This is a genomic window from Sporolactobacillus shoreicorticis, assembly GCF_024125445.1.
Classification (GTDB): domain Bacteria; phylum Bacillota; class Bacilli; order Bacillales; family Sporolactobacillaceae; genus Sporolactobacillus; species Sporolactobacillus shoreicorticis.
Genome location: NZ_JAMXWM010000004.1, coordinates 57672 through 115342, shown reverse-complemented (window position 1 = coordinate 115342; position 57671 = coordinate 57672). Strand labels below are relative to the sequence as shown.

54 protein-coding genes, 1 tRNA gene and 1 other RNA gene (2 of these 56 cut by a window edge) are annotated in these 57671 nt (G+C 45.5%); 12 read left to right on the top strand and 44 right to left on the bottom strand.

Annotated elements, in window-relative coordinates:
* Both NIE88_RS04735 and NIE88_RS04730 read right to left on the bottom strand, forming a co-directional pair.
* Positions 1-353, bottom strand: partial view of an antA/AntB antirepressor family protein gene (locus NIE88_RS04735; protein ID WP_253059551.1) — the beginning only. The gene continues 388 nt to the left of window position 1, outside the view; only the first 353 of its 741 coding nucleotides appear in the window; the start codon lies at positions 351-353; the stop codon falls past the left edge of the window.
* A gap of 84 nt (positions 354-437) precedes the next feature.
* Complete coding sequence (locus NIE88_RS04730; protein ID WP_253059549.1) at positions 438-677, bottom strand: helix-turn-helix transcriptional regulator; 240 nt, start codon at positions 675-677, stop codon at positions 438-440.
* A gap of 106 nt (positions 678-783) precedes the next feature.
* On the opposite strand from NIE88_RS04730, the gene NIE88_RS04725 reads away from it, so the two are divergent.
* Genes NIE88_RS04725 through NIE88_RS04715 form a run of 3 tightly spaced genes read left to right on the top strand, consistent with a single transcriptional unit; the run spans position 784 to position 3376 of the window.
* Complete coding sequence (locus tag NIE88_RS04725; protein ID WP_253059547.1) at positions 784-1698, top strand: helix-turn-helix domain-containing protein; 915 nt, start codon at positions 784-786, stop codon at positions 1696-1698.
* 5 nt (positions 1699-1703) lie between these two features.
* On the top strand, positions 1704-2123 hold the full coding sequence (locus tag NIE88_RS04720; protein WP_253059539.1) for an ImmA/IrrE family metallo-endopeptidase: 420 nt from the start codon (positions 1704-1706) through the stop codon (positions 2121-2123).
* A 44-nt stretch (positions 2124-2167) separates the two neighbouring features.
* The gene (locus tag NIE88_RS04715) at positions 2168-3376 is read left to right on the top strand and encodes a tyrosine-type recombinase/integrase (protein ID WP_253059537.1); all 1209 of its coding nucleotides are present in this window, start codon (positions 2168-2170) and stop codon (positions 3374-3376) included.
* Positions 3377-3497: 121 nt separating this feature from the next.
* Here NIE88_RS04715 and ssrA read toward each other — a convergent pair.
* The 13 genes from ssrA to NIE88_RS04650 form a co-directional block, all read right to left on the bottom strand.
* Positions 3498-3855: a transfer-messenger RNA gene (ssrA, locus tag NIE88_RS04710) on the bottom strand.
* A gap of 103 nt (positions 3856-3958) precedes the next feature.
* The gene (gene smpB / locus NIE88_RS04705) at positions 3959-4426 is read right to left on the bottom strand and encodes an SsrA-binding protein SmpB (RefSeq protein ID WP_253059535.1); all 468 of its coding nucleotides are present in this window, start codon (positions 4424-4426) and stop codon (positions 3959-3961) included.
* 85 nt (positions 4427-4511) lie between these two features.
* On the bottom strand, positions 4512-4691 hold the full coding sequence (locus NIE88_RS04700; protein ID WP_253059533.1) for a hypothetical protein: 180 nt from the start codon (positions 4689-4691) through the stop codon (positions 4512-4514).
* Positions 4692-4696: 5 nt separating this feature from the next.
* The gene (locus NIE88_RS04695) at positions 4697-5557 is read right to left on the bottom strand and encodes a Cof-type HAD-IIB family hydrolase (RefSeq protein ID WP_253059531.1); all 861 of its coding nucleotides are present in this window, start codon (positions 5555-5557) and stop codon (positions 4697-4699) included.
* 16 nt (positions 5558-5573) lie between these two features.
* Positions 5574-6293 carry a trehalose operon repressor gene (gene treR / locus NIE88_RS04690; protein ID WP_253059520.1) on the bottom strand — a complete coding sequence of 240 codons (720 nt, stop codon included), beginning with the start codon at positions 6291-6293 and terminating at the stop codon, positions 5574-5576.
* 153 nt (positions 6294-6446) lie between these two features.
* Complete coding sequence (gene treC / locus NIE88_RS04685) at positions 6447-8162, bottom strand: alpha,alpha-phosphotrehalase (protein WP_253059517.1); 1716 nt, start codon at positions 8160-8162, stop codon at positions 6447-6449.
* A gap of 46 nt (positions 8163-8208) precedes the next feature.
* A complete protein-coding gene (gene treP / locus NIE88_RS04680; RefSeq protein ID WP_253059515.1) occupies positions 8209-9633 on the bottom strand; it encodes a PTS system trehalose-specific EIIBC component in 1425 nt (474 codons plus the stop codon).
* Positions 9634-9953: 320 nt separating this feature from the next.
* Entirely contained in the window at positions 9954-12296 is a 2343-nt protein-coding gene (gene rnr / locus NIE88_RS04675) for a ribonuclease R (protein ID WP_253059513.1), read from the bottom strand.
* A 19-nt stretch (positions 12297-12315) separates the two neighbouring features.
* Positions 12316-13065 (bottom strand): alpha/beta hydrolase, encoded by a 750-nt coding sequence (locus tag NIE88_RS04670; protein ID WP_253059511.1) that lies wholly within the window; start codon positions 13063-13065, stop codon positions 12316-12318.
* Between the two features lie 261 nt (positions 13066-13326).
* Positions 13327-13560, bottom strand: a complete 234-nt coding sequence (gene secG / locus NIE88_RS04665) for a preprotein translocase subunit SecG (RefSeq protein WP_253059509.1) — start codon at positions 13558-13560, stop codon at positions 13327-13329.
* 126 nt (positions 13561-13686) lie between these two features.
* Positions 13687-14409: a twin-arginine translocase subunit TatC gene (gene tatC / locus NIE88_RS04660; RefSeq protein WP_253059507.1), complete on the bottom strand. Its 723-nt coding sequence runs from the start codon at positions 14407-14409 to the stop codon at positions 13687-13689.
* A 14-nt stretch (positions 14410-14423) separates the two neighbouring features.
* Entirely contained in the window at positions 14424-14642 is a 219-nt protein-coding gene (locus NIE88_RS04655) for a twin-arginine translocase TatA/TatE family subunit (RefSeq protein ID WP_253059505.1), read from the bottom strand.
* Positions 14643-14801: 159 nt separating this feature from the next.
* Positions 14802-15707, bottom strand: a complete 906-nt coding sequence (locus NIE88_RS04650) for a LysR substrate-binding domain-containing protein (RefSeq protein ID WP_253059503.1) — start codon at positions 15705-15707, stop codon at positions 14802-14804.
* 154 nt (positions 15708-15861) lie between these two features.
* Here NIE88_RS04650 and phnD point away from each other — a divergent pair, with 154 nt between their 5' ends.
* The 4 genes from phnD to NIE88_RS04630 are packed head-to-tail and all read left to right on the top strand — an operon-like array spanning position 15862 to position 18954.
* Entirely contained in the window at positions 15862-16764 is a 903-nt protein-coding gene (gene phnD, locus NIE88_RS04645) for a phosphate/phosphite/phosphonate ABC transporter substrate-binding protein (protein ID WP_253059498.1), read from the top strand.
* A complete protein-coding gene (phnC, locus tag NIE88_RS04640) occupies positions 16761-17549 on the top strand; it encodes a phosphonate ABC transporter ATP-binding protein (protein ID WP_253059494.1) in 789 nt (262 codons plus the stop codon). The genes phnD and phnC overlap by 4 nt, the downstream gene beginning before the upstream one ends.
* The gene (gene phnE, locus NIE88_RS04635; protein ID WP_253059492.1) at positions 17546-18346 is read left to right on the top strand and encodes a phosphonate ABC transporter, permease protein PhnE; all 801 of its coding nucleotides are present in this window, start codon (positions 17546-17548) and stop codon (positions 18344-18346) included. The genes phnC and phnE overlap by 4 nt, the downstream gene beginning before the upstream one ends.
* Positions 18343-18954 carry a histidine phosphatase family protein gene (locus NIE88_RS04630; protein WP_253059490.1) on the top strand — a complete coding sequence of 204 codons (612 nt, stop codon included), beginning with the start codon at positions 18343-18345 and terminating at the stop codon, positions 18952-18954. Before phnE ends, NIE88_RS04630 begins: the two co-directional genes overlap by 4 nt.
* 493 nt (positions 18955-19447) lie before the next feature.
* Here NIE88_RS04630 and eno read toward each other — a convergent pair whose 3' ends face one another.
* The 8 genes from eno to NIE88_RS04590 form a co-directional block, all read right to left on the bottom strand.
* Positions 19448-20731: a phosphopyruvate hydratase gene (gene eno, locus NIE88_RS04625; protein WP_253059488.1), complete on the bottom strand. Its 1284-nt coding sequence runs from the start codon at positions 20729-20731 to the stop codon at positions 19448-19450.
* Between the two features lie 123 nt (positions 20732-20854).
* Positions 20855-21616: a triose-phosphate isomerase gene (gene tpiA / locus NIE88_RS04620; RefSeq protein ID WP_253059486.1), complete on the bottom strand. Its 762-nt coding sequence runs from the start codon at positions 21614-21616 to the stop codon at positions 20855-20857.
* Between the two features lie 52 nt (positions 21617-21668).
* A complete protein-coding gene (locus tag NIE88_RS04615) occupies positions 21669-22856 on the bottom strand; it encodes a phosphoglycerate kinase (RefSeq protein WP_253059484.1) in 1188 nt (395 codons plus the stop codon).
* A 145-nt stretch (positions 22857-23001) separates the two neighbouring features.
* Positions 23002-24009, bottom strand: a complete 1008-nt coding sequence (gene gap / locus NIE88_RS04610; RefSeq protein ID WP_253059477.1) for a type I glyceraldehyde-3-phosphate dehydrogenase — start codon at positions 24007-24009, stop codon at positions 23002-23004.
* Between the two features lie 15 nt (positions 24010-24024).
* Positions 24025-25059 carry a sugar-binding transcriptional regulator gene (locus NIE88_RS04605; protein WP_253059475.1) on the bottom strand — a complete coding sequence of 345 codons (1035 nt, stop codon included), beginning with the start codon at positions 25057-25059 and terminating at the stop codon, positions 24025-24027.
* 383 nt (positions 25060-25442) lie between these two features.
* Positions 25443-26744 (bottom strand): RNA polymerase factor sigma-54, encoded by a 1302-nt coding sequence (gene rpoN, locus NIE88_RS04600; RefSeq protein WP_253059473.1) that lies wholly within the window; start codon positions 26742-26744, stop codon positions 25443-25445.
* Between the two features lie 246 nt (positions 26745-26990).
* Positions 26991-27932 (bottom strand): magnesium transporter CorA family protein, encoded by a 942-nt coding sequence (locus NIE88_RS04595; RefSeq protein WP_253059467.1) that lies wholly within the window; start codon positions 27930-27932, stop codon positions 26991-26993.
* A 348-nt stretch (positions 27933-28280) separates the two neighbouring features.
* Positions 28281-28862, bottom strand: coding sequence for a CotD family spore coat protein (locus tag NIE88_RS04590; protein WP_253059465.1), 582 nt, complete (start codon positions 28860-28862; stop codon positions 28281-28283).
* Positions 28863-29092: 230 nt separating this feature from the next.
* On the opposite strand from NIE88_RS04590, the gene NIE88_RS04585 reads away from it, so the two are divergent.
* From NIE88_RS04585 to clpP, 5 genes are all read left to right on the top strand, one after another.
* Positions 29093-29165, top strand: a tRNA-Arg gene (locus NIE88_RS04585).
* Between the two features lie 125 nt (positions 29166-29290).
* The gene (locus tag NIE88_RS04580) at positions 29291-29755 is read left to right on the top strand and encodes a nucleotidyltransferase domain-containing protein (protein ID WP_253059463.1); all 465 of its coding nucleotides are present in this window, start codon (positions 29291-29293) and stop codon (positions 29753-29755) included.
* Between the two features lie 24 nt (positions 29756-29779).
* On the top strand, positions 29780-29941 hold the full coding sequence (locus NIE88_RS04575) for a hypothetical protein (RefSeq protein WP_253059461.1): 162 nt from the start codon (positions 29780-29782) through the stop codon (positions 29939-29941).
* 513 nt (positions 29942-30454) lie between these two features.
* Entirely contained in the window at positions 30455-31519 is a 1065-nt protein-coding gene (locus tag NIE88_RS04570; RefSeq protein ID WP_253059459.1) for a D-alanine--D-alanine ligase family protein, read from the top strand.
* A 198-nt stretch (positions 31520-31717) separates the two neighbouring features.
* Complete coding sequence (clpP, locus tag NIE88_RS04565) at positions 31718-32302, top strand: ATP-dependent Clp endopeptidase proteolytic subunit ClpP (protein ID WP_253059457.1); 585 nt, start codon at positions 31718-31720, stop codon at positions 32300-32302.
* 64 nt (positions 32303-32366) lie between these two features.
* Here clpP and NIE88_RS04560 read toward each other — a convergent pair whose 3' ends face one another.
* From NIE88_RS04560 to secA, 21 genes are all read right to left on the bottom strand, one after another.
* Positions 32367-32621 (bottom strand): HPr family phosphocarrier protein, encoded by a 255-nt coding sequence (locus NIE88_RS04560; protein ID WP_253059455.1) that lies wholly within the window; start codon positions 32619-32621, stop codon positions 32367-32369.
* Positions 32622-32664: 43 nt separating this feature from the next.
* Positions 32665-33597, bottom strand: coding sequence for a DNA-binding protein WhiA (whiA, locus tag NIE88_RS04555; protein ID WP_253059445.1), 933 nt, complete (start codon positions 33595-33597; stop codon positions 32665-32667).
* 17 nt (positions 33598-33614) lie between these two features.
* Positions 33615-34577 (bottom strand): gluconeogenesis morphogenetic factor MgfK, encoded by a 963-nt coding sequence (gene mgfK, locus NIE88_RS04550; protein WP_253059431.1) that lies wholly within the window; start codon positions 34575-34577, stop codon positions 33615-33617.
* Between the two features lie 4 nt (positions 34578-34581).
* A complete protein-coding gene (gene rapZ / locus NIE88_RS04545) occupies positions 34582-35448 on the bottom strand; it encodes an RNase adapter RapZ (protein WP_253059430.1) in 867 nt (288 codons plus the stop codon).
* A 380-nt stretch (positions 35449-35828) separates the two neighbouring features.
* Positions 35829-36785, bottom strand: a complete 957-nt coding sequence (gene trxB, locus NIE88_RS04540) for a thioredoxin-disulfide reductase (RefSeq protein ID WP_373689403.1) — start codon at positions 36783-36785, stop codon at positions 35829-35831.
* Between the two features lie 132 nt (positions 36786-36917).
* Positions 36918-38690, bottom strand: coding sequence for a tetratricopeptide repeat protein (locus tag NIE88_RS04535; RefSeq protein ID WP_253059427.1), 1773 nt, complete (start codon positions 38688-38690; stop codon positions 36918-36920).
* Between the two features lie 56 nt (positions 38691-38746).
* Positions 38747-39406: a pyrophosphatase PpaX gene (gene ppaX, locus NIE88_RS04530; protein ID WP_253059418.1), complete on the bottom strand. Its 660-nt coding sequence runs from the start codon at positions 39404-39406 to the stop codon at positions 38747-38749.
* A 369-nt stretch (positions 39407-39775) separates the two neighbouring features.
* Positions 39776-40585, bottom strand: coding sequence for a prolipoprotein diacylglyceryl transferase (gene lgt / locus NIE88_RS04525; protein ID WP_253059416.1), 810 nt, complete (start codon positions 40583-40585; stop codon positions 39776-39778).
* 32 nt (positions 40586-40617) lie between these two features.
* Positions 40618-41538, bottom strand: a complete 921-nt coding sequence (gene hprK, locus NIE88_RS04520) for an HPr(Ser) kinase/phosphatase (RefSeq protein ID WP_253059407.1) — start codon at positions 41536-41538, stop codon at positions 40618-40620.
* 321 nt (positions 41539-41859) lie between these two features.
* Positions 41860-42246, bottom strand: coding sequence for a phage holin family protein (locus NIE88_RS04515; protein WP_373689402.1), 387 nt, complete (start codon positions 42244-42246; stop codon positions 41860-41862).
* Positions 42243-42437 (bottom strand): PspC domain-containing protein, encoded by a 195-nt coding sequence (locus NIE88_RS04510; protein ID WP_253059405.1) that lies wholly within the window; start codon positions 42435-42437, stop codon positions 42243-42245. Before NIE88_RS04510 ends, NIE88_RS04515 begins: the two co-directional genes overlap by 4 nt.
* Before the next feature lie 96 nt (positions 42438-42533).
* Entirely contained in the window at positions 42534-45428 is a 2895-nt protein-coding gene (gene uvrA / locus NIE88_RS04505; RefSeq protein ID WP_253059403.1) for an excinuclease ABC subunit UvrA, read from the bottom strand.
* A gap of 7 nt (positions 45429-45435) precedes the next feature.
* Complete coding sequence (gene uvrB, locus NIE88_RS04500) at positions 45436-47406, bottom strand: excinuclease ABC subunit UvrB (protein WP_253059401.1); 1971 nt, start codon at positions 47404-47406, stop codon at positions 45436-45438.
* Between the two features lie 268 nt (positions 47407-47674).
* Positions 47675-47965, bottom strand: coding sequence for an AbrB/MazE/SpoVT family DNA-binding domain-containing protein (locus NIE88_RS04495; protein ID WP_253059399.1), 291 nt, complete (start codon positions 47963-47965; stop codon positions 47675-47677).
* Positions 47966-48303: 338 nt separating this feature from the next.
* A complete protein-coding gene (locus NIE88_RS04490; RefSeq protein ID WP_253059397.1) occupies positions 48304-49503 on the bottom strand; it encodes a cell division protein in 1200 nt (399 codons plus the stop codon).
* A gap of 379 nt (positions 49504-49882) precedes the next feature.
* Positions 49883-51343: a S41 family peptidase gene (locus NIE88_RS04485; RefSeq protein WP_253059395.1), complete on the bottom strand. Its 1461-nt coding sequence runs from the start codon at positions 51341-51343 to the stop codon at positions 49883-49885.
* A gap of 173 nt (positions 51344-51516) precedes the next feature.
* Positions 51517-52410, bottom strand: a complete 894-nt coding sequence (gene ftsX, locus NIE88_RS04480) for a permease-like cell division protein FtsX (protein WP_253059393.1) — start codon at positions 52408-52410, stop codon at positions 51517-51519.
* Positions 52400-53095, bottom strand: coding sequence for a cell division ATP-binding protein FtsE (gene ftsE, locus NIE88_RS04475; RefSeq protein ID WP_253059391.1), 696 nt, complete (start codon positions 53093-53095; stop codon positions 52400-52402). Before ftsE ends, ftsX begins: the two co-directional genes overlap by 11 nt.
* Positions 53096-53444: 349 nt before the next feature.
* Positions 53445-54341 (bottom strand): YitT family protein, encoded by an 897-nt coding sequence (locus tag NIE88_RS04470; protein ID WP_253059387.1) that lies wholly within the window; start codon positions 54339-54341, stop codon positions 53445-53447.
* A 236-nt stretch (positions 54342-54577) separates the two neighbouring features.
* Positions 54578-55676, bottom strand: a protein-coding gene (gene prfB / locus NIE88_RS04465; protein ID WP_253059385.1) for a peptide chain release factor 2 whose coding sequence is annotated in 2 segments (ribosomal slippage) — positions 54578-55612 and positions 55614-55676 — 1098 coding nt in all. Because the reading frame shifts where the segments join, the coding sequence is not laid out codon by codon here.
* A gap of 28 nt (positions 55677-55704) precedes the next feature.
* On the bottom strand, positions 55705-57671 hold the 3' portion of the coding sequence (gene secA / locus NIE88_RS04460; protein ID WP_253059383.1) for a preprotein translocase subunit SecA. Its footprint extends 553 nt past the window's final position; only the last 1967 of its 2520 coding nucleotides appear in the window; the start codon falls outside the window, past its right edge — the gene reads right to left on this strand; it ends in the stop codon at positions 55705-55707.

The following is a 57671-nucleotide window of genomic DNA, read 5'->3' as shown; positions in this document are numbered from 1 at the left end:
AATTTAAGCGCACGTTTCATCACCATTTCCGGGCTGTTCCACAGGCGTTCAAGTTTTAAGAAATACTGGCGCGCCATTTTCCCTTTTTCCGTTCGCTGGATCATGGCAATCTCTTTGGCCATGTCGAGTTTGAGATGGTGATCTTTAAAAGTTGTTGCATTTCCCTGAGCTGTCGTTCTTTTTTGATCGACAGCTACAAAATCTTGATTTTCAACAAATCCGTAGTCCGCCATACGTTCAAACCAAATGTCATATCTCGTACCGACTTCCAAAAATTCATGGAGTTCACGACCACTGATCAAGATGTCACCTGATTCGTTTTCATGCATTGGGATTAATTCGTTTTTTGACATACTTATCCCCCTCCCCAAAAAGTTATCTAGAAAATCGTTATCTATACTTGCGCTAATTTAACTAACGCTTTATAATAGAAAACGTTAGGAAGTCTTTTCCGAATCTTCTTCCATAAGATCCGGAAAAAGGTCTTCAACTGTCGTTTCGAAATACTTTGCCATCCGAAACATGAGCTTTGCGCTTGGATCGCAACGCCCTGTTTCAACATTCCTGAATTGACTTTCAGAAATGCCGAGATCAACGGCGGCCTTTAGCTGAGCAACATTCTTTTTCTTACGATGTAGCTGAAAAGATTTACGGCGCGAATTTTCGACAGCGTTCAATACTTTTCCCTCCTTTTCGTATGTTTTAGATTACATTATAAGTATAATCGTCATCTAAACAGACGTCAAGGGATATTTTAGATTTATTTTTAGGTGGTGATTATCTGTGAATATACGAGAAAAGAAAATAATGGGGGAACGGCTTAAGAGGCTGCGGGAAAAATACGGGCTAACTCAGGATGAGCTTGCCGAAAAGCTTCATTTAAAAACGAGGGCCTCAATTTCAAGTTATGAAGCGGGCCGCGCGGTTCCATCAAGTGATACTCTTAATGACTTGGCTGATTTCTTTAAAGTTTCGACGGATTATATCTTGGGACGGGATCATGAAGAGCAGCCGGAGAATGAGATGTCTTCTGCCTTGACTGATGCTCTTATTGATTACGAGCGACTAGGTAGCGCCATTAAAACAGAACGAAAAGCACAGGGTATTACTCAAACAGAGCTTGCGGAACTTGTCGGGGTAAGTCAAAAAACTATCTCACAGTATGAATTGGGCTATCAAGAGATACCGGAGGAAATGGCGGAAAAAATCGCTAACGCTTTTGGCTATAGCTATCCAGCTTTTTTGGTGGAACACGATCTTTGGGGCGGAGAGATACCTGAACAATTTGATGGCAGTATTGACGCCTATAATGCCTTTAAAAAAGCTGAGGAAGAGGATCAACGTAGAGAGGCACAAAAGCAGGGGAAAGAGTTGATAAGTGAATACCTGAAAAAACGGTCGAGGAAAGAGTTGATAGGCGAATACCTAAAAAAGCATCCTAAACAACAAGAACAACGCACGAATCTTAATGATAGTGGCCTCCCAAAGCTTAATAAAAAAGACGAGCTGGATATTGCGAAGCAATTAGAAAAGATGTTGAACAGCATGGATGACGGTACGGCCTTGGCCTTTGACGGCGAGCCCATGGATGAAGAGACAAAGGCCCTGGTCAGAACGGCTATTGAAAGTAACTTAAAGCTGACAAAGCAGCTAGCCAAGAAGAAGTTTACGCCCAAGAAGTATCGCGATTGGGAGTGATCTCGTTGAATTGGATTTTGCGGGTACTTGATAGAGAAATTAAACGTTTTAAGACCGCTGACCCTTTTGAAATTGCTTCTGGAAGGCACATAGTAATCCGGTATTTTCCCCTAGGGGACACCTTCGGTTTTTACATGAAAAATGCCCGGCATCAGGTCATAACAATAAACTCTGATATCGAAGATTTCAAAAAACTATATACCTGCTGCCATGAATTAGGACATGCCGTACTCCACCCGAATGAAAACACTCCGTTCCTAAATCAAAATACGATCCGTTCACGCGGTAAGATCGAAACTCAAGCTCACTATTGGGCTACTATGGAAGTTTTAAAGTACAGACAATCAAGGCCTGAATACTATGAAACTCGGAACCTGTTACTAAGAGAAAATGGTATACCATATGAAATGGCTAAATTTTTTTAACCCAATAAAGAACGTATATTCCCATTAGATGGAGGGGCAATTTCATGGCATCATTTCGGAAATTAAAAAGCGGATGGAAATACCGTATCACTTACTATGACTCCGAAGGAAAGCAACGCGAATTCGGTGATAAGGGCTTTAGAACAAAGGCAGAAGCGCGTATCGCCGCGCAGGAAGCGGAAGTCCAATTTAAACACGGCGATAAAATCGACAAAGGCAGCATCGCCTTTCCTGTTTACATGCGAGCCTGGTTCGAAACCTTTCGCAAGGGCAAGAAGTCGCTTCGGAATGACGAAGACATTGAGCGGGCCGTTTGTTTTGCTGAAGAACATTTTGCCGGTGTTGAATTAAGAAACTTAGATCGTAAAATGTATCAGAAAGCCTTGAACAGCTATGGAAATGGGCATTCTACGAATTCTGTAAGTAAACGACATATTTATATGAAAGCCTGCTTACAGGAAGCGCTACATGAAGGTATCATTCATCATGATCCAACATTTCACGTGAACGTTAAGGGAACAGTGGAAGAGAAGGACGAGGATCTCAAGTATATCAGTTTTGAAGGGGCTCAGAAAATCAGTAATTATTTTATGGAACGCTTAGACAATTTCGACTATATTTCCCGCTACATGATTTTATTCTGTCTCGCGACTGGTTGCCGCTTTGGTGAAGTACTTGCACTTACCTGGGATAACGTCACCATTGATCGAAATGAGGACAATGAACCTATTGGTGGAACGGTAAACATTAAGCGTTCCTGGGATTATCACAAGAACCCACGATTTATACCGACCAAAAACGAAGCGTCTCGGCGCGTTCTGCCGATTGATAACACGACCTGTGTATGGCTGGACAAACTACATGCCCAGCAGAGCGAATTTTTTTTAAAGCATAAGACGCTTTTAAATGCGTGGCGAAAAACACCCTTCGTGTTCGTTAATCATCAGATGAATCTTATATCGAATAATGCGGTAAACAAAACACTTAGGCGCGCCTGCACAAAGTTTGGCTGCACAGAGATCACATTTCATGGCCTGCGTCACACCTTTGCTTCGATCCTATTGTATAAAAAGGTTAGTATCCACTATGTGAGCCGACGACTTGGCCATGCAGATATTGGAACAACCTTAAGAACTTATGCGCACATCCTGGATGAGATGGAACAAAGGGATTCTCAGGCAACCATGGCTGTCATGGACGAACTATTTACCAAACCGAAGAATTCAGTTGTCCCGATCAAACAGAAGGCATAAAAACAGCCAGTTTTTAGCCAGCAAAGTTGCAAAAAGCTATAACAAGCTATAAAATGAAAATCCTCAAAAACCGCGTCAGATCAACGATTTTGAGGATTTAGAAAAAGCTATAAAACTCTCCGAATGGAGACGGTGGGAGTCGAACCCACGTCCAGAAGCATCGTGATTTAAGTTTCTACGAGCGTAGTCGGCATATTAGCAGTTCGCCTCGGCGTCGGCCTGCCGACAGGTTTTCGCGAGGCTATCCCGATTGTTCTCTTCCATGGCCCTCAGGATGCGGGCGTCCGGCGTATCCCACTAGAGTGAGTCCCTGATCCTACCACATGGGCGATGGAGGGAGGGACCGCTAAAGCTGATTAGGCAGCTAGAGCGAGGTTGTTATTCGTTTTGCCAGTTATGGCTTTGGCGTTTTTACGAGGCCGACCCCCTCGGCTCGCCGCTTAAACCCGACCTACCCCTGTCGAATCCGTAACGTCCCCGTTTCAAAAGCAACGGGACTTGCGGTGAAAGTAAATCATCCATAACTGTAACTGCTGCTAACACAGTAATATCATTATAGCAATAGAAAGCAGATTTTTCAACTTACATTTTCTGGTGATCGCGAAACGCGCGGGCGATTTCACGTTGAGCAGTTTGTTTTTTCATCGACTCCCGCTTATCGAACATCTTTTTGCCTCGGCCGAGGCCGACCAGAACCTTCGCAAATCCGTTCTTAATATAAATCTTGAGCGGAATTAGCGCATAGCCAGTTTTATCGGCCTGCGGACCAAGTTTATTGATCTCTTTTCGGTGCATCAGCAACTTGCGAGTGCGAAGCGGGTCGTGATTGTAACGGTTGCCCTGCTCGTATTGACTGATGTGCATATTATAAACAAATGCTTCGCCGTTCTCCACGCGAGCGAACGCATCCTGAATATTGACTTTACCGCGGCGGATCGATTTGATCTCCGTGCCCTGCAGCACAATGCCCGCCTCCACCGTCTCTTCAATAAAGTAATCATGATGTGCCTTGCGATTTTGCGCAAGCACTCGGCTCTCGCCTTTTCCCATATCAAACACCTGCCAGACTTTCGTTCATTGTTTCATTATAGGTCATGTGGACCTTGCCGGGCAAGCGCTTCACCATTTGTTCCGATTAGCGCCGCCTTTTTCCCGAAACATAATCAAGAAGAACGACAATGACGATGAATACGATTGAGGCAAGCAGCATATCGAGCATCGTTTTATTTGCTTTTGTCATGATTTGCGTATACCAATACCATTGAATCGCAAAACACGCAACAAATAATCCGGCGTAATACAGCAGTTTTTTCATAGATTCTATGCCTTCTCTCCGTCCGGATAACCGATTTCTTCATAGATGGCATGTGCGACACCGTCTTCATCATAATTCTTGGTCACACGATCGCAAACGGCTTTAATATCATCATTGGCATTGCCCATAGCGACAGAAACTCCTGCAACCTCGAACATCGACAGATCGTTGTAATTGTCACCAATCGCCATCACTTGACCGAGCGGAATATTTAAATAATGGGCCAGATGATCGAGCGCGTTTCCTTTAGATACGTTGGGGGGCATAATTTCAAAGTTGCCTGTCCCGCTTGAAACAATGCTGTATTTATGTTTTGCTTCATAAACATCGCGAGCTTTTTTCAGCTTATCGTCGTCAAAGGAAAAGATAATGATCTTGGAAAATTCTGTAGTTCGATTCTTAAAAACGTTCCAATCGTCAACAAAGCGATAGAAATCATCCCGTGTCGCTCCCTGAAAGCCGACCGAACGATCTTCATGGATTCCCAATCTTTTCAGTTCCGCGCGCAGCCACGTTGTTCCGTCTTCAGGAACATAGATATGATGTTCGGAATAGACACCAATATAATAATGCTGCGCTGCAAGCTCTTTGACAATTTCCAGTGCATCTTCCCGGTTTAGAAAATCTGCGCCAAGCAGTTTGCCGTCGGAGGAATGAATCGTCGCGCCATTCGTGCCGATCAGATGCGTCTCCATGTCGAGTTCCGTCATTTTGCTTTCAATATCAAAGAAGGCACGCCCCGAAGCGATTGCCAGTGTCACACCCTTTGAACGTGCGTAACGCAATGCCTTCAAATTTCCCCAGCTGATCTCGCGATGCTTGTTCAACAGTGTTCCATCCATATCCATTGCAATTAACTTTATCATTAGATCCTCCTGCTTATCATTGATGTTCTCGGCGCGCGAAATCGACAAAGCGAAATTTATCCGCGCGATGCCGTGATTCGGTGAATTGAAACAGTTCGGCGCTCTCTAAGTAAACCAGGCTACGCACCACAACAACATGGGTATCCCGACTCATTGTCAAATAACGTTTATCCTCAACGCCTGCATGTTCGACTGTAATTTCCTTTTTCGCAAAACCAATTTTCAATCCAAGATCGTTTTCAATATAATCATACAGGGAATGTTCGCAAATGTCTGCCGTCAGTATCGGCACAAGTCCCTGAATTAGATAATCTTTATCTAAAATGACTGCTTCCCCATTTACTGAACGCGATCGTATCACTTTCCAGACCATTTGATCGTCATGAAGATTCATCACCATTTTCAGGTGATCGTCCGGTTTCATTAAGACGAGCTGGTGTACATTGGTTCTCCACGTATCCTTCGAATGATTGGCAAGCTCACGAAAACTTGTTAATCCGGAAATCGGGAAGTTCTGCCTGCTCACATCCAGAACGATTGAACCCTTCCCTTGAATCTTTTGAATATACCCGTTGCGCGACAGCATCGCAAGCGCCTTACGAATGGTTTCACGTGATGCTTTAAACTGCTCACCGAGTTCATTCTCAGTGGGTAACAACGAGCCGGCAGCGATTTCTTGTTTGTGTATTTTTTCACTGAGCGCGTTATAGATTAAGATGAATTTGCTTTTTCCCATAATTACCGTTCTCCTTCAATGTCTGAACGGCCTTTTCGGTTCTTTCCGATCAATGCGCTTTGTTTCAGACAGTAAAAATAAAAGGGCAAAGCTGAGCTGCCCTCTTATCCATAATCCCATTATTAGTATATCAAAATTTTGATTTGAAAGCCTTCACATATCGGGCAAATTAATGAATTTCTTCATTGTATCTTCAAGATGATAAACAACGGATTCATAAGGCCGAAGATTCAGGCTGTACAGGTGTGCCGGACTGTCTGAGTAATTACTGATCAGTAATTCGCTGCGGGCAGCTGCTAATTTTTGCGGCACTGAGAACGCTGCCGCAGACCCGGTAAAATTGCTGACAACAAGCAGCCGGTCACGTGCTCCGCTGCGCAGATAGGTAAAGATTTGCGTATTCTCAGGAAGCAGTAATTGAAAATCACCGTTGACGATCACATCAAACCGTTTCCGAAGAGCGATTAGCTTCTGATAGTGATAGAAAACAGAATTCGGATCAGCCAACGCCGCCTCAGCATTAACGGCTTGATAATTTCTTGCGACTTCGATCCACGGCTTGCCTGTGGTAAAACCGCCATTCTCGCTCGTATTCCATTGCATCGGCGTTCGGCCATTGTCTCTTGATTTTTGCCGGAGAATCGCTAAAATCTCCTTTTCAGACTTGCCCTCGTTCTGAAGAAACCTATAGGCGTTGAGTGATTCCACGTCACGATAATCATCAATTCGTTGAAAATTGGGATTGGTCATGCCAATTTCTTCACCCTGATAGACATATGGCGTTCCTTGCAGCATGTGCAGGGTTGTTGCCAGCATTTTCGCAGATTCAATTCGGTATTCGCCCTCGTCTCCGAATCGAGAGACAATTCGCGGCTGATCATGATTACACCAGAACAGTGCGTTCCAGCCGCCGCCCTTGTGCATACCTTTTTGCCATTCGGTCAGAGCTTTTTTCAGATCAGCAAGTTTTAATTTGCCAAGCGCCCACTTCTGTCCATTGGGATAGTCAACCTTCAAATGATGAAAGTTGAACACCATGCTTAATTCTTTATCGTTCGGATTCGTGTAGCGGATGCAGTTGTCAACCGTCGTTGAGGACATTTCCCCCACCGTAACCGTTCCGCTGCGTCTGCTGAATACCCGTTCATTCATCTCATGCAGAAATTCATGAATGCGCGGTCCGTCCGTATAAAAAGGCCGGCCGTCTCCCGGAGATTTCGGATCATGATCATCGGGAAACCGCTGATCCTTCGAAATAACATTGATGACGTCAAGGCGGAAACCGTCCGCACCTTGATCAAGCCAGAAATTCATCATTTTGTAAATGTCATCTCGGACGGCTTTATTTTCCCAGTTCAAATCCGCTTGGCTGACATCATACAGATGCAGATAATACTGTCCGCTTTTTTTATCCAGTTCCCATGCCGATCCTCCGAATTTTGATTGCCAGTTGTTCGGCGCGCCGCCGTCTTCAGACGGATTACGCCAAATATAATAATCACGATAAGGATTGTCAACACTGCTCAGCGCCGCTTTGAACCAAGGATGCTCCGTCGATGTGTGATTGACGACAATGTCCATAACGATTTTCAGTTCTCTCCGATGTGCCTCAGAGAATAAGTGTTTCAGATCCTCCATCGTTCCGTATTCCGGCTGCAGGCTGTAGTAGTCGCTGATATCATAGCCATTGTCGTTTTGCGGTGATTGATACATCGGTGTCAGCCAAAGGACATCGACACCGAGCTTCTTCAAATAGTCCAGCTTCTCTATGACCCCATTAATGTCTCCGATCCCGTCGCCATTAGTATCCATGAAACTTTTCGGATAGATCTGATAAATGGTTGCCTTTTTCCACCACTCGTTATTCATTCGTATCACACCCCATCTTTTTACTTTGCACCCAATCTCTTTTAAGTTACTCTTCGTCAATCGACTTCTTGCTGAACTTAGAAAAAATGTACGTCAGAATAAACGGCAGGATCAATACAATCAGCATACCGATGAAAAATGGTCCCCAATATTTCGGAATGATGGACAGAAAACCCGGCACTCCGCCGATGCCGATTGATGTCGCCTTAACGTTGCATAGCGTGATAAAGGCACCGGCAATACCTGAACTGATGATCGCCGCAAGGAATGGATAGCGGAACCTAAGATTTACTCCGAACATCGCCGGTTCGGTAATACCCAGCCACGCAGAAACTGAAGAAGTCATCGCAAGCCCCTTCAGCTTAGCGTCACGAGCCATTAGGAAAATGGCAAAAGCCGCCGCGCCTTGGGCAATGTTCGATAATGCGAGCATTGGCCATAGAAAGGTGGAGCCGGTGCTTCCGATCAACTGGAGATCAACCGCAAGGAAAATCTGATGCATGCCTGTGATGACCAGAATGCCGTAGAAAAAACCGTATACCAAACCGCCGATAATCGGCACATAATGGAACAAACCAACGATTCCGGCCGTGATCCAATTCGCCAGCTGCAAGGTCACAGGTCCGATAATCGTAAAGGAAAGCAGCCCAGTGACAAGCAAGGCAACCGGTGCGACGACAAGCAGCTGAATGGAATCTGTGACATGTTTTTTCAAATAAATTTCAATTTTTGCAAGCACATAAGAGGCCACGAGTACCGGAAGCACTTGTCCCTGATAGCCGACTTTATCAATGTGCAGGCCGAACAGATTCCAAATCGGAACCGTTCCTTTCGTCTGCGCTTCTGCCAAACTGTACGCATTAAGCAGTGACGGGTGCACCAGTACAAGACCGAGTACAATGCCGAGCAGCGGATTGCCGCCGAATTTTTTCACAGCGGACCAGCCGATTAGCGCCGGCAGAAAAACGAAGGAAGTATTTGCGATGACAAGGATAATGTCGGCAAAATCTTTCCACTGTGGATAGGCCTGCACTACGGATTCTTTAAAGAAGATCCCCGGATTTGCCAGCACGTTGTTAATTCCCATCAGCAAACCGGCTGTAACGATTGCAGGAAGAATAGGAATAAAGATATCGGCCAGCGTTTTAATTCCCTTCTGCAGCGGATTCATTTTTTCCGCCGCCGCGTCCTTTACTTCTTGTTTCGATGATTCCCCGATGCCTGTCAAACGAACGAATAAATCATAGACTTTATCAACAGTGCCATTGCCGATGACAATTTGAAATTGTCCGTTGGCGGAGAAAAAGCCCTTCACGAGATCAAATTGATCAAGCTTTTCTTTGTCTACTTTATTTTCATCTTTTAAAATTAAACGAAGCCGGGTAACGCAATGCGTCGCGGCGCTGATATTTTCAGAACCACCGACCGTATTAATAATCTGCTTAACTGATTCTTCATTAATGACTGCCATTCGAATCACTCCTGTTTTATGATTCTGCGAATTAGTCCACGATACATCTTTTGAAGCGTTTTCATTTATTGCTTTTAAATTGAGCTGCATTTCAGCACTGCACGGCCGCTGCATTGCCTAAATATCCACTCAGCTATTTATTACATTTAGTAGTATAACGCTTTCATTTTAATTTGTATAGTCAAATTAATCATCTGATACAATTTGTATAGATAAATACTTGTCCATTCACAAAAGATCGGTAAAAATATTTTTTAAAAGCAAAAAACCCCAACCGCCGCATGCAACAGCTCGGCGTTTGGGGAGTCCGTCTTCATCATTTATTTACTTTTGCTGTTATTTCGGTAAGAGCTGCCTTGACCTGATCCTCGGCTGTTTCCACCGCGACCATGACCGCCGCGGCTTCCGCCTCTTGAGTCTGAGCGTCGGCCGCCGTTTTTGTCTCCAAAGCGTTTCTTGCCCGGACCGTTGCCTGTTCCTGTTTTTCCCTGAATAATCGTTGGACGCGACTTGCGTTGGCGTGGCTTCTGCGGTTTCATGCCGACTACTTCAAAGTCGACCGCATGTTCCTCAAGATTCACTGCGAGAACACGAACTTCAATCTCATCGCCGATACGGAACAGATGTCCGGTCCGTTCACCGACAAGTGCCATATTTTCTTCACTGTAATGATAATAATCATCGGTCAGATAGCTAATATGGACGAGCCCTTCGATCGTGTTCGGCAATTCAACAAACAAACCGAAATTGGTGACACCGCTGACCACGCCGGAGAAAGTTTCACCAACCTTGTCCTGCATATATTCGGCCTTTTTCAAATCATCCGTATCACGTTCTGCTTCCACCGAACGCTGTTCGCATTCGGAGGTGTGCTTGGCAATTTCCGGCATTTCCGCTTTCCAATAGGCTAATGTCTTCGGGTCTGTTTTCTTCTCAAACAAATATTTACGCAACAGACGGTGAACCGTCAGATCCGGATAGCGACGGATCGGCGATGTGAAATGCGTGTAATATTCTGTTGACAAACCGAAGTGTCCCAAGCATTTGTCATCATATTTTGCCTTCGCCATCGAACGCAGCATCACTGTGCTAATCACTGCTTCTTCCGGCTGCCCCTTCGCCTTTTCAAGCAAGGACTGCAAAGTACGCGGATGAACATTGTCCGGTGAACCATGGAGGACGTAGCCAAAGTTTACAACAAAGTCAAAAAACTTTTCCAGTTTCTCCGGATTCGGTTCTTCATGAACACGATAAATGAACGGAAGATGAAGTTTGTCTACATGCTCGGCAACGGTTTCGTTAGCCGCCAGCATGAAGGATTCAATTAATCGTTCAGCGACTGTCCGCTCACGTACAACAACGTCGACCGGCTTGCCCTGATCGTCGACAATAATCTTTGCTTCTGTGAAATCAAAGTCAATCGCGCCGCGATCCTGGCGATGCTTTTCAAGAATATCTGCCAATTCGGCCATGAGGTCAAAGAATGGGACCATCTCTTTATAACGTTCAAGTACCTCGTCGTCTTCACGTTTCAAAATCTTGCGTACATTGTTATAGGTCATGCGTTCTGTGGAACGAATGACACTCGGAAAAATGTCGTGGCTGACAACAACACCTTGCGGATTGATCTCCATCTCGCAGCTGATCGTCAAGCGATCAACATGCGGATTCAAACTGCAGATTCCGTTCGACAGGCGATGCGGAATCATCGGAATCACGCGGTCAACAAGATACACACTCGTACCGCGCTCGTACGCTTCAGCATCCAGCGCTGATCCCTCGGTCACATAGTAGCTGACGTCCGCAATATGTACGCCTAATTTATAATTGCCGTTATCCAAACGGGAAACGGTTACCGCATCATCTAAATCCTTGGAATCTTCGCCGTCAATCGTCACAATCGTCTCTTGACGCAAATCTCGGCGACCGGCATAGTCATTCTCCGACAGTTCGCTCGGAATAGCTTCTGCTTCCGACAGAACTTCCGGTGGATATTCAAGCGGCAGATCATGCTTGTATATAATTGATAAAATATCGACACCGGGATCATTCTTGTGGCCGAGAATCTGAGTCACCATCCCCTCAGCGTTCTTACGGCCTTCCGGATACTTCGTTATTTCAGCAACAACTTTATGGCCTTCCATCGCACCGTGTTCCGCGTTTTCCGGAATAAAAATGTCACCAGTAATTTTATTGTCGTCAGGAATGACGAAACCGAAATGTTTGCCTGCATTGAAGGTTCCGACGACCTTGGTGATCGCCCGCTCAAAGATTCTGATTACAGTGCCTTCAGGGCGTTCGCCTGATGATTTGTGAGACACGCGAATGACAACGGTATCACCGTTCATCGCACCGGCAAGGTCATTCGGACTAACAAAGACATCATCCAATTTTTCATCTTCCGGAATAATAAAGGCAAAACCCTTTGCATGCGCTTGAACGCGACCGGTCATCAAACTCATTTTTTCAGGCAGACCATAGCGATCCGAGCGTGTCCGGATCACAAGCCCCTGCTCTTCCAATTCATTCATTTCTTTCACAAGATCAGTAAATTCCTCTGTCTGGTCTGCTTCAAAAGCAGTTTCCAGTTCTTTTAATGTCATCGGCCGGTAAGTTTCTTCTCGCATGTAATTCAGGATTTTCTGAATGCGTTCTTCCGCCATGTCGTTAACCTCCCTATACTTAGGAAACAGACCAATCTAGGCTTTCAAGAAACGCATAGATATCCTGGTGCAGCTGCACTTTCTCTGTTCCTAACGTAATCACGTGTGTTGAATTTTCGTACCACTTTAATTGCTTGTTTGCAGAATGAATGGAATCATAATAGTAGTGTGCGCTTTCCGGGTTGATCATTTCATCCTTTTGCGCCTGAACAATCAGTGCGGGAGCAATAATTTTGCGGCTGTTTTCTCTAACATGGTCAATAAGCGCAGACAATTGATCCAGCACCGCCGGAATGTGACGTCTGAACGTCTGCAATTCGGCAGTTATTTCCTTATCGCTCTTCCCCTGATATTGCTTGTACCTGCGCGCATACGCGGTCGTACCGGCCATCAAGCGATCACGCATCGCGGAATAAGCAGGAGCGCACATTGGAACAATACCCTTCACTGAGAAAGTGTATCCACATTTGAGTGAAAATACCCCGCCTAATGAAAGTCCGCAGACCGCGAACTCGGAATAGCCGCTTCTTTGCAAACGATCAACAGCGGAGCACACCTCCTGCCACCACGCTTTTGGCCCTGTTTCGAGCAATTCTTCCGGAGGACCGCCGTGTCCTGGATAAATCGGCCCGCAACAGGTGTACCCGCGCTGATTCAAGTAGCGTCCGAGCTGCCGGACATCAATCGAATTACCCGTAAATCCATGCAGCAGCAGCACAGCACGCAGTCCGGATTCAAGGAAAAATGGTTTTGGACGTTGTAATTCCATCCTTCCTCATCCCCCAAACAAAAAATCCGCTTTGGCCTCATTTCATGCAAATCCTGCTCTTGATTCTCGCAAATTCATTTGAACCGTGCAAGTCATCCATAAACAGGCTTCTATTCTGAAATAGGCATCTTCTTCCAAGGTACATTATACGCTATATCTTTGGTCAGGTCTAAAGGAAACCGGAAGTTTTTAACCAAACAAGTTTGCCCCCGCGCTTAAAACAAAAACCGGAGTATCCGCTCCGGTTTGACACGACTAACATTATTTAAAATAGTAGCCAATCAAAAACGCGCAGGCAAAAAAGACGATTGAGAAGAAAATCGTCAGCCGTTTAATGCCGACTTCAATCCCTCTCGCCTTTTGCTTGCTGAATAATTGTTCAGCTCCACCGGTAATTGCTTCGGATAGACCGTCGCCCTGACTTCTTTGAATCAAAACAAGTGCAATAACGATAACAGCTGAAATAATCATAATCGTTAACAAAAATGTATGCATTGACGTATACCCCTTATCTTCGAATCAACGTTCATTCAGTCATTACGTCTAATGTACCATACGGGCGTGCCAAGAGCAACCGGCCGCAAACGATTTTTAACCCCTGCTCATTCGCGATCTGCTGTCTTACCTATTCTTCTTTGCTTTCCGCTTATAGGTCACTTTAGCAACCGTCACGCAGATCTCATAGAGAAGCAGGAGCGGAATTGACATGACCGTATCAGAGACAAAATCCGGTGGCGACAGAACGACACCAATGACAATCAGCACAAAATAGGCAATCCTGCGCATTTTTTTCATAAGCACTGGCGTCAGTATACCCAAATTAGTCAGAAACACTACGATCACCGGCAGCTCAAACAAAACACCGAAAGGAAGAACGACGTTAATCATAAAACGAAAATAGCGATCCGTTGTAAAAAGCATGTGAAACATACCATTGTTCATACCAAGAAGAAAATGAAGAATGTTCGGAAATACAATTTCATAGCCGAAAATGATCCCGGCTATGAACAGTAAAAAAATTGCCGGTATGTAAGAAAGCGTCAATTTACGCTCTTTCTCAGTCAACGCCGGAGCTACGAACAGCCAAAGCTGCCACGCTGCAAACGGAATCGTCACAGCAATTGCGGTAACGCCGGCGATCAAAAAATAAACACCGACAATATCTGTTGGCCCGAGCACAGCCAGTTTATTAGAAAGACCCAAATCACTAACAAGCCAAATATAAAAGTTTTTTGTAAAAAAAAGCATAACAGCAGCACTTAAGACAAAAACAACGAAAATAGATATGATTCGTTTTCGCAACTCATTGAAATGGTCCATAAGCGGCATGTTTTTTTCAGTCATTGGGTTACCATTCCTTAGTTCTTTTTCCCACTGCTAGCCTTCTCCGCGTCAGAAATGATGTTTTTATTGTGCTGATCCGTTTCATCATCACTAAGTCCTTGTGTTGCTTTTTTAAACTCCTTCAACGTCTTTCCAAACGACTTTCCGATCTCAGGGAGCTTAGACGGACCGAAAATGACAAGCGCAATTACCAAAATTAAAATAAGACCGGGTATACCAATATTTTGAAACATGACACACACCTCTTTATTGTCAAATCTTTTATTTGTTACATTGTGACTTAACGCACAATGTTCATTTTGATCATCGCATGATTACTGACGATTGGTCAATTTTTTTGTTTGCTGCACTGCAGCAAATTACGGACCTGCTCCTTTACTAGCCCTATCAACTCACTGTTCCACTTTGCGTGCCGCGTTTTCAACAAAATGATGAATAAATTGTTCCAGCAGCGGCGTCATATGGCGATGTTTATGATAAATCAAATAAACGCCTCGTTTTGGCGAATAATTAATAATTTCTTTAAAAATCAATGTCCCCTCCTCAATTTCATCTTTAACAGCTAACTTTGACAGAAAGGAAATGCCGGTATTCATCCGTACCGCTTGTTTAATTGCCTCTGTACTTCCAATTTCAACGGATACTTTTGTGTGACTTTTATATTTTTTGATCCACTCTTCAAAGAAAATACGTGAGCTCGCATGCGATTCTCTTAGAATAATCGTTTCGTTTTGAAGCAAAGACGGATCACTGATTCCATGACCGGCCAAACGGTTTTTCGGACTCATAACCATGCCAACGGTTTCCTGCGCCAGCATGATTGACATGATATCCGGGTCATTAATTTGATTTTTAATCACGATTCCAAGATCCACTTGATAATTTTTCAGCTTGTCGACGATCATACGCGCATTCTGAACTTCAATTGCTAGATCAACGAGCGGGAAATGTGCCTTCAAATTTTTGACATGAGCAGGCAGATAGTAGTTGGCTGCGGTGTTGCTTGCACCAATCAGAACCTTTCCTTTTTTAAATTTTCTATAATCAATGAATGACTGCTCTGCCTCATGAATTAATGCGAGAATTTCGGCTGCATATTGGTAAAGTACTTTTCCTTCATTCGTCAAAAAAACTCTTCGCTTTCTGCTTTCAAATAAAGGAATTCCTGCAAATTTTTCGATTTTCTGCATATGAAAACTCACTGTCGGTTGTTTGATCCCTAATTCATCAGCAACGCCGCTAACCGTGCCTATTTTTTGCAAATAAAAAACGATTTCCAATTGTTTTATCGATAGCATCAGCAACAATCACCTTTCAAACTATTGATTATATCTATACCATATAAAAAATCTATTTATTAAATCATAACTTTTCCTTTAGATTATGTTAATTATCCATTTACACCCTCTTGATAGACTGAAAAAGAAATGAACAATGGAGGGAAGAAAAAACATGAACAAACTGACTAAGAAAATTACCGCTGTTTTCGCCCTATTCATTCTCGTCCTTTCCGGATGCAGCGCACAATCGAATTCACCGTCAAAATCCGCCGCCCAATCCCAAAACACGAATGAACCAAGTAAGATCCGTTTTGTTGATACCGGCGCGGAAGGGATGGAAGAATTGAAAAGAGAATTCGGTCCTTTCAAGGAAGCCTTGTCAAAAGCAACCAATAAAAAAGTCGACTTCTTTTCAATCAGCAGCCGTACCGCAGCCTCAACAGCAATGGAATTTAATCAAGTCGACCTCGTGCTTGCCGGAGGTGGTGACTATGTTACCATGCAAGCAAAAAGTGACGTGAAGCCAGTCGTTGCGATCACACGTCCCGGCTATCGTTCCGTAATCATTGTTAAAGCTGACAGCAAAATAAAATCAGTTGAGGATTTAAAAGGTAAGAACGTTGCAATGAAAGACATCGGTTCTCTAAGCGGTCATATTGGACCAATAAATATGCTTCAGGAACACGGACTCGATATTAATAAAGATGTTAAGCTGCTCATGTTGGGAGAAACGTTCGTTGAAGCGTTCAAGGCAGGAGAAACCGACGCACTCGCTTCCGCTAAGACACGTTATGATGAACTGGTAGAAAAAGAAGGAAAAGGGAAATACCGCATTCTCGAAGAAAGCGAAGATCTGCCGAATGACTTGTTTGTCGCCAGCGCAAAGCTTTCGGACAGCTATATTACCAAATTGAAAAAACAGATGCTGGATAATCAAGAAAAATTACTTAAAAGTATGCTGATTACAGGTGAGCATGACATTTACAAACAATCCAAATTAATTGATGTGGTTGACTCCGATTATGACTCCGTCCGCAGCACATTTAAGGCGCTCGGCATGGACGTGAAATCATGACAGATCGCGCAATCATTGAATTTCAGAATGTCAGTAAAACCTACTCATCCGGAACGCAGGCCTTGAAAAATATATCCTTTCGCGCGCAAGAAGGTGAAGCGATTATTTTGCTTGGACATAATGGCTCAGGCAAATCAACCCTACTACGTACACTGACCCAATTTGAACCTGTGACGAATGGTACCGTAATTTTTCAAGAGACCAACATGCAAATGCTGAATAAAAAACAATTACGTGCGCTCCGCAGAAAAATAGGATTTGTCTTTCAGAATTTTCATCTGGTTGAAAATTTAAGTGTCTTTCAAAATGTACTGTTTGGGGCGCTCGGGAGATTGCCTTTAATCTTTCCATCCTTCGCTCCTCTTGCCGCTCAAAGCGAGCGTATGAAAGCAATGGCCTGCTTAGATCGCGTTGGCCTAAGTCATCTGGCGGCACGACGCGCCGGTCAGCTATCCGGAGGTCAGCAGCAAAAGGTGGCAATCGCACGCATGCTCATGCAAGATCCTGAGATTGTCCTTGCAGACGAGCCAGTAGCCAGTCTCGACCCTAAAGCAGGTATCGAAATCATGCAGCTATTACTTGAAATTGTTCGTGAAAAAAAATTGACCATGATCTGTACACTACACCAGCTTGATCTGGCGATCAATTACGCAGAGCGGCTTATTGCGCTGAGAGACGGAGAAATCATCATGGATCGAAGAAATAAGGATTTGAATTCAGCTCAATTAAATTGGATTTATGAGAATGCCAAAATACAAACGGCCAAGAGGGGAGCTCAAGCATGACTAAGTCATTGTTACAACAAATGCCGCCTCGATTTAAAAAACCATCCTTATGGACTTGGCTGCTGTCAATTTTCTTTCTCGCTTTTTTCCTGCAAGGGCTGCTTGTCTCAGAAATAAGCCTTGAACGAATGATTGCGGGAATAGGCAATATGGGCCGCTTCTTATCCAGCTCGTTTCCTCCAAATTTATCACGACTGCCGATTATTCTGCGAGCCATGATTGAAACCTTTCAGATGGCCATTGTTGGTACCGTCATTGGTGTTCTGCTCAGTCTGCCAGTCGCTTTATTGATTTCAAAAAATACGACACCGCATCCGCTAATCAGCAGTGTGCTGCGAAGCATTGTGACATTAATGCGAACCATTCCGGATCTTGTCTGGGCATTGATTTTTATCATATCCGTTGGTTTAGGTCCCTTAGCCGGTATTTTTACAATTGTTATTGATACGATTGCCTTTTGCGCCCGCTTTTTTTCCGAGCGGATTGAAGAGGTTGATCGAGGCTCTCTGGATGCCATGAGTTCTACCGGTGCAGGCAAATTCGGTGTATATGCAAGTATGGTCATTCCTGTTTGTTTTCCGTCATTTGTTGCCACAAGCCTGTTTTCGGTTGAAAAAGCCGTTCGCTCAGCGGTCATTCTCGGTCTCGTCGGCGCGGGCGGTATCGGCATTGAACTGTCGACCGCCATGAGTTTAATGAAATATGATGAAGCATTCACAATTATTTTGATCATATTTATGGTCGTTGTTGTTGTTGAATACACTTCGGGGAGGATTAGGAAACGATTCTTGCTATGATTAGACAGAATTTATATTTAATACGCCACGGTGAAACCATATGGAATCAGAAAAAAATTCTTCAGGGGCAGCAAGACATCCCATTGAGTGAAAACGGACTGTATCAAGCGCTCACGCTCGCCGAACATTTGCAGGAGACAAAGCCGGACGCGATTTACTCCAGTGATCTCAGCAGAGCGTATGAAACCGCAAAGATAATTGCCAGGACAGCTAATATTGAAAGAGTCAACGTGACAAATCGACTCAGGGAACGTTTTTATGGAACGCTTGAAGCAAAACCCTTGGACGAAGTTTCAGCGCTTGTTCCGGATTATGCCGTTAATTGGCGGCAAGTCATGCGCTACGAAATGGAAAGTCTCGAGGATCTGCAATCACGAACAGTTCAACAGATTACGCAAATTATGAAACGAGAAAGCAACAGAAATATTGTCATCGTCTGTCATGGAGGGGTCATCAACTGCTTCATTCACTACCTGACAAAAGGAAGGAACGGTACTGGGAGGCTCAGACTCAACAATACCTCGGTGAGTACATTTCGCTATCATGACCCGAACTGGCGCATTATTTCTCTAAACATGACCGATCATCTTCATAAGTCACCGAACTAACTAACAAAGCACCTATTAAGATAGACCAAGCTCTTTACGGACTTGGTCTGTTGTTCTGCTTCAAAAAATCGGGCAAAAAACGTCTGGTCCTTACTTCTGCAGAATGCGATGACTTTCGCGTTGCGTGCAGGACGTACTTTCACAGGATGTGATGGCTTTCGCGTTGCTTACAGGATGTATGCGCATTTAGCGAAAGACCCATTAGTTAGAAAGCTCCTTTGCTCCAAATGCGGTTTTAAATCATCAACCTTGTGCTTGAACAAACTTTTCTGTTTCATTAAGTAACGAGAAAAATAAGCGGAGTTTCTCCGTTTATTTACGCGGTTTTTTCATTCATTTTCTAATTAAACGGAATTTTTCCGTCTATTTCTCAGAATTGGTGCTTGCCTGAACGTACCAACAAGCCAAACTTTCTTTACCTGTAACAAAAAGAACAGGTCCATAAATTATGGATCCTGTTCTTTGACTTAAAATTCTTCAATTAGAATCGATTTTACTTAATGTTGTAGAATGAAGCGTCGCCAAGGTATTCAGCGGAAGAAGCGAGATCGTCTTCGATTCTGATCAACTGGTTGTACTTAGCGATACGGTCGGTTCTTGCAAGAGAACCGGTCTTGATTTCGCCTGCATTCGTCGCAACAACGATGTCTGCAATTGATGTATCTTCGGTTTCACCGGAACGGTGAGAAACAACTGCGGTATATCCAGCCTTCTGAGCCAACTGGATTGCATTCAGTGTTTCAGTCAGTGTACCAATTTGGTTAACTTTGATAAGGATCGAGTTGGCAACGCCGAGGTCAATCCCTTTCTTCAGGTAGTCGGTGTTCGTTACAAAAAGGTCGTCTCCGACGAGTTGAACTTTGTCACCGATTGCCTTAGTGAGCTTTTGCCAGCCTTCCCAATCGTTTTCGTCAAGGCCGTCTTCGATCGAGACGATCGGATACTTGTCAACCAGTTTGGTATAGTAGTCAATCATTTCGTCGGTCGTTCTTACAACGCCTTCACCTACGAAATTGTACTTGCCGTCTTCGAACAATTCGGAAGAAGCAGGGTCGATTGCGAGCTTAACGTCAACGCCCGGTTTGTAGCCTGCTTTTTCGATTGCCTCAAGAATCGTGTCAAGAACTTCTTCGTTATTCTTAAGGTTAGGTGCAAAACCGCCTTCGTCGCCGACAGCAGTCAAATGACCTTTAGCAGAAAGAACGGATTTCAGAGCGTGATAGACTTCGGCACCGATGCGAACGGCTTCCTTGATGGAATCTGCGCCAACAGGCATGATCATGAATTCCTGAAAGTCTACGCTGTTGTCGGCGTGCTTGCCTCCGTTAAGAATGTTCATCATTGGTGTAGGAAGAACTTTCGCGTTTACACCGCCGAGGTAACGATACAGCGGCACACCAAGTTCATCTGCAGCAGCGTTGGCAGCAGCAAGAGAAACACCAAGAATTGCGTTAGCGCCTAATTTGCCTTTGTTTTCTGTTCCGTCGAGATCGATCATTGCTTGGTCAAGAGCCACTTGGTCTTGGACTTCCAGGCCGATAACTTCTGGAGCAATAATTTCGTTAACATTCTTTACTGCTTTCAGAACACCTTTGCCGCCGTAACGTGCTTTGTCGCCGTCACGCAATTCAACAGCTTCGTGTTCACCGGTAGACGCACCACTTGGTACAAGTGCGCGGCCTTTGCCGCCATCTTCTGTGTAAACTTCAACTTCAACAGTTGGGTTACCGCGGGAATCAAGAACTTCGCGACCGTAAACTTCAACGATTTGAGACATTCATTATCTCTCCTTATCCTCATATAAATTTATATAGTTGGTGCGTCTAAAATCAATCGTTATGTCCGGACGATAACGAACGACTTCACGCATCATTGTATTTTATAAAACTGTTCCTGAAAATCAGCCTTTTACTGCGTCAAGCAGAGCGAGGAATGATTCAGGCTGCAGGCTGGCACCGCCGACAAGTGCACCATCGATATCCGACTGAGCGAGCAGTCCGGCGATTGTTGCCGGTTTTACACTGCCGCCGTATTGAATACGAACTTTTGCAGCCGTTGCTTCATCATATAGATCTGCAATGGTTGCACGAATATAAGCGCAAACTTCGTTCGCATCTTCATCAGAAGCAGATTTACCTGTGCCGATCGCCCAGATTGGTTCATAAGCGACAACAACGTCGGAGGCCTGATCGCTTGGAACACCTGCAAATGCTTTGGTTACTTGGTTCTTGACAACGGATTGCCATTTGCCGCCTTCACGTTCGTCCAACGTTTCACCAACGCAGACAATCGGAACAAGGTTATGTGCAAAGGATGCAAGCACCTTTTTGTTAACTGTTTCGTCCGTTTCGGCAAACATCGCTCTCCGTTCAGAGTGGCCGATGATCGTATACTGAACGCCTAGATCTTCAAGCATAACCGGACTGACTTCACCGGTAAATGCACCAGATTCTTCAAAATGAACATTCTCAGCACTAATCTTCAGATCTGAGCCTTTTGCGTCCGCAACAATGCGGTCCAAGGCAAGAAAAGGAGCGGCAACAACAGAATCAACGAGTTCGGCAGAAGGAACCTTGTCCTTAACTGCTTCAACAAATTCGTGTGCTTCCTTAACTGTTTTGTTCATTTTCCAGTTTCCGGCAATAATCGGTTTACGTGACATGTTGGAACACCTACCCTTTCTTGCGGTTCGTTCTTAATGATCTTGTCCAGATTTATTCAACGTCATCAAGTGCGGCAACACCCGGAAGTACCTTGCCTTCCATGAGTTCAAGAGAGGCGCCGCCACCGGTTGAGATGTGCGTCATTTTGTCTGCAAGATGGAATTTCTCAACAGCTGCAGCAGAATCGCCGCCGCCGATGATCGTTGTTGCGTCCGTTGCTTCGGCCAGTGCCTTAGCGACTGCTTCAGTACCCTTCGCATAAGGTTCCATTTCGAAGATACCCATTGGTCCGTTCCAAACAACAAGTTTGGATTTTTTGATTGCATCTGCATACAGAGCAACTGTCTTCGGTCCGATGTCTACGCCAAGCCAGCCTTTAGGCATTTTGTCGATATCAACAACATCTTTGTTGGCTGTTTCAGAAAATTCATCTGCGATGACCGTATCAACAGGAGTTAAGAAGTTTACGCCTTTTTCCTTTGCAAGTGCAAGGAATTTCTTAGCGAGATCAAGCTTATCTTTGTCAAGCAAAGACTTGCCGATTTCGTAGCCCTGAGCCTTAACAAACGTGTAAGAAAGTCCACCACCGACGATCAGAGTATCTACTTTATCAAGCAGATTTTCGATCACGCCGATTTTGTCGGTTACTTTCGCACCGCCGATGATCGCAGTGAACGGATGTTTCGGATTTTCCAGAGAAGCACCAAGAATCTTCAGTTCCTTTTCGAGTAGAAAGCCTGCAACGGCAGGGAGGTATTCAGCGATGCCTGCTGTCGATGCATGTGCGCGGTGTGCAGAACCAAACGCGTCGTTCACATAAACATCGGCAAGAGCAGCAAATGCTTTCGCAAGTTCCGGATCATTCTTCTTTTCACCTTTTTCAAAACGAACATTTTCAAGAAGAACGACATCGCCTTCGTTTAATTTTGCAACGGCTGCATCAACTTCCGGTCCAACGACTTCATCCGTCTTTGCAACCGGTTTGCCAAGCAGTTCGCTCAAGCGTTTTGCGACAGGATCCATTTTGAAGGAATCCTTGTCTTCAGCCGTCGGACGACCAAGATGAGAAGCGAGAATGATTTTCGCGCCATTTTCAATTAAGTAGTTAATGGTTGGGAGTGCCGCACGGATACGTGTGTCATCCGTAACCGTTGTGCCGCTTAGCGGAACATTAAAGTCAACGCGGACAAAAACTTTCTTACCTTTAACGTCAATGTCTTTAACGGTTTTCTTTGCCATGCCTAGACCCTCTTTCACTATATTTCATCGGTCACCGGGGCAAGGCTGCAGTCCGAGCCCCGCCGATAAGAACAGTATTCGTCAAAAAAGCGGAAACAGCTAAGGTTTCCGCTATTCAAGTTCTATTCAAAAAGTTAGGCAATACTTATTTTGCAAGTTTTGCAAAGTATTCGAGCGTACGAACAAGCTGTGATGTGTAAGACATTTCATTGTCGTACCATGCAACAACCTGAACGAGTTGCTTGCCGTCTACATCAAGAATCTTTGTTTGAGTTGCGTCAAACAGAGAGCCGTAAGTAATACCGATTACGTCGGAAGAAACGATCGGATCTTCGTTGTAGCCAAGTGTTTCGTTAGCTGCAGCTTTGATCGATTCGTTGATTTCTTCTACAGTTGTGTTCTTAGCAAGCGTTGCGTAAAGCAGCGTTACAGAACCTGATTTAACCGGAACACGTTGAGCGGATCCGTCGAATTTGCCTTTCAATTCAGGAATAACAAGAGCAACGGCTGCAGCGGCACCTGAAGAAGCAGGTACGATGTTTTCAGCAGCTGCGCGGGCACGACGAAGGTCGCCGCCTCTGTGCGGGCCGTCAAGAGTCATCTGGTCGCCTGTGTAAGCGTGAACCGTAGTCATCAAGCCTTTTTCGATGCCGAATTTGTCGTTCAATACTTTAGCTACAGGAGCCAAGGAGTTCGTTGTGCAAGAAGCACCGGAAATAACAGTTTCTGAACCATCGAGTGAATCATTGTTTACGTTGAATACAATCGTCTTCAAGTCGCCTTTAGCAGGAGCAGAGATAACGACCTTCTTAGCGCCGCCTTTGATGTGTGCTTCAGCTTTGTCTTTCGAAGTGAAGAAGCCTGTGCATTCAAGAACGATGTCGACGCCGAGTTCTCCCCATGGCAATTCAGCCGGATCACGTTGTGAGAGAACTTTAACTTTCTTACCGTTAACGACGAAGTAGCCATCTTCAACTTTAACTTCGCCGTTAAAACGACCTTGAGTTGTATCATATTTCAGCAGGTTAGCGAGCATTGCCGGATCTGTAAGGTCGTTAACTGCAACTACTTCCAATTCTGGAACATCCTGGATTCTTCTGAAAGCAAGACGACCGATACGTCCGAATCCGTTAATACCAACTTTAACTGTCATGTCAATAATGACCTCCTAAATAGTTTGGGAATTTTTTAAAATCTCTTGTGCTGCCCCTTCATCCGTAATCAATACGGAATCCGGGCCTTTCTTGAAGTAAGCCTGAATTGCCTCAGCCTTAGACTTGCCCCCGGCCACGGCAATCACCGCGTGCGCACCAAACAAATCTTCCCATTGCAATCCAATGGTCTGAACTTTATGGATGACGCGGCCCGTCTGATCAAAGAAATAGCCAAAAGCCTCAGCCACAGCATGTTCCGTGTCGACCCTTTTGAGAATTTCTTCACCGGAATGACGGCGGATTGCCATCGTTTTCGCATCACCAATGCCGTGCACGATGATGGTTGCACGACGGACGTGCTGCAGGACCCGATGAATACTGGGCTCTTCCATCAAGCTGTGATAGGACTCGTCACTGAGCTGATCGGGAACGTGGAGCAGATGATAGCGCCCTTCAGCCTTTTCCGCCATTTTGGCGCAGATCGTATTCGCTTGATTTTCGACCTTTTCGCCAAGACCGCCTCTCGCTGACACAAACAGGAGATCCTGATGCGCTTTTCTAAGTGGGTGCATCATTTCAGCAGCGGCAGCGAGTGTTGAGCCGCCGGTCACCGCAATGATGTTGACCGCACCTAGTGCGCGCTCGATTTCCTTGACGCAGGCCAGCCCCATCTCATTCTTGACTGTCGCGTACTGATCACTGTCGCCAGAGACAATGACAACTTTGGAAACGCCGAGAACTTCTTCCAGCTGCTTCTCCATGTTCTTCAATCCGGAAATATTCTTCATCACCGTGCCAAGAGCCTTAACAATGGCCTCTCCGTTTTCCGTCAGATACATGCCGCTTGACGCCATTTGGATAAGCCCTTGCTGGCTCAGGAACGTGACTTCGCCGCGCAGAACCCGTTCAGTCATGCCCAAGTGGGACGACAAACTTCTTCTGCCGATCGGCTGAAGAAAATGAAGAGATTGCAGAATACGGTAGCGGCTGGACATTATGTCTAAGACATCGGGGATCAGCCTTTTCTGAAGATCAAGCAAATGTTCCACAGCGTCCCCCTCGTTTGACCTGTTCAGGTCTCAAAATGTCCCACACAGTCAATTTATGTCCCATCTGCTCCATGTTTCATAATAGCAATTTTCACCATTGTTTACAAGCATAATCATGTAAATGTTTTGTATAGGTACTTCGATGACGCAGAATCGTCACATTATAAAAAAAGTTGATTTAATGCGACTTATTAAATTAAAACTATCTGCATATTTCGAAAAATGTCACATCCTACATGATCAGCTGCAATGTATCCAATTTTAACCTGCGGATTTTTTATCCATGTGAAGTATACCCTGTTTCGACAAAAGAAAACAAAGAAAACGCTGTAAATTTTTACAGCGCTTATCAGATTGGGACTCAACCAGTCCCAATAAAGTTTTTAATTATAAGCTGCCCTACGTTCAATCGTCGAGCCAATTCCACAGTTTGCTCGGTACTTCGCAACCGCTCGTCTGGAACATTGGAAGCCCGATTTAGCAAGAAGCTGCGTAATTGTCTGATCAGACAGTGGTTTTCTACGATCCTCCTTTTTCACCAGCTGTTTAATTTCATTTTGAATTTGAAGGGCGGAAAATGTTCCGTGTCTCGCACGCACAGCACGGACAAAGAAACTTTTCATCGGCAGAACGCCATAATTCGTTTGAACATATTTTCCGGCAGCGGCGCGGCTGACCGTTGACTCATGAACTGAAAGCCGTTCGGCAGCTTGCTTCATGGTGAATGGAAGCAGGTAGTTGCGATCTCCGGTCATAAAATATTTTTCTTGATGCTTCATCACCATTTGTGCGAGGTTCATCAATGTCTGACGGCGCCGGGATACACCTGAAAGGAGCCAGTCAGCCTCGTCAAATTTTTCACGAAGGTAACGTTTTGTTTCTGAATCCGCCGCTTCCATATAACGCGTATAATCGTTCATATTTACAGAAATCGTCGGGAGATATTGATCCTCCAGTTCGCAGACAAGATCGCCGCCTTTCTTTGAAATGATGACATCTGGAACGATATATTGCGGAGGATCATCCTGAATAGCTGCCACTGGATTCGGATTCAGTTTACGAATCCGATCCACTGCCGTATCAATTTCGGCTCGCGTCACACCGAGTAAAGAAGTAAGCTCTGACCAGTTTCCGGTCATAAAGCAATCCCGATAATCAGTCAGAATGGTTTCCGCCAATGTGCAGCGTTGATCGGAACGGCGAAGCTGCAGACACAGACATTCGATGAGCGAGCGGGCACCGACGCCGGCAGGTTCCAAAGCCTGAACGGCCGCCAATGCTTTTTCCGGATCCGTATCGGACTGCCCGACCCGATCAAGAATAGCTTCCGGATCTTCATCAATGAACCCGTTGTCATTCAATGAATCAATCAAGATATCGGCAGCCCTTATAACTATGCGGTCAAGCCGCATATGATGCAGATCCTGATGCAGCAGTTCGCGAAAATCAACACGATCCGCCGCTGTCTCTTCGATAACATCGGACGTACTCTTCGCCTCGCCGTTGATGGAATAGGAGGAAAAATTTCTACCATCCTCGATATGCAACAGTGGATTTTCCAATGCTTTTTCATGAAGGAGTCGGGAAAGTTCCTCATTATTGCATTGAAGCACGGTCATCGATTGGAACAAGGCCGGCGCCATTTTCAGCTTTAATGATTGCGTTTGAACAAGTGCCAATCCCATCTCGCTCACCTCCTTTACTATTATTATAGCAATCCATCAATAAAATGACTACGCTTTCAATGACGAATTTTGTCCTATTTAATGATTATTTAGCGAACAATAGACTTTTCAAGCATATCTTGAGAAAACTTAATGCAACGCATTGAATTGTTCTTCACGTTTATGTACCGGTCACTTGATCGCAGAAAAACCTTTATACAAAAAAGATACGGTCCTGTTCCAACCGTATCCATTCCTTAATTCTGTTTAAAAATATCTTTTCTTCCAAAAGAATAATGCTGTTATTCCGGCGAGCCCTAATGCAAGACTGATCGGAATCCAAAAAGCATGGGGGGCATGTTCCCATGGAATCGCGTCTACATTCATGCCCCAGAAGCTTGCCACCATCGTCGGGATTGAAAGTACGATTGTAACTGTAGTCAAAAATTTCATGACCACATTCACATTATTTGATATCACGGAAGCATACGCGTCCATCATGCCACTGAGAATGTTGCTGTGCACTTCCGACATTTCAATTGCCTGTTTAATCTCTATGATCACGTCTTCCAGCAGATCCTGATCATCTTCATACATGCGCAGGAAGCGCTGTTTCGTCATCTTTTCCATAACAATATTGTTTGATTTCAATGATGTTGTAAAGTATACAAGTGTTTTCTCCAGACTGAGCAGATCAAAAAGTTCTTTATTTCTCATTGATTCATGCAATTCGCGTTCGATCAGCGACGTTCTGCGATCAATGGTTTTCAGATACTTAAGATAATAGCGTGCGATCGCGTAAAGGATTTGCAGCGTAAAGCGTGTTTTCTTATAAGTAAAAAAATTCCGGATTCGATTATTAATGAAATCATCAACGATCGGATTGCTCTGCAAACAAACGGTCACAAAATAAAAAGGCGTAACAATGATACCAAGAGGAATCGTATCATAAGGAGCTGAGTCGGATTCGTCTTCCACCAATACCGGAAAATCGACGATGATCAGCACCGAATCGTCTTCCTTCTCAATACGAGAACGCTCGTCATCATCCAATGAATCTCGGATAAAGTCCGACGGGATACCGGTACCGTCCACAACCTTCTGCACTTCGAATTCGGACGGACGCGTCAGGTTTATCCAGCATCCCTTCACCAGTTCATCTTTTTTTATCAGTCTGTCTTGTTCATCAGTTAAATAAATATCAATCATGATGCACCTCCTCTTCGTTTAGAGGAAGCCTAAACATCTGCCTGCCTTCGGAGTGATGCTGCCCGAGAGCATCTGATGCTTTATAAACTTCCCCTGCCAATGACTGGGACCCGGCTTAGAACTCGAACTATCAGAACTCATCGAACAATCACTTCCTTAGGCAAAAAGTGGATTTGGCATGTATCTAATGACTTTCGTGTTTGAATACCGCCACGTTCTATAATACATGGTGTGCCAATAGAACACAAATCGATAGCTAATGTTATGGAAAACTTTTTCCATCTTCTACAAATAAAAAAAGAGCCTTTTGTCAGGCTCTTCATCAAAACACATCGTTAAGAATTTGCTTCAGCAGTGCGGCTTAGGAAAACATGGTTTGCCGCACTGTACATCATAGTGTCTTTCATCACAGGTCTCAGACAATGTATGCGGATAGTAGTGTTGATGTTCATAAATGTAATGCGTTTTTCTGATCGTATGCAGTTGATGAATATGTTTCACAATAACCGGTTTGTAGATATGCTGAACATTAACAGTCTGCGGATCATAGACAGTCCCGCCCTGAGCTGGTGGACAATGCAGCGTATTTTCAGTCGTTTTTCCTGCCGCAGCTCCTGGAGCGACACCGCCGGCCTTTCCATATGGCGCGGATCCGCCTTTACCTTTGCCCGGATACCCGATCGGTGCTGTTGAGCATTTGGAAGCGGGTTTGTATTCCGGTTTGTATTCCACCGGCTTGTATTCTGGTTTATATTCCGCTGGCTTGTATTCTGGTTTATATTCCGCTGGCTTGTATTCCGGCTTAAATTCATGCACCGGATTTGACACTGGGCTGATACCGGCATTGCTCCAGTTTCCGACACTCCCAACATTTCCGACGTTTCCTATGTTGCCTGAAACAGGCTGATTTGAATAAGGTGAAACCTCCATAATTTTGCTCCTCCTCGTCAATTAAAGTACATTAATAACCTATGAGCCGGAGGAGGTCATTGCACTAATGAGAACACCTAATTTTAGTCGTTCAGCCTAAATTTAGGCGGATGACCACAGAAAATAATTGTTTATGTGGATCTCCCCGGCATCGCTCTAACGATTTTTGAAAAGTGCTTGCAAAAGCTAAGCAAATCACTTAGAATAGACAAATGTCAGCAAAGTAATATGCGCTCGTAGCTCAGTGGATAGAGCAATGGTTTCCGGTACCATGTGTCGGGGGTTCGACTCCCTTCGAGCGCATCAGAATCAGATCGATTTCGTCACGAGCGAAATTGGTCTGATTTTTTGTCATTTTACATAGTATAATGTGAGTATCTATTACATAGAAAGCACATGGAAAACGTCAAATTCGTGGGGGAAAGTTCATGATGGATACGGCAAAAAAATGTGCCGCATTAGTTAAAATTGCTAAGGCTTTAAATCAGAGTGGAATTACTTGGGCAGTTGGTGGTTCTTCGTTACTGTATTTTAAGGGCATCGCACAGAAATTTAACGATATTGATATTATGATTGCAGAACACGATGTCGCAAAGGTTAAGGCACTTCTTAATAATCATGAAAAATCGCGGCAAGGAGATTTTCAAACGCAATACAGAAGTAAATTCTTTGGGGAATATGTGATTGAGGGGGTAGACTTTGATCTGATCGCAGGATTTACGATCGTCAATAAAAATGGAGTACATTATTATCCGTTAGATGAAGCTAATATAAAAGAGATCGCCGTTATAGACAAGACTTCCATTCCCTTGCAATCCGTGGAAGATTGGACAACCTACTACAATTTAATGGGGAGAACAGATAAAGTTGAAATGATCAAACACAAACATTAGATTTTGAATGAGGGCTCACTCGATTTGTATTGTTTAACCGATGTGCGGATCGCATGGGAAGCATTCGGCTTCATACCGGAGATTGCTGCCTCGTGTTCCGATCATTTTTTTCGAATGCTTGCCGCCTATTTTGATCAAATGAAACCGATCCTGCAAAATTGGCTTCCTTCGGTTTCTATAGTATAATGGATTCGGTTTATTGATTCTTTATATAAACGACAATGCATGGGTGATTGCTGCAAAAAGATCCTTTTTTCATAGACAACGTGACGGTGGAATTGATAGTGAACCGGAACACAGAGACATTTTTGAATCCCACAATCAGTTTTACATTTGAGCAAAATAAAGGCTGCCTCTCTATTCTTCATAATGTGGGGAAAGGCACAGCTGAAAAATGTGTTTCTTTCATGTATTCATGGCACTTTTGAGCGGGAACTCAGAAGTGCCGCTTTTCGTAAATGATCTGACACGTATCGTTTGAGCACTTTCATGTGCTTTTTTTGCCCGGATCGCGATTTTTTAAGACCTTCGAAAAAATTCAATAAAGTTTAATAATTTCCTAAGGAGGAAATAAGATCGTTGCCGTATGATATGAAGGCGTTCTCAAAAAAACTGCCCGATGATTGGTTCAGGATCAGCCGGCGTACTCACTGAGGCACAGACGAAAACTATTTATTATTTAAAAAGGAGTCATACACATTGAAAAAAGCAACAGTAGGCATTTTATTTGGAGGGAATTCGGCAGAGTATAAAATCTCTCTGAAATCTGCATATTCCATCATCACCAGTCTGAATACAGAGAAATATGAGCCGGTACTGATCGGCATTACAAAAGAAGGTTCATGGAAAAGATATACAGGATCGGCAGATACCATTCCTGAGGACACATGGAATGGGCAGAATTGCGTGCCTGCTTCGATTTTGCCGGACAAGAGTTTCCATGGACTGATTGAACAACGCGACGGTCAGCTTGTTTGCACGCATCTTGATGCCGTCTTCCCCGTTTTGCATGGTAAAAACGGGGAAGACGGAACCATTCAAGGCCTTTTGGAATTATCAGGAATTCCGTATGTCGGCTGCAACGTGCTGAGCTCTTCAATAGGCATGGATAAAGATATTTCACACCACATTGTGAAGGATGCAGGCTTTCGTGTTCCCGAAACGGTATCCATTACCGGAAAGGTTTCAGAAGAGCAATTAAAGAAAATCGGTAATGGCTTAGGGTATCCGCTTTTTGTCAAGCCTGCAAACGGCGGTTCCTCATTTGGTGTCACAAAAGTGGAAAACTCTGCTAATCTTCTGGCGGCAGTTGCTGACGCACAGAAGTATGACAACAAAATCTGTATTGAAGAAGCAATCGTCGGCTGTGAGGTTGGCTGTTCTCTATTGGGAAAGGGCGATGATCTGACGGTCGGCGAAGTTGATCAAATTGTCCTGTCACACGGTTTCTTCCGTATTCATCAGGAATCTCATCCGGAAACAGATTCCGAAAATTCAACGGTTCGCGTACCGGCTGATGTTTCTTCGGACATTCAGAAACGCATCAAGGAAACAGCTAAAGCCATTTACAGTGTGCTCGGCTGCACGGGACTGGCGCGTATTGACATGTTCCTTACACCCGATCATGAGGTTGTTTTCAATGAAATAAATACAATGCCCGGATTTACCAGCTATAGCCGCTACCCGCGCATGATGAAGGCGGCCGGTATCAGTCTGTCCCAAGTTACGGATGCGGCAATCCAATTAGCACTCCAAACCAATTAATTGAGGTTGTGATCAAACGGTTCGATGTTTGATTGAGAGTTCGTGCTTTCTGCACTCTGTTTATAAAGTTTCTTGTTTTCGTTTTATAAAATACCGTGCAGGAAGTTATTAAATTTGACCTATATTGACCTTTAATGTATCATGGGTGTTGGTAAGGGGAAAAATAACTTTCTTCAATAGAAAAAGGGGGTTCGTTCAATGCCTTTAATACCAACAGTCATTGAGCAGACAAATCGCGGCGAACGCGCGTATGACATCTACTCACGCTTATTGAAAGACCGCATCATCATGCTTGGCACAGCAATTGACGACAACGTAGCTAATGCTGTCGTTGCGCAGCTGCTTTTCTTGGCAGCCGAAGATTCGGAAAAAGATATCTCGCTTTATATTAATAGTCCGGGCGGTTCGATTACCGCAGGAATGGCCATTTTCGATACGATGCAATTCATCAAACCTAAGGTTTCGACGATCTGTATCGGCATGGCCGCTTCGATGGGAAGCTTCCTCCTGACTGCCGGTGAAATTGGCAAGCGTTATGCGCTTCCAAATAGTGAAATCATGATTCACCAGCCGCTGGGCGGCATGCAAGGTCAGGCTTCGGATATGGAAATTCACGCAAAACGTATTATCGCTATCCGAGAGAAATTGAACCATATCTATGCTGAAAGAACCGGACAGCCATATGAAGTGATCGCTCGTGACACAGATCGCGATAACTTCATGTCCGCAGAAGAAGCAAAGAAGTACGGTTTGATTGACGATATTATGGTTGCAGCAAAATAATAACCAAAAAGGAAGGTCGGAGCATCCGCTCCGACCTTCCTTTTTGGTTCATCAGTAAGCGCTGTCATTTATTTTCAATAAATGAAGCAAGTGCTTCAAGCGCCATGCGTTCATCCTTGCCCTCGGCAGTCAGAATAAGCTGCTCACCGCGAGCCGGTGCCATACTCATAACACCCATGATGCTCTTTACATTTGCCATGTGCCCATCTTTTTCAAGTGTTAATGTTGCCTGATAAAGATTGGCATTCTGAACAAATAAAGCAGCCGGTCGTGCCTGAAGGCCGTTTTCCAGCCCAATGGTCACTTTCTTAGTCAGCATTTTGCCATTGCCTCCTTTCATGAAATTGAAGGCGCACAACCATTTATTGACCCTGGCGAATCCGATTGGCGATCGCGTCGATTTTTCGAAAGCGATGATTAATTCCAGATTTGCTGATTGGCTCACCATTTACCATTTCTCCGAGCTCTTTCAGCGTGATGTCCGGATTTTTCAAACGAATCTCAGCAATTTCCCTTAATTTCTCCGGCAATTCTTCCAACCCGATACTTTTTTCAATCAGGCGAATATTTTCCATCTGCTTCATCGCAGCGGAGACCGTTTTATTCAGATTCGCCGTCTCACAATTGACAAGACGGTTCACCGAATTCCGCATATCTTTGACAATACGGATATCTTCAAAATAGAACAGAGCCTTGTTTGCGCCGATAATGCTCAGAAAATCGGTGATCTTTTCACCCTCTTTCATATAAACAATGTATCCGTTCTTTCTTGGCAGAATCTTGACATTAAGATTGAACGTATTCATCAGTTTAGCCAAAGAATACGTATGTTCTTCATAATTTGAAAAAATTTCTAAGTGGTATGAGGACTCCGGATGATTCAGTGACCCGCCTGCCAAGAATGATCCGCGCAGATAGGAACGCTTGCAGCAGTTGCTCTCAATCAATTCCGGTGCGATTTCACGGGTAAACCGCCCTTCGTCGTCGATAATTTTCAAGTCCTCCAGAAACGGACGTGCCGTTTCCTTCAAACGGACAATATAAACGTTATTTTTCTTCAGACGCATCTTTCTGCGTACCAAAATTTCAATTTGATAATGATACGCCTGCTTGATCAGCCGAAAAATCCGCCGAGAAATGGCTGCGTTCTCTGTCGCAATATCCAATTCAATTCTCTTGTTACGAATCGAGATGAATCCATTCATTCGAGTCAGCGCAGCAAGTTCCGAACGCGCGCAGCAATCATCCACCTCTAACATCGTTAATTCTTTTTTGGTTTCGGCGGCAAATGACATGCCCATCCCTCCAAGCCCTACACTTTTTTCTCCGTAAATAAAGACATGAGCATACGGCCGACAACTGCCTCATCATGGCGTACAACGCCTCCGGCAGTCTTTATCAGCGGCGCATGAATGACATCAATGCCCAGATCATTCAGTTGCTCCCAATCAATCTGCACCGGCTCTGATTCTTCAACAGCATAACGTTTCAGCAAATCAACTTTAATCGGCCGGCTGTTGACGATAATTGTATCGATAAAAGGATGAGCGATATGGCAATGAATGGCCTTGATATGTTCAGATGCCGTAAAATGATCGGTTTCTCCTTTTTGTGTCATGACATTGCACACGTATACTTTTCTTGCTTTCGAACGGGCAATTTCATCAGCAAGCCCCGGGACGAGCAGATTCGGAATGACGCTCGTATAAAGACTGCCGGGTCCGAACGTGATCAAATCTGCTTCGCGAATGGCACGAACGCTTTCCGGAAGCGGCTGAATATCTGCCGGTTTTAGGAAAACACGTTCAATCCGTTTATTCACTTCAGGAATATGCGATTCTCCTTCTACAATACTGCCGTCGCTCATCACCGCACCAAGCGCAATCATTTGATCCGCCGCAGGCAGCACCTGACCGTGAACATTAAGGATTCGGCTTAATTCAGACACACCTTTAACAAAATCACCGGTAATCGATGTCAGCGCAGCAATTAACAAATTCCCTAAGGAATGGCCGTTTAGTCCGCTGTCTGTTTTAAACCGGTGCTGGAGCAGCTGCTCGAACATCGGTTCAACATCTGATAACGAAACGAGAACATTGCGGATATCGCCGGGCGGAGGAATCTGCAATTCATTCCTCAGCTTGCCGCTGCTGCCGCCGTCATCCGCAACAGTCACAATCGCAGTGATGTCCACCGGGTACTTTTTCAAACCGCGAAGTACCGCCGGAAGTCCTGTACCTCCGCCGATCGCAACTATTTTTTTTCGATCTGTCATTCGATTATTTTCCTCTCTCAATATCCCGGTGCGACACATTTGTCGGGAAATCTCCGGAAAGTTTTTTGGCAATCCACTCTGTCAATGCGACTGATCGATGTTTGCCGCCTGTACAGCCAATCGCAATAACCAGCTGCCCTTTTCCTTCACGCTTGTACTGCGGAATCATGAATTGAAGCAGGTCCATCAGTTTCTTCAGAAATTGTTTCGTTTCCGACCATTTCAGCACATATTCGGAAATATCGGTATCAAGTCCTGTCCGCGCGCGCATATGCTTCACGTAATAAGGATTAGGCAGAAACCGAACATCAAAAACGAGATCGGCATCAATAGGCAGCCCATATTTAAATCCGAAGGACAGCAAATTGACGCGGAACGTCTCCGTTTCGCTGGCAAACTCCTGAACGATGCGATCACGCAGTTCTCTTGGTTTCATATCTGTTGTGTCTATATAATATTGGGCGAGTCCTTTAACTTCTTCGAGTTTTTTTCGTTCGGCGCGTATCCCTTCAATCGGCCGGCTTTTCGGGGACAGCGGATGTGAGCGACGTGTCTCCTTATAGCGATGAACCAATGCATCATCCTTTGCATCCAAAAAAAGAATTTTCGGCCTTATTTTCTCGGATTTGCTGAATGAGTCGAGTGATGTGAAAAGCGAGTCAAAAAAGGTTCTGCCGCGAAGATCCATGACTAATGCTAGTTTGTTCAGCTTCTCTGATTCTGAATCCTCAATCAAGTCAATGAATTTTGGGAGCAAAGTCGGCGGCAAATTGTCGATGCAGAAGTAACCCAAGTCCTCAAATATACGGGTCGCAATTGTCTTTCCCGCGCCCGACATCCCAGTTATGATCACTACTTGAATATCTTTCATTTCTGCATCCGTCCCCACCGATCAATTTTTCACCTGTGACGCATCACTCGCGCCAAGGCAGCTATACATCTTTAGTATACTCGAAAAAGAATCATTCAGAAAGTGAAACAATGATCAGCAGGCGTGCATTTATGAAAAAAGATCTGTGTATCCGTATCTATTCTTTAACCTAGTATCGACTGGGCGCAGAGAAACGTTTGTAAAAAAAAGCGGCACCGCTATTTGCGATGCTGCTAAACCGTTTATATAAAAAAGGGGGGTCAATTTCATACTTTAATCATATCGTTTTTTCATTTCATAATGATTACATGATGATTAAGCACCTATGAAAATATTTTCAATGTCTCGCCTAAAGATTCATGACTAAAGACGCATAAACCTTATTTTACCACCGAGGCATCCTTCAATTTCTCGACATATTTCTGAGCATTTTCTGCCGCTATACTGCCGTCTCCGGTCGCCGTCACGATTTGGCGCAATTCCTTTTGGCGTACATCACCAGCAGCGAAAACACCCGGGATACTCGTTTCCATCTTTTCGTTCGTCACAATGTACCCTTCATCGTCAACAATACCTAAATCGTTCACAGCAGCGGTCAGCGGATTCATACCGACATAAATGAATACGCCGTCAACCGGAAAATCGGTTTCTTCACCCGTTTTCTTATTTTTCAGAGTCAGACTGGACACCTTGCCATCCGCGCCATTGATCTTCGTACAAATCGTATCCCAAATAAAATCAACCCTTTCATTATTAAATGCACGATTCTGAAGAATTTTCTGAGCACGCAGCTGATCGCGTCTGTGAACAATTGTCACTTTGGATGCAAAGCGTGTTAAATAGGTACCCTCTTCAACCGCAGAATCACCGCCGCCAATGACCGCCAGCTTCTTTTCCTTGAAAAATGCGCCATCACAAACCGCACAGTAAGACACACCGCGCCCCGCAAATTCCTTTTCACCGGGGACACCGAGCTTACGGTATTCAGCACCCGTCGTCACAATGACCGTCCGTGCTTTGTACTGTTTGCTTCCGCAGTCAATTGTTTTGAAATCTGAGTCGTCTTCTATTTTCTTAATATCCCCATATGCATACTCCGCACCAAACTTTTTCGCATGCTCAAACATCTTGTTCGACAGATCCGGTCCGAGAATTGATTCAAAACCGGGATAGTTCTCAACAGCCTCCGTATTCGCCATCTGTCCGCCCGGAATCCCTCTTTCAATCATCAGCACCGACATATTTGCTCTTGCCGCATACACAGCTGCCGTCATTCCGGCCGGACCCGCCCCCGCAATAATGACATCATAAATTTTCTGTTCTTCAGTCAACGTCAATCCATTCCTTCCCTAGCAAATTTACTCATCTTTTTTATAATAATTATTATCTACTCATCTGATAATTCTATGCTAAAGAATGAAGAGACCAAAGTCCAGAAAATTGCTCATCACAAAACAACTCATTTCGTATCAATCGTCATTCCACTGTTTCTCAAGTGCAATTGATAATTCCTGAATGTGTTTTCGCAATTGATATAGTGTCGTTCCTGCTTCCATCGCAATCTCCTTTTGAGCCGCTGGTTTGCCGAACTCCTTTTTCCATAAATAAATCAGAGCGGCAGCCCACCCCTTAATGTCCTTCTCGCGGACATGTGCGAACGCATCGACAACTGCCCAGAAGCTGTAAAGCTCCGGATGCTTCATTGTCTCTTTACCGCCCCCTGCTAAATGTTCAACCTCACGCATGACTTGCATGCTTAAGTCGCATTCACCGCTGTCCATTTCTTCAGTCAGTCGGTGCGCAAAATCTGTAATTTCCGGATCTGTGCCCTTTTTGGCCACAGCCAGAACCAAAGATCGGTCATGACATCGCGCAGCATAGAAAAGTGAAAAAATTTGAAACGGTTTTACTTCTTCCCATACTTCTTTATGAATGAGATCCCGAACCATAAAATTATCTTCCGCGCCAGGTTCAAACATCATATCCTGAATCTTACTGTATTTAAACGGGTGAAAGGGTTTGTCACTGAAAAAGTCGACACGTTTCCAGTTCTGCTTTGCTGTCTCTTCATCGCCGCAGTGATAGGCAGAAAGTGCCATCCAGAAGTAAAATACCTGATCACGTCGTGCACCTCGTTTTTCAGCAATACGCAACCAATAGTATGCTCTCTTGTAATTGCCAATAAAAAGATAAGTTGAACCGAGTTTCCCGCAGTGCTCCGGATAAAGCGGATAAATCAAATCAAGACGTGCGACTACTTTCTCAAGTCCGGATTTATTATGCAATTGATCGTAAAAGGTTGCTAAGTTGCACAATGCATGAATATTGCCCGGATCTTTTTCCAGAACACGATGTGCAGTGGCTAATGCCTGTTCCTGATCTTCCATAGAAAAATAGGCGATTGAGAGATTATTCTGCGCGGCAAGAAAATCCGGCTCGTCCTGAATCACTTGTTTAAAATAATGAATCGCCTCGTCAAAACGGCCGTGCTCCAGTGCCAGACGGCCACGTTCATGCACGGTGACATAGACGGATTCATCTTCGTCGAGTTCTTTCATCTCTGAGTTCAGCATTTGAAACAATTCTTGTGCTTCATGCTTAAACGTTCCGTTCGGGTCCAGAGTTAGATAGATTTGAACTTCATCTAATGCCTCTTGAAATTCCCCAAGATAGGCATAATTATTTGCAATAAAAAAATAACAATCGGTCATTTTCGCATCAAGTTCATAAACCACTTTTTTTAATAGACGAATCGATGACTCATAGTTCTCCAGCTCAGCAAGAATCTCAGCTTGCTGGCAAAGGTAGTCGACATCATTCGGTTTGAATTTGATTGCGCGTTCCATATATTTGCTGGCGCGTTCAAGATCGCCTTTTTCAAAACAAGCGATCCCTTTCTGATAAAAAAAGTCACCGTCACAATGAAAATCAATGACGTGTGCTTTTTTTCTGCAATTTCTCTCCTCCATAAAATCCTTTTGCCCCCGTGCCTCTTTTTCCAGTCCCAAATAATTATAGCATAACTGCTCCTGCCTTTTTTGAAAAGCCTTCACCAAATGCGGTTTGTTTGATAGATATAAGAAAAACCGGGCAAAAAACGCCCGGTCCTGAATCCACGCCTGGTTTTGAATTCGCTCCGGTCGCTCGCTTTCCGCGAGCCCCTCAGAGACATGCAAGAATCTGCGGGCCTCGCTGGCACCTAATCTCGCGCGTCTCGTATCTCCGCTTTGATTCTCTGCCAAGACACCAGAATACGGAGCAAAATCATATACTTTTTAGTACCTAAGAAAAGCTTTAGTTAGATCGTCACTTTCGCATGGCGCACAATGTTGAGCAGATCCTTCATATTATCCAGCAAATAATCTGGATTCAATCGCTCCAGCATCGTCCGCCCCTTGAGTGACCAGCCGACTGCTGCGGTGCGCACATGCGCATTTTCTCCTGCAAGGATGTCGGAAGGACTGTCACCGACCATAACGGTTGACTCCTTCTGCGCAGATAAATCGTTCATTGCGCGTTCCACAGGTTCGGGATCAGGCTTGAGCCGCATCACATCATCGCTTGTAACCACCGTTTCAAAGAAATCGGCCATTCGTGTCAAACGAAGCCCGCGCTCCACCATATCTCGCTTCTTCGTTGAAACAACGCCCAGGCTGCAGCCATCTGCTTTTAACGCAGCCAAGGTTTCACGCACGTAAGGAAACTCCGTGACAAGCCGGTCATGATACCGGCTGTTATGTTCGCGATACATGGAAATCATTTCATTCATCAGCTTCGGACTTACCTGGCTAAAGCTCGACTCCAAGGATTCACCAATAAACGGAATCAGATCGTCACGTGTGAATTTTCCTGGAAAATAGTGATCAAGCGTATATTGAAAAGAAGTCAGAATCAGATTATTCGTATCAATCAGCGTTCCGTCCAAATCAAATAAAACGGTCTTTATCAAATGACTCATCTCCCCAATAGTAGAAAACCCGGCTTAAGCCTCACATCGAATCTTTCTTCTTTTTTAATCGTAAGTTCTGTGTAAAAGATGTTCATTACCTTTATCAGCTCATTCGTGATGAAGCGGAATGTGGACCTTGCTTTCGCCTCCAAAATCATCAAACAGGCCGCAAATGTGCCAAGAAACTCCCCTATTGTTTAACGGTACCAATTGTAAAAGCATTGACGAGATACCGACAGTATTTCTACACGATGTGATGATTTTCATTTTTTATACTCGATGCTGCTCATCACTTTTTTTCATACTTTCTCATTGTACAAAAAAGAAAAAATCATCGCAATAGATTCATGGATTGCGATGATTCATTCGAATTGATCTTTATTCACCATATCGCGGTCTGTTTTTTTGTGCCGCTCGCCAATAAGTGATCAGTCCTGCGCCAACGAGAACCAAAAGAACGGACAGCCATTGCGAGATGCGAAGCGGACCAAGCATCAGGCTATCGGTACGCAACCCCTCAATATAACAGCGCCCCAGCGCATACCAAGTAACATAGATCATAAAAAGTTCGCCGCGTTTTAACCGAACGACGCGGCGGATCACCAGTAGGAGCACAAATCCGATGATGTTCCAAACCGATTCGTACAGGAAAGTCGGAATGTAATAAGTACCGCCAATATACATCTGATTGATAATAAACTCGGGCAAATGCAGGTGCTCCAACGCCGCCCGTGTTGTCGGACCTCCGTGCGCTTCCTGATTCATGAAATTGCCCCAGCGTCCGATTGCTTGACCAAGGATGACACTTGGCGCGCACACATCGGCAACCTTCCAAAAAGGCAGATGTCGCAGCCGGCAATAGACGAGAGCGGTCAGTACCGCGCCGATCAATGCACCGTAAATAGCGATGCCTCCGTTCCAAATCGCGATGATTTCGGCGGGATGTTTGGAGTAGTACCCCCATTCAAACGCCACGTAGTAAATACGCGCGCAGATCACAGCGATCGGCGCAGCGTAAAGAATCAAATCGGTAAACGTATCCGGTGGAAGATCGAGGCGTCTTCCTTCGCGCATTGCTAAAAGCAGTCCGAGCAGTGCCCCACCCGCAATAATAATGCCATACCAGTAAATATGGAGCGGCCCTAGTTCAATCGCCACTCGATTGAGTGGTTCAATTGCTTCATTCATAAAAAAAGACACCTCATTTTAATTAAAATGGATTATCGATCATGCAAGCTGTCATTCAGTCGGTCGGCAAACTGCTGCGCAGCATGATATCCCATGTTTTTCAACCGATAATTCATCGCCGCTACTTCAATAATGACAGCAAGGTTGCGCCCCGGCCGCACGGGAAGAACAAGTCTCGGGACCTCCGTATCAATCAGCTTAATCTTTTCTTCATCCAAACCGAGCCGATCGTATACTTTGCTCTGATCCCACAGTTCGAGATGAATGACCATTGACACAGTCTTATAATTGCGGACGGCTCCGGCTCCGAACAGAGTCATGACATTTATGATGCCGAGTCCGCGAATTTCCAGAAGATGCTGAATCAGTTCAGGAGCACTTCCAACAAGCTCGGCTTCGCCTTCCTGACGGATTTCAACCGAGTCATCCGCCACGAGACGGTGCCCGCGTTTTACAAGTTCGAGCGCAGTTTCACTCTTTCCCACTCCGCTGTCTCCGGTGATCAGGACCCCGACACCGTAAACATCAACAAGCACGCCATGCACCGCCGTCATCGGTGCAAGCCTCGACTCCAGATAGTTCGTGATCATACTGCTCAGCCGTGTTGTCTGCATCTTCGACTGAAGAACCGGCACATGGCGTTTATTCGACGAAATAACGAATTCTTCCGGCACTTCAATTCCACGCGAGATCACAATACATGGGGTCTGCGCGGTACAAAGCTGAGAGGTCCGTTTATAGCGTTCATCCTGACTCAATTCATTAAAAAAAGACAGTTCGGTACGTCCAAGAAGCTGCAGACGTCTCCTTGGATAATAAGTAAAATAGCCGGCAATCTCCAAGCCGGGCCTTGAAATGTCGCTGACAATAATTTCACGATCCAGGCCTTCTTTGCCGCTCACCAGCTTGAAATCAAAATGCTCAATAAGTTCACGCACACGCACTCTGCTCATGATAACCATTTGCCGCCGGAACCTGTCCGTTTTCTTCCGTCATCACGCACCTCATGCTGAGGCTGACAGGCATTCGGGAAGCATAAAATCCGCCGGGCAAGGCGTACATACCTGAGAGAGAGAATAAGCCTCCGTTTCTTTCTATTAGTGCGTCGAGATGTCACTGCGACGCTCTCTCAGGTTCAAATAATAAATCGGGAACTACCCGATGGTCAGTCATATTTTCTTTATTTTACCATAGATTTGCCGCACAAAAAAATGAATCCCATGCTTTTTAAATGATCGGTCAATCCTTGCAAATCAACGGGAAAAACGACGCAATTACTCACGTCGCAATGGTTTGATGATAAAATTTTGAATGATCATTTGACAAATGGCCATAATGATCGCAACGATCAGCGCGCTTCCAAAGCCGTCTAACCGGAACGCGGGACCCATAATGGATGCCGTCAGCATCAGCATCAATGCATTGATAACAAAGATGAAGAAGCCGAGCGTCAATACGGTCGCCGGCAAAGAAAACAATAAGAGTACCGGCCGAATAAAAAGATTAAGAAACGACAGGATCAGGCTGGCCGCAAAGGCCGCGCCGATACCTGAAATATGCACCATCGTGTGGAGATAGCCGGCAAGTGTCATTAAAATCACCATATTAATAATGACATTCAGTAAGGTCTTGGCAGCCCAGTTTTTAAACAAAAGCGTCACACTCTCTGTTCAGGAATAATAAGATAAGCAATAAAATAACCGATCAGGCACGGAAAAAAAGCGGTTAGAACCATTAAGACAACAAAAGCCAGCCTGATCAAAACTGGATCTGTATTAAAATATTCACCGATTCCGCCGAGTACACCACCAACCACTCTGTTTTCTCTTGACCGGAATAATCGTTTATACATCAGGAAAACCTCCCGCTACGTTCATCATATTCAACTATACCCTTTCATCATGCTGAATAACAAGCAGATTTTCCTATTTCACGGGAGAATTCCGGTTTACACGCGCAACTGATCGCTCTTTTCAGCAACCTGCTGCTGATTATGGAGATGTTTTTCCATGCGCGTGCGATCACGTTCCAGCACCGGCTTCAAATAATTGCCGGTATAGGATTCCTTGGTATCGGCTACTTTTTCCGGAGTTCCGGTGACTACAATCGTGCCGCCGCCGTTTCCGCCTTCCGGGCCAAGATCGATCAAGTGATCCGCACATTTAATCACATCAAGATTATGCTCAATGATCAACACACTGTCACCGCTGTCGACAAGTGCCTGAAGCACAACAAGCAGCCGGGAAATATCGTCCATATGCAAACCGGTCGTCGGTTCATCCAAGATATAAAGCGCGCGGCCCTTCGTTCGGCGATAGAGTTGAGACGCAAGCTTAACGCGCTGAGCTTCACCGCCGGAAAGCGTCGTTGCCGGCTGACCGAGGCGAATGTAGCCTAATCCGACGTCATATAACGGTTCTAATCTGCGTTTGATCCGCGGTACATTTTTAAAAAATTCCAAGCCTTCCTCCACAGTCATATCCAAAACATCGGCAATTGTCTTTCCTTTATAGGTCACATCCAGCGTTTCGCGATTATAGCGTTTGCCGTGACAGACTTCGCACGGGACATAAACATCAGGCAGGAAGTGCATTTCGATTTTAATGATACCGTCACCGCTGCACGCTTCGCAGCGCCCACCTTTAACATTGAAGCTGAAACGGCCCTTTTTGTAGCCGCGCACCTTCGCTTCATTCGTTGCGGCGAACACCTCGCGAATCATATCAAAGACCCCGGTATAGGTCGCCGGATTGGAACGCGGAGTCCGTCCGATCGGTGCCTGATCGATCTGAATGACACGATCCAATTCTTTTATTCCCTTGATCTGTTTATATTCGCCGGGTATATCTCGACGCCCGTGCAGCTTCTGAGCAAGCGCCTTGAACAGTACCTCATTGACTAAAGTGCTTTTTCCCGAGCCGGAAACGCCGGTAACAACCGTCATCACACCGAGAGGGAAACTAACCGTCACATTCTTCAAATTGTTCGCCTTCGCACCGATCACCTTAATCGTGCGCTTCGTTACTTTTCTCCGTTTCATCGGAATTGGAATGAACTTGCGGCCCGACAGGTATTGTCCGGTGAGCGAGTTTTCATTGTGCATAATTTCCTCAGGAGTGCCCTGTGCCGTAATTTGTCCGCCATGCTCGCCGGCCCCCGGACCAACATCGATAATGTAGTCGGAAGCGAGCATCGTATCCTCATCATGCTCAACCACGATCAGCGTATTCCCGAGATCACGCATGCCGAGCAGCGAATGGATGAGACGGTCGTTGTCGCGCTGATGCAAGCCGATCGACGGCTCGTCCAATATATAGAGAACACCCATAAGCTGCGATCCGATCTGCGTCGCCAACCGGATTCGCTGCGCTTCCCCTCCCGACAGAGTACCCGCCGCACGGCCTAAAGTCAGATAATCCAGTCCGACATCGATGAGAAATTCGGTGCGCTGCTTAATTTCACGAAGGATCAATCGGGCAATTGTCTGTTCCTTCTCAGTAAGTTCCAGTACATTGAAAAAGGAAAGCATCTCCCGAATCGGCAGCTCAGTAACCTCACTGATGTGTTTGCCGCCGATCTTCACCGCCAGAGCCTCCGGACGCAGCCGGTGGCCATGGCAGGTCGGGCACGGCTTTTGCATCATATATTCGGACATCTGTTCGCGAATAAAGTCGGAGCTCGTCTCACGGTATCTGCGTCCGATATTATTGATAACACCTTCATAGTACATGTCTTTATCCCGAACATCACCGAATTCGTTCTCATAGTGAAAATGGATACGTTCAGTTCCTGATCCGTAGAGAAGAAGTTTTAGTTTATCTTTCGGCAGTTCGGAAACCGGACAGTTCATGTCAATGCCGAAGTGAGCGCAAGCCGATTTAAGCAGTTGTGGATAATACTGCGAACTTGTCGGCTCCCAGGCGATAATTGCCCCTTCAGCTAACGATTTTGACCAATCGGGAATGACCAAGTCTGGGTCGACCTCCATCCGCGAGCCCAGTCCGTCGCAATCCGGGCAGGCTCCGAACGGGCTGTTAAATGAAAACAGACGCGGCTCAAGTTCGCCGATAGAAAAACCGCAGTACGGGCAGGAATGCTGTTCGGAAAAAAGCAATTCTTCGCCACCGATAACATCCACGACGACACGACCGTCCGTCAGCTTAGTCGCCGCTTCAAGCGAATCGGCAAGCCGTCCTTCAATGTTTGGTTTTACAACAATACGATCGATCACAACATCAATGTTGTGCTTCTTATTTTTTTCAAGCTTGATCTCTTCCGACACCTCACGCATCTCGCCGTCAACGCGTACCCGGACATAGCCTTTTTTCTTAATCTCTTCCAGAGTCTTGGCCTGTGTCCCTTTTCTTCCGGAAATCAGCGGTGCCAAAATTTGGAGCTTCGTTCGTTCCGGATAAATCATCACTCGATCGACCATCTGTTCAATTGTCTGTGATGTAATTTCCACACCGTGCGTCGGACAAAAAGGATGCCCAATCCGCGCAAAAAGCAGACGCATATAATCGTAAATTTCCGTTACGGTTCCCACGGTTGAACGCGGGTTGTGGCTCGTCGTCTTCTGGTCGATCGAAATCGCAGGAGACAGGCCTTCAATGGCATCCACATCCGGTTTATTGGATTGGCCGAGAAATTGGCGGGCATAGGCCGACAGTGATTCAACATAACGGCGCTGTCCCTCGGCGTAAATTGTATCAAATGCCAGCGACGACTTGCCGGAGCCCGACAGTCCAGTGACAACAACCATTTTGTCGCGTGGTATAGTCACGCTGACATTTTTCAAATTATGTTCTCTTGCCCCTTTAACAACAATGTTTTCAAGTACCATCTGCGCATTATCCCTCCGCCTTCAGTTCATAGAGTGCGTCCCGCAGTTCTGCCGCACGCTCGAAGTCAAGCGATTTTGCCGCCTGCTTCATTTCTTTTTCAATGCCGATAATTGCCTTATTACGCTCACTCTTCGTCATTTTCTTCTTTTTCTTCCTGCCGGAGTCATTCTGTCTCTCTATTTCGTAGGTTGCTTTAATCAGCTCAGGAATAGCCTTTTGAATCGTCGTCGGTGTAATATGATGCACTTCATTGAACTTCTTTTGAATACTGCGGCGGCGAGCTGTCTCATTCATCGCCAAGCGCATCGAGTCCGTGATTCGATCGGCGTACAGAATGACTCGACCTTCCGCATTTCGAGCCGCCCGTCCGATCGTCTGAATCAGCGATCGTTCCGAACGAAGGAAGCCCTCCTTATCGGCATCAAGAATGGCAACAAGCGAGACCTCCGGAATATCCAGACCTTCACGGAGCAGGTTGATCCCGACCAGGACATCGAATTCGCCACGTCTCAAATTGCGAATAATCTCGATCCGTTCGAGCGTCTTAACCTCTGAGTGCAGATAGTTGACCTTAATGCCCATGCCCTTCAGATAATCGGTCAGATTCTCGGCCATCTTCTTCGTCAGCGTTGTCACCAGAACACGTTCATGTTTCTTAATCCGACTATTTATTTCATCATAGAGATCATCAATCTGCCCTTTGATCGGACGAACTTCAATCTCCGGATCCAGTAATCCCGTCGGCCGAATAATCTGTTCGATTGGTTTATTGGAATGCTCCAACTCATAATCCGCCGGAGTCGCCGAAACATATACGATCTGATTGACACGTTCCTCAAACTCTTCAAACTTAAGCGGCCGATTGTCCTTGGCCGAAGGAAGACGAAAGCCGTGATCCACCAGCACGTTTTTACGCGCTTGGTCACCATTGTACATGGCACGGATCTGCGGCAGCGTCGCATGTGATTCATCAACCATAATGAGAAAGTCCTTTGGAAAGTAGTCCATCAGCGTATACGGTGATTCACCCGGTTGCCGAAGGGTTAGATGCCTTGAGTAGTTCTCAATTCCCGAGCAAAAACCGACTTCCTCCATCATTTCCAAATCGTAACGCGTGCGCTGCTCAAGCCGTTGCGCTTCAAGAAGTTTGCCGTTCTCATTAAGTATTTTAAGACGACCCTCAAGCTCCTTCTGTATGTTCACAATCGCCCGTTTCATTTTCTCCTGTCCGGTAACGAAGTGGGAAGCCGGATAGATGGCGACATGATCGCGCTCACCGACGATCTCTCCAGTCATCGGATCCATTTCGGTTAGCCGTTCAATCTCATCGCCAAAAAATTCGACGCGAATGCAGTGATCATCGCGCGACGCGGGGAAAATCTCAACCACATCACCGCGCACACGGAATGTGCCGCGTGTAAAATTAATATCGTTGCGAGCGTACTGAATGTCAACAAGCTGGCGCAGCATTGCATCCCGCTCCTTCTCCATGCCCGGCCGCAAAGACAAAACAAGTGAACCGTATTCTTCCGGTGAACCCAAGCCGTAAATACACGAAACGCTAGCAACAATAATGACGTCGCGGCGTTCAAACAATGAGCTGGTCGCCGAATGACGCAGCTTGTCGATCTCGTCATTGATGCTCGAATCTTTTTCAATATACGTATCCGTCTGCGGAATATAGGCTTCCGGCTGGTAATAATCGTAATAGCTGACAAAGTACTCGACCGCATTATTTGGGAAAAATTCCTTGAATTCGTTATAAAGTTGCCCAGCCAGTGTTTTGTTATGTGCAATGACCAGTGTTGGCTTTTTCACCTGAGCAATCACATTTGACATTGTAAATGTTTTGCCGGTACCGGTCGCACCAAGCAGTGTTTGATGCTTTTGACCGTTCCTGATCCCATCGACCAGCGTCTGAATTGCTTCCGGCTGGTCACCCTGCGGTTGAAAATGGGACGCAAGTTGAAAATCCATAGCACCCGCCTCCAATCTTTTTACCGTTTTCTATGAAAAAAGTATAATTTATCATTAATAGTAAAAAAACTTTCTTAGAAAAGTATAGCATAACTATAAGGGAAATTAACAGCAAAATGCGAACTGATATTCCCAATATTTTTCAGTCATTTCAATCACGTTCAAACCATCATACTACAGGATGGCCTGAACGGTCATTTTCTAGTACTTAATGAAACTAAAAAACTTCCATGGCGTTCGGCCAAGGAAGTTTTTTAGCAGCGATGCATTATGATTTAATGTCTTCGCCCATGTATTTTTCAATTTCTTCTAAAATTCCTTTTGCTGCTTTGCGACTCAAAATCAGCTTGCCATTTGCAAGAATAAGATTATCCGGCGACACTTCATTCGTAATCTGACACGCCATATTTGGCACATATTTCTTGAAGATAATTCGTTCATCCTCCGTAAAAATTTCGAGAGGATCACCCTCTTTAATATTCATGGTCCTTCTGAGTTCAATCGGAATCACAACACGTCCTAATTCATCAACTTTACGCACAATACCTGTCGACTTCATTTTGCGCTCCTCCTCTCTGCTTTTCTATGCTTCGTCCTGCATAATTTTTAACTTAATTATAGCACCATTATGCACGACAATTCGTTTACGGGTTTAAAAACTCCCAAATCTTCACATAATTATACTCAGTTTGAAAATCAGTCACATTTTAACAGTTGAAATGATCGTAAATGATGACGGAACAAATGGCCAAGGGGATCAGTAAGCTTCTTCCGCTTTAGGTCTGCGGGCAGCGCAGTACTTTAAGCATCTTCCCGTCTTTCTACAAAAGATTGGAAATAAAGTCTTGCTGTCCCACTTACAGATTTTTGTTGCTGCTAGATTATTCGAACTAATACCTAACTATTTGTCTTTTGTTTCAAATTCCATTGATCGCCTTCAAGAAAAAGCAGACCGATCTTATAATTGTCATCTTCATGAATCGGGCCTTTCTCAAAGCGCTGCTCGCCGAAACGATCAATAACTTCTAGCTTGCAGTAGGCCGCGTGCCTTTGAAGTGCTTCATAAAAATCACCCACACTGCCGACCTCTGAATCATTCACCCGCAAAATTTCTTCCCCAGGTATGATACCCATACGCGCACCAAGCGAGTGCGGAATCGTTCCAACAACGCGCAACCCTCTGTTCGGCATAAGGTAATAAAACGGACGCGTCTTACGCAGATGGCGGTGGTACCAAATGAGCAGCAAACGGCCAACAAGTGCCGCAGCGCCGCCAAGCGCAATAAGAAGCGGCAGATGAAGTAAATAGCCCGCAGCGATAAAGATCGCTGTTATCCCGGACAAGGCCATCAACCAGTGCGCCGTCTGCCGAACAGCAGGCTGGGGCATTGCATGTGTAATCAATTGCGCAATTCCAACGCCCAGTGGAAAAATCGCAAAGCTGAACGACGCACCGCCAGATACGAACGGCCAGTTACCAACGGACGGAATCCCGCCCGGAATCGGAACAAGGAAGAACAACGGTGCAATCCAAAGCTGACAGGCTTCATGTGCGCCAATAAGACCGCCGCGTTTGCTGCTGATGAGACGCGGCGATGTCTGCTGCGCCCCCCAGAAATAGACGAGCGCCGTCTCTGCCAGCATCCCGACAACAAGAAAGATGCCGAACGATACATAATCAATAGTGCGGATGTCCGCAATCCAACCGTTAATGAGCGAATAAGGTGTTTGCAATGTCGGCGTGAAATAGGCGGCAAGCACTGTCAATCCACCAGCAACTGCGGGCGACAGGAAACTCTGCCTGCACGTAAACAATGTGATGACGTATGCCGCTGAAAGCAAAGCCATTACACCCGGCGTCAGACTGATTCCAGCAACAAGAAGTACAATCGTCGCTGCAAGCCCGACGAGCAGACTTGGCGCAACGCTCGCAAAAACCGTATTAAACATGCCATACGCCTTAACGCGAAATGACCGCCGTTCCCGCCGCACACGCTGCGCGCTGTAAAGAAAAAGCGCAATTAACAGTAAATAGAGTAATGGATTGACAAAAAAAGTAGCAATGCCTGAAAAAATAAACCCAATGATGTCCGCCATCTGCAATTCCCCCACCTGAAGCCTCATCGATGAAACAGTTTTATGCTAAAGCTATTTTATCTTTATGGTATTTCGACAAGATACGCAGTATTTCCTGCCCATCGCTTCTGTTTTCATTATACATGACGAACCGTCTCCGTTGCCGACTTCTTAGGAAAAATTTTACTGCAAGATACAACTTTACCTGTGCAGAAAAGACCTTACCCATATTGATTAGTGAAAAGGTCTTCAGACTTTAAAAAGGTTGCAGATTATCGGGCACTTTGAACCGTTTATCGAGCGCTTCGTCAAATTTCTCAAGGTTTCATGTATAGTGCTAGTGCTTCTTAAAACAGAAAACAGATGCAGGGGCAGCATCTGTTTTCCTCTTTTTTATTTCTTATTTATTGATTTCTTTTGTGATTTCCGTAAGCGCCGTATTTAATTGGCGGTCATTTTGCTGCTTTTTAATGGCGGTCAACGTTGCTTGCTGCAGCGCATCGGCTGTTTTCTGATCAATCTCACCGGTCGTCGGCAGCTTCTTTTCTTTTTGGAACGCTTTTACTGCCTGTGCAGTCTGATCGCTGAAATAGCCGTCGACACGGCCGGGGTTATGGTCCGCTGCTTTCAGCATTTTCTGTGCGTCGGCAATGATTGTGCTCGTTTGATCTGCCTTCAGGTTCTTGCCCTTTTTCACAGTAATCGGCGCGACGTAAAAGTAATCCGGCTGCTTGACCTCAATCGTCGGCTTGATTCCTTTTTTATGAATCCAGTTGCCGTTCGGCGTCAGCCATTTGTCCGTCGTCAGTTTCAGTTCGCTCTTGTCCGACAGTTCGATTCCTTGCTGAACGGTGCCCTTGCCGAACGATTTCACACCGATCAGCGGGTAACCGCCTGCTTCATGCAGCGCACCGGCAAGAATTTCAGATGCCGAAGCAGAACCGCCATCAATCAATGCGGTGATCGGGTAGTTCTTCTTCTTTTTCAATGTCGAGTAGAACGGCTGCTTTTTGCCAGCACGATCTTCGATTTGGACAATTGGTTTCTTCGATGGAATCAGTAGGTTGCCGATTTTCTCAACCGCCTGGAGATATCCGCCCGGATTACCGCGCACGTCAATGATCAGGCCTTTCATTTCATCACCCTCAAGCTTGCTGAGCGCTTTGCTGAATTCCTGATCCGTGTTTTCGTTGAACTGCGTAATGGCGATGTAGCCGATTGACTGACCGTTTCGCTTCAGCATTTTGCTCTCAACCGTACGGATCGGAATCGTATCACGCTTAATGGCAAAGGTCAGATCATTGCTTGTGCCGGGACGGCTGATCACAAGACGGACAACCGTTCCCTTTTTCCCGCGAATTCTGTTGACCGCTTGGTTGATATCAAGGCCTTCAGTCGATTTCCCATTGATTTTCACAATCACATCTTTCGGCCTGATCCCCTCTTTTTCAGCCGGCGTCCCTTTGATTGGGGAGACGATCGTGACCTGCTTGCCGACCATCTGAACTTCGGCGCCGATCCCCTCAAATGAGGAGGAAAGCGATTGGTTGAAGTCCGAGGCCGTTTTTGTGCTCATATAGCTTGAAAACGGATCGTTAAGCGCCTCGATCATTCCCTTGATGGCTCCGTCATACAGATCGGTACTGCTGATTTTTCGAAAGTATTCCTTCTCAATCAGATCATGAATTGCCTTCAGTTTTGCCGTCTCCTTATCCGATGTTACCGAACCGGCAGACGCTGCCATCGTTGATTGTTGGTTGTGATTCTGGACAAAACCGAACACTGCGTAAGCGCCTGCAGCCCCCACGATCAGTGAGATCGCCATAAGCAAAGCGACTACTTTGCCGCTGAACTTTTTCATAAAGAATTGCCTCCTCAATGACACTGTTTCCCCGCAGCGAATCGTTCGCCGGGAAAACTGAACTTAGGTCTAATCATACAACAATGGCGTGCACTTGTCTCGAACGGTGAAGACCGTCACCAAACCAAAGCTGCTTGATATAAAAGAAAAACCACCTGGTTTAGCGGGTGGCCTCAGATTTTCAAGAATTTTCGCACCGAGCTCATGCTGCCCCAGACACCGATCAACCCGCCAATACCAACCAAAAGCAGGCTGAGGTTCGTCGTCATGATGTGGTAAGGAATCAGTCGGATGAACATCTGTTGCAGATTGCCCCCAAGATTATAATAGGCAAATCGATACACAACCATAACTAAAACAACAGGAATAATTGATCCGAGAACGCCCATGACCAGCCCTTCGATAAAATACGGCCATCGGACGAAGGCATTGGTCGCACCAACCAGCTTCATGATTTCGATCTCCCGTCTGCGGGCAACAATCGTCAGCTTAATTGTATTCGCAATCAGGAATACGGAAGTAAACAGCAATCCGATAATCAGGATGATACCGACGTTTCTTGCAATGTTGATGAAGCGGAACAGTTTTTCAACCGTCCCTTTTCCATAACGCACATCCGTAACATCCGGAAGGCTCTTCACCGCTTTCGCAACAGCGATCGTCTGCTCCGGTTTATTCGTTTTTAAGATAAACGCATTAGGCAGCGGATTTTCTTTTTTCAGATCCGAAAAGCTCTGCCTATCGTTACCGAGACTTTCCATTAAACTGTCCAGTCCTTCTTTCTTTGATTGGAAACGAACGGACTGAACATTCTTGACTTCCTTCAGGTCCCTTTGCAAAGCGTCCTGCTGAGCCTGCGTCATCGATTGATCCAGATAGACACGCACTTCGACGTCGCTTTCAATATCTCCGGCAATTTTATTTAAATTGAACATCACCATCAGGAAAAGTCCGACGAGAACGAGCGAAACCGTAACTGCACTCACCGAAGCGAAAGTCATCCAACCGTTTCGACCGAGACTCTTAAAGCTTTCATTCACGTGTCTTCGTAACGTTCTAATCTTCATAGCCGTAGTCACCTTCCTGCTGATCGCGCACAATCATACCGCCTTCAAGTGCCAATACCCTGTGCCTGATCTTGTTAACGATATCTCTGTTGTGGGTCGCCATAACAACTGTCGTCCCCTGCTCGTTGATTCGCCGGAACACATCCATGATCTGCCATGATGTTTCCGGATCAAGATTTCCTGTCGGTTCGTCAGCGATCAGTACAGGCGGACGGTTGCAAATGGAACGTGCGATGGATACACGCTGCTGCTCTCCACCGGACAGCTGATCTGGAAAGGAACGCAGCTTGTGCTTCAGACCGACGAGATCAAGTACCTCCATTACACGTCGTTTAATTTGTCGAGGATGCTCCTCTATAACTTCAAGCGCAAAAGCCACGTTCTCATAAACGGTCAGCTTCGGAAGCAGACGGAAATCCTGAAATACAACACCGATCTTGCGACGGAAATACGGTACCTGCCGATCTCTCAGATTCGCAATATTTTTATTATTAATGAAAATTTTGCCGCGTGTCGGCTTCAATTCTCTAAAAATCATTTTTATAAACGTCGATTTCCCTGCGCCGCTTGGGCCGACAATGTAAACAAATTCGCCCTGTTTGACAGACAGATCAATGCCGTTCAGCGCCATAACCCCGTTCGGGTAAGCCTTCCAGACATTTTGCATCAGAATAACGTCATCCATAAAATTCCTTCCCCCAAAATCCTTTTTCGCATTTTTTGTCAAACTTCCTAAAAATCTGTCTGATTATAGCTTTCTATGTAAATCATTCGCACAAAGCACGAGAATAAGAGGGTTGTCTGTACTGAAAACATGCCCGGACTCGTGTTCCCTTAGAATCCCATGTTCTGTCCTATGTACCTATGAAACAATCACCATTATACCATCCATGCGCCTCAAATGATTGATGAAAATTATTACATTTCAATTTCAAATCGGATGGCAAACGGCACGAATCGTGTCGAATAAATAAATGATCGAGGGAAAAATAAAAACGCGAGGAACCGTCGTCCTGCGTTCTTAACAGTCTTCCTTATGTTCGTTGGTAAAATCCTTTTCCGAAAACCTCGGTCGCATTCGTAATGATGAAGAAGGATTCGGAATCGATCGAGCGGACGAGCTGCTTCAGATGGGTCAGCTCGCTCTGTGAAACAACGGTCAGCAGCATCGGGCGTTCATCCCCAGTGTAACCGCCCTGACTGTTGATACGTGTAACACCTCGGTCGATCTCATCCAAAATTGCCCGGCGCATCGCATCTTCCTTATCAGAAATGATCAGTGCCATTTTCTCTGTATTGAACCCGAGCTGAACGACATCAATCATCTTCGCCGTTAAATAGATGCTTACCAACGCGTAAAGCGCGGCTTCGAGTGACAAGAAAAAGGCGGAAGTCAAAACAATCAATCCATCTAAAATCGAAACACACACACCAAGTGACAGACCGCTGAGCTTCTGAATCATCTGTCCGGCGAGCGCCGTACCACCGGTTGACCCGCGGCCACGGAACACAATGCCGAGCCCAATTCCAGTACCGACTCCGCCGAAAAGCGCTCCGAGCAGCGGACTGTCGGTCGCCGCCGGCATTCCGGCCGTCACAAATACAGCGAACGGAAGAGCGATTGTTCCCAGCAAAGTCTTCATCGCATAATCCACATATCCGAAGCTGCGGCCCAGAATAAGCAGACCGATCACGAAAATCGGCACATTCAAGCCCCACAACACATAGGACGGTGCCCAACCCAGCGTCCAGTGAAGGACAATGCTAATCCCGGCCACACCACCGGAGGCAATATGTGTCGGCAGCATAAACACATTAAATGTAATCCCCACAATAAATGAGCCGATAATGACCAATATATAGTCCATAAACACCGCTGTTTTCCCTCGATTGGGGATAACATGCTTGTCCCTTTTCTTAAAAAAATTCATATAAAAACTCCTTTTCCCGATAAAAATCAGTCGAATGTCTCTATTCTAATGTATTTGATCAGATGTGGTCAATCGGAGAACATTCTCTTCAGGATGGAGAGCTGATTTTAATGTGTAGATTGGATTTCGTTACAATTTAAGATTGTTTTAATACGGCTTTCGATTTTCAACACACTCCAAAAATAGAAAAAGAACCGGTACAGAACCGGTCCTCAGTTCAAAAGCACTATTTATTTTCATAAATGCAGACGCAGATACGCATCAATAAATGGATCGATGTCACCGTCCATGACGCGGTTCACATCACCGATTTCAACATTGGTGCGATGATCCTTGACCATGGAGTACGGATGGAAGACATAGGAACGGATCTGGCTGCCCCAGCCGATTTCCTTCTGCTCGCCATGAAGCGCAGCCATTTCGGCTTCTTTCTTTTCTTCCTCCAGCTGATACAGGCGCGACTTCAACATCTTCATTGCCTGATCACGATTTTGAAACTGCGACCGTTCCGACTGACAGCTGACAACAACGCCGGTCGGGATATGCGTCATACGCACGGCGGACGATGTCTTGTTGATGTGCTGACCGCCGGCACCGCTGGAACGGAACACGTCGACACGCAGATCTTCCGGTCGGATGTCAATCTCAATGTCATCATCAATTTCCGGTACCACTTCACATGATACAAACGAAGTGTGACGACGTCCGGCAGCGTCAAATGGCGAAATACGCACAAGTCGATGGATCCCCTTTTCCGCTTTCAAATATCCAAACGCATCCGGCCCTTTGATCATCAGCGTGACACTCTTGACACCGGCCTCATCACCCGGCAGGTAGTCGAGCGTTTCGACCGTAAAGCCTTTATTTTCCGCCCACCGCGTATACATACGCAACAGCATCGATGCCCAGTCTTGCGCTTCGGTACCGCCCGCGCCCGGATGGAGCTCCAGAATCGCGTTGTTGCGGTCATGCGGTCCGCTCAAAAGCAGTCGTGTCTCATATTTGTTGAACGCAACACGCGCTTCGCCGAGTGATTCCTCAAGCTCAGCTTTGAGATCTGCGTCATCCTCTTCTTTGACCAGCTCATAGGCAACCTGAAGATCCTCGAACTTCGATTCAAGGTCGGTCAGGCTGTCGACCTTGCCTTTTAATTCATTGGATTCATCAATAACCTTCTGGGCTTTTTCATTATCGTCCCAGAATCCCGGCATCGACATTTTTTCATCCAATTCAGCGATCTTTGCCTTTTTGTTATCTAAGTCAAAGAGACCCCCTAAACTCTTTGAGACGTATTTCCATCTCATCAATTTCGTGTTTCATTTCAGGTAAATCCATGTTCATCCTACTTTCCATTTTCCACAGATCATTTTCCGTGGCAGTTTTTATATTTTTTGCCGCTGCCGCACGGGCACGGATCATTACGGCCGACATGTACCTTGCGCTTAATCGGCTGCTTCTTTACCGGCTCGTCGTCCTGGCCGCCGGAGATGACGCGCAATCCGTGAGTCACCCGTTCACGCTGAATTGGCTGTTCCTCGCGAATCTCCGCCTTCATCAGGAAGTTGACGATCTCTTCGTCAATGCTTGCAACCATTTCTTCGAACATTTTGAAGCCCTCGATATTGTATGCACGGTACGGATCAACCTGACCGTAGGCACGCAGATAAATGCCTTCGCGAAGCTGTTCCATCGCATCGATATGATCCATCCACTTCGTATCGACCGTACGCAGCGTAATGACACGCTCAAATTCGCGCATCCGTTCCGATGTAAATTCTTCCTCTTTTTCATCGTAACGGGCAATTGCCTTTGCATACAAATCATCGATCATTTCTTCCGGATCCTTGCCGTCAAGGTCCTTCAAGGTCAGTACGCCTTCGTTGAAAATTTTCGCGTTTAAATAATCAATCACCGCTTGAAGGTCCCATTCTTCCGGTATTTCCTTCTCCGGAGTATGCGCATGAACAATGTTTTCAATAACCAGCTTGATCATGCCTTCGATATCCGGACGCAGATTTTTCGATTCGAGTACTTCCATACGCTGCTTGTAGATGATTTCACGCTGCTGACGCATGACATCGTCGAATTTAAGCAATTGTTTACGCGCGTCGAAATTGTTGCCTTCAACGCGTTTCTGTGCAGCTTCTACCGACTTGCTGACGAGCTTGCTTTCGATCGGAGACGTATCGTCCATACCGATCTTTTCCATCCAGCTCTTCATTTTATCCGAGCCGAATCGTTTCATCAAGTCATCTTCAAGAGACAGATAGAAGCGCGATTCGCCGGGATCGCCCTGACGACCAGAACGACCGCGCAGCTGATTGTCGATACGGCGCGATTCATGACGTTCCGTACCGAGAATGAACAGGCCGCCAAGATTGGCCACACCTTCGCCGAGCTTAATGTCGGTACCACGACCGGCCATATTGGTAGCAATCGTTACCGAGCCTGCCTGACCCGCGTTTTCAATGATTTCAGCTTCACGGGCATGGTTCTTCGCGTTCAAGACATTGTGCGGAATGCCGCGCCTTTTCAGAAGCTTCGAGATCAATTCTGACGTTTCGACGGCAACCGTACCGACAAGCACCGGCTGACCGCGATGGTACAGAGTGGAAATTTCTTCCACAACTGCATGGAACTTACCTTTCTGCGATTTATAGATCAGATCCGGATTATCGACACGGATCATCGGCTTATTCGTTGGAATTTCAATAACATCCATGTTGTAAATGCTCTGGAATTCTTCTTCTTCGGTCTTCGCTGTACCGGTCATACCGGAAAGCTTGCCGTACATGCGGAAAAAGTTCTGCAAGGTGATCGTCGCCAGCGTCTTGCTTTCGCTCTGAATCTCAAGACCTTCCTTTGCTTCGATCGCCTGGTGCAAGCCTTCGCTGTAACGGCGGCCCTGCATCAGACGGCCGGTAAACGGATCAACGATGATGATCTCACCGTCTTTAACCACGTAATCCTGATCACGGTGCATGATCGCATGAGCCTTCAACGCTTCGCTGACGTGATGGTTCGTGGTCACATTTGAGTAATCATACAGATTCTTGATTCCGAAGAATTTTTCCGCCTTGGTCATCCCTTCTTCAGTCAGCTGTACCGATTTCGTCTTCAAATCCACCGTGTAATCCTGTTTCTCCGTCAATAGACGTGCGAACTGGTTGGCGCGCACATACAGATCCGTTGACTTTTCGGCGTTGCCGGAAATAATCAGTGGCGTACGCGCTTCATCGATCAAAATGGAATCCACTTCATCGACAATCGCAAAGTTGAGCGGACGCTGAACCATTTCTTCTTTATAAAGAACCATATTGTCACGCAGAT

What these genes read in the sequence shown, in the direction of transcription:
- NIE88_RS04715 (WP_253059537.1), top strand. Translation starts at nt 2,168, where the DNA reads ATGGCATCATTTCGGAAATTAAAAAGCGGATGGAAATACCGTATCACT.
- smpB (WP_253059535.1), bottom strand. Translation starts at nt 4,426, where the DNA reads ATGGGAAAAGGCGAGAGCCGAGTGCTTGCGCAAAATCGCAAGGCACAT.
- NIE88_RS04700 (WP_253059533.1), bottom strand. Translation starts at nt 4,691, where the DNA reads ATGAAAAAACTGCTGTATTACGCCGGATTATTTGTTGCGTGTTTTGCG.
- NIE88_RS04695 (WP_253059531.1), bottom strand. Translation starts at nt 5,557, where the DNA reads ATGATAAAGTTAATTGCAATGGATATGGATGGAACACTGTTGAACAAG.
- treR (WP_253059520.1), bottom strand. Translation starts at nt 6,293, where the DNA reads ATGGGAAAAAGCAAATTCATCTTAATCTATAACGCGCTCAGTGAAAAA.
- treC (WP_253059517.1), bottom strand. Translation starts at nt 8,162, where the DNA reads ATGAATAACGAGTGGTGGAAAAAGGCAACCATTTATCAGATCTATCCG.
- treP (WP_253059515.1), bottom strand. Translation starts at nt 9,633, where the DNA reads ATGGCAGTCATTAATGAAGAATCAGTTAAGCAGATTATTAATACGGTC.
- rnr (WP_253059513.1), bottom strand. Translation starts at nt 12,296, where the DNA reads ATGGCGGAAGAACGCATTCAGAAAATCCTGAATTACATGCGAGAAGAA.
- NIE88_RS04670 (WP_253059511.1), bottom strand. Translation starts at nt 13,065, where the DNA reads ATGGAATTACAACGTCCAAAACCATTTTTCCTTGAATCCGGACTGCGT.
- secG (WP_253059509.1), bottom strand. Translation starts at nt 13,560, where the DNA reads ATGCATACATTTTTGTTAACGATTATGATTATTTCAGCTGTTATCGTT.
- tatC (WP_253059507.1), bottom strand. Translation starts at nt 14,409, where the DNA reads ATGACTGAAAAAAACATGCCGCTTATGGACCATTTCAATGAGTTGCGA.
- NIE88_RS04655 (WP_253059505.1), bottom strand. Translation starts at nt 14,642, where the DNA reads ATGTTTCAAAATATTGGTATACCCGGTCTTATTTTAATTTTGGTAATT.
- NIE88_RS04650 (WP_253059503.1), bottom strand. Translation starts at nt 15,707, where the DNA reads ATGCTATCGATAAAACAATTGGAAATCGTTTTTTATTTGCAAAAAATA.
- phnD (WP_253059498.1), top strand. Translation starts at nt 15,862, where the DNA reads ATGAACAAACTGACTAAGAAAATTACCGCTGTTTTCGCCCTATTCATT.
- phnC (WP_253059494.1), top strand. Translation starts at nt 16,761, where the DNA reads ATGACAGATCGCGCAATCATTGAATTTCAGAATGTCAGTAAAACCTAC.
- phnE (WP_253059492.1), top strand. Translation starts at nt 17,546, where the DNA reads ATGACTAAGTCATTGTTACAACAAATGCCGCCTCGATTTAAAAAACCA.
- NIE88_RS04630 (WP_253059490.1), top strand. Translation starts at nt 18,343, where the DNA reads ATGATTAGACAGAATTTATATTTAATACGCCACGGTGAAACCATATGG.
- eno (WP_253059488.1), bottom strand. Translation starts at nt 20,731, where the DNA reads ATGTCTCAAATCGTTGAAGTTTACGGTCGCGAAGTTCTTGATTCCCGC.
- tpiA (WP_253059486.1), bottom strand. Translation starts at nt 21,616, where the DNA reads ATGTCACGTAAACCGATTATTGCCGGAAACTGGAAAATGAACAAAACA.
- NIE88_RS04615 (WP_253059484.1), bottom strand. Translation starts at nt 22,856, where the DNA reads ATGGCAAAGAAAACCGTTAAAGACATTGACGTTAAAGGTAAGAAAGTT.
- gap (WP_253059477.1), bottom strand. Translation starts at nt 24,009, where the DNA reads ATGACAGTTAAAGTTGGTATTAACGGATTCGGACGTATCGGTCGTCTT.
- rpoN (WP_253059473.1), bottom strand. Translation starts at nt 26,744, where the DNA reads ATGGGATTGGCACTTGTTCAAACGCAATCATTAAAGCTGAAAATGGCG.
- NIE88_RS04595 (WP_253059467.1), bottom strand. Translation starts at nt 27,932, where the DNA reads ATGATTGATATTTATTTAACTGATGAACAAGACAGACTGATAAAAAAA.
- NIE88_RS04590 (WP_253059465.1), bottom strand. Translation starts at nt 28,862, where the DNA reads ATGGAGGTTTCACCTTATTCAAATCAGCCTGTTTCAGGCAACATAGGA.
- NIE88_RS04580 (WP_253059463.1), top strand. Translation starts at nt 29,291, where the DNA reads ATGATGGATACGGCAAAAAAATGTGCCGCATTAGTTAAAATTGCTAAG.
- clpP (WP_253059457.1), top strand. Translation starts at nt 31,718, where the DNA reads ATGCCTTTAATACCAACAGTCATTGAGCAGACAAATCGCGGCGAACGC.
- NIE88_RS04560 (WP_253059455.1), bottom strand. Translation starts at nt 32,621, where the DNA reads ATGCTGACTAAGAAAGTGACCATTGGGCTGGAAAACGGCCTTCAGGCA.
- whiA (WP_253059445.1), bottom strand. Translation starts at nt 33,597, where the DNA reads ATGTCATTTGCCGCCGAAACCAAAAAAGAATTAACGATGTTAGAGGTG.
- mgfK (WP_253059431.1), bottom strand. Translation starts at nt 34,577, where the DNA reads ATGACAGATCGAAAAAAAATAGTTGCGATCGGCGGAGGTACAGGACTT.
- rapZ (WP_253059430.1), bottom strand. Translation starts at nt 35,448, where the DNA reads ATGAAAGATATTCAAGTAGTGATCATAACTGGGATGTCGGGCGCGGGA.
- ppaX (WP_253059418.1), bottom strand. Translation starts at nt 39,406, where the DNA reads ATGAGTCATTTGATAAAGACCGTTTTATTTGATTTGGACGGAACGCTG.
- lgt (WP_253059416.1), bottom strand. Translation starts at nt 40,585, where the DNA reads ATGAATGAAGCAATTGAACCACTCAATCGAGTGGCGATTGAACTAGGG.
- hprK (WP_253059407.1), bottom strand. Translation starts at nt 41,538, where the DNA reads ATGAGCAGAGTGCGTGTGCGTGAACTTATTGAGCATTTTGATTTCAAG.
- NIE88_RS04510 (WP_253059405.1), bottom strand. Translation starts at nt 42,437, where the DNA reads ATGTATAAACGATTATTCCGGTCAAGAGAAAACAGAGTGGTTGGTGGT.
- uvrA (WP_253059403.1), bottom strand. Translation starts at nt 45,428, where the DNA reads ATGGTACTTGAAAACATTGTTGTTAAAGGGGCAAGAGAACATAATTTG.
- uvrB (WP_253059401.1), bottom strand. Translation starts at nt 47,406, where the DNA reads ATGGATTTTCAACTTGCGTCCCATTTTCAACCGCAGGGTGACCAGCCG.
- NIE88_RS04495 (WP_253059399.1), bottom strand. Translation starts at nt 47,965, where the DNA reads ATGAAGTCGACAGGTATTGTGCGTAAAGTTGATGAATTAGGACGTGTT.
- NIE88_RS04490 (WP_253059397.1), bottom strand. Translation starts at nt 49,503, where the DNA reads ATGGCGGACATCATTGGGTTTATTTTTTCAGGCATTGCTACTTTTTTT.
- NIE88_RS04485 (WP_253059395.1), bottom strand. Translation starts at nt 51,343, where the DNA reads ATGAAAAAGTTCAGCGGCAAAGTAGTCGCTTTGCTTATGGCGATCTCA.
- ftsX (WP_253059393.1), bottom strand. Translation starts at nt 52,410, where the DNA reads ATGAAGATTAGAACGTTACGAAGACACGTGAATGAAAGCTTTAAGAGT.
- ftsE (WP_253059391.1), bottom strand. Translation starts at nt 53,095, where the DNA reads ATGGATGACGTTATTCTGATGCAAAATGTCTGGAAGGCTTACCCGAAC.
- NIE88_RS04470 (WP_253059387.1), bottom strand. Translation starts at nt 54,341, where the DNA reads ATGAATTTTTTTAAGAAAAGGGACAAGCATGTTATCCCCAATCGAGGG.